We start from the raw sequence: 57281 nt of genomic DNA on the forward strand, positions 1-57281 counted from the left end.
ACTCTTTAAAGGAATGGCTGCTTCCAAGCCAACCTCCTGGCTGTCAAAGCAAGTGGACCTCCTTTGTTCAACTTAGTCCGAATTTAGGGACCTTAGCGGATGGTCTGGGTTCTTTCCCTCTCGGCCTGGGACCTTAGCACCCCAGGCCTCACTGCCGGCTATATTACTAGGCATTCGGAGTTCGTCAGGATTCGGTAGGCTGTGACACCCCCTAGTCCTATCGGTAGCTCTACCTCCTAGTAACTCCACGCCGACGCTGTACCTAAATACATTTCGGGGAGTACGAGCTATTTCTCAGTTTGATTGGCCTTTCACCCCTACCCACAAGTCATCCAAATCCTTTTCAACGGAAACTGGTTCGGCCCTCCAGTTGGTGTTACCCAACCTTCAGCCTGCTCATGGGTAGCTCACAAAGTTTCGCGTCTACCCCCTCTGACTCTGCGCCCTATTCAGACTCGCTTTCGCTGCGGCTCCAGGCGTCAACGCCTTTAACCTTGCCAGAGAGGAGTAACTCGTAGGCTCATTATGCAAAAGGCACGCGATCAGGCCACTAAAGCCCTCTCACTGCTTGTAAGCACACGGTTTCAGGTTCTTTTCACTCCGGTATTCCCGGTTCTTTTCACCTTTCCCTCACGGTACTAGTTCACTATCGGTCTCTCAGGAGTATGTAGCCTTAGCGGATGGTGCCGCTGGATTCGGACAGGGTGTCTCCGGCCCCGCCCTACTCAGGAGTCCTCTACTGTACCCTACTCGCTCGCTTACCGGACTCTCACCGTCTCTGGTTGGCCTTCCCATGCCATTCAGCTAAAGTAGAATAATCAGATGCTGAGGTCCTACAACCCCGCGGTGGCCGTAACCACCCCGGTTTGGGCTCCTCCCCGTTCGCTCGCCACTACTAGGGGAATCATTAGTTATTTTCTGTTCCTGCGGGTACTTAGATGTTTCAGTTCCCCGCGTTTGCCTCTACCCTCTAGTAAGAAGATAGATCCTTGGGCTTCACCCAAGGGGGTTGCCCCATTCGGATATGCCCGGATCACCTCGTATGTGCCAATCCCCGGACCTTTTCGCAGCTTATCACGTCCTTCCTCGCCTCTGAGAGCCTAGGCATCCCCCGTGTGCTCTTGTCTGTTTCTCTTGGCGGGCTACCCACTACCCGTGCCCGAAAGCAGGAGCAGCAAGCAGCCACTGTACGGGCGTGGCCACCAGACCACGCACTCCGCCCTTCTTACTCGTATTGCCTTTATGTCAAAGAACGTATGATGCTCCATTTGAGCAACAATGGGAGATAGACTAGTTATTCTAGACCATTCCAAGAATCATCCACCCAGCACATCCGCTCAATCAGCAGTTATGTTGTAGTGGAGGATAACGGATTCGAACCGTTGACCCCCTGCGTGCAAGGCAGGTGCTCTAGCCAGCTGAGCTAATCCCCCGGTTGATTCATGTCTAACCTTACGCCAGACAGAGTGGGCCTGCGTGGACTCGAACCACGGACCTCTACATTATCAGTGTAGCGCTCTAACCACCTGAGCTACAAGCCCGGGTCGACTTTCGTCGAATCCGAAAAAACGTTGAATAGCCAGAAAAAGACGCATGGGTGGGGGGCGCTGGCGAGCGGGACTCGTGGTCCCCACGCGCTCCAGAAAGGAGGTGATCCAGCCGCACCTTCCGGTACGGCTACCTTGTTACGACTTAGCCCCAGTTACCTGTTCTACCCTAACCGGCTTCTGTGACGAGCACCGGCTTCAGGTCTACCAGACTTCCATGGCTTGACGGGCGGTGTGTACAAGGCCCGGGAACGTATTCACCGCGTCATGGCTGATACGCGATTACTAGTGATTCCAGCTTCACGAAGTCGAGTTGCAGACTTCGATCCGAACTGAGAACGGTTTTTTGAGATTGGCATCTGGTCACCCAGTAGCAACCCGCTGTACCGCCCATTGTAGCACGTGTGTAGCCCTAGGCGTAAGGGCCATGATGACCTGACGTCGTCCCCGCCTTCCTCACTGCTTGCGCAGGCAGTCTGTCTAGAGTCCCCGCCTTGACGCGCTGGCAACTAAACATAGGGGTTGCGCTCGTTGCGGGACTTAACCCAACACCTCACGGCACGAGCTGACGACGGCCATGCAGCACCTTGCTTTGTGTCCCGAAGGAAAGGCCCATCTCTGAGCCGGTCACGCGCATTCTAGCCTAGGTAAGGTTCCTCGCGTATCATCGAATTAAACCACATGCTCCACCACTTGTGCGGGCCCCCGTCAATTCCTTTGAGTTTCACCCTTGCGGGCGTACTCCCCAGGTGGGATACTTACCGCTTTCGCTAAGCCAGTGACCGTCTGTCGCCACCAGCGAGTATCCATCGTTTACGGCGTGGACTACCAGGGTATCTAATCCTGTTCGCTCCCCACGCTTTCGTGCCTCAGCGTCAGTACCAGCCTAGTCAGCTGCCTTCGCAATCGGGGTTCTAGACGGTATCTATGCATTTCACCGCTACACCGTCTATTCCGCCAACCTCGTCTGGACTCAAGCCCGCCAGTATCCAGGGCAGTTCCACTGTTGAGCAGTGGGCTTTCACCCCGGACTTAACAAGCCGCCTACGCACCCTTTAAACCCAATAAATCCGGACAACGCTTGCACCCTCCGTATTACCGCGGCTGCTGGCACGGAGTTAGCCGGTGCTTATTCACCAGGTACCGTCAGTGTAGGACGCATCCCACTTTTTCTTCCCTGGCAAAAGCCGTTTACAACCCAGAAGGCCTTCTTCCGGCACGCGGCATGGCTGGGTCAGCCTCTCGGCCATTGCCCAATATTCCCTACTGCTGCCTCCCGTAGGAGTCTGGCCCGTATCTCAGTGCCAGTGTGGGGGATCACCCTCTCAGGTCCCCTAAGCATCGTCGCCTTGGTGGGCCTTTACCCCGCCAACTAGCTAATGCTACGCAACCCCATCCGTGACCAATAAATCTTTAACTACCAAAAGATGCCTCTCGATAGTCTTATGCGGTATTAATCCGCCTTTCGGCGGGCTATCCCCCAGTCACGGGCAGGTTGGTTACGCGTTACGCACCCGTGCGCCACTAATGCATTGCTGCATCCGTTCGACTTGCATGTATTAGGCCTGCCGCTAGCGTTCATCCTGAGCCAGGATCAAACTCTCCATTGTAGAAAATCCTGTTCGCTGCTGCTTCAGCAGCAGCCGTGTCTTCTGCGGTGGGTACCCCCCGCCCCGGTCCAGCTTATGGCCAGAGCCCGGACGCAGCGCCCCACGCGCCAGTTCCAAACCGCCCACCCGCAGGTGGGCAGCCCTTACCCAATTGTCTTTTCCAGCTATTCAAAGAACGTCTATCCCCTCCCTACCGGAGAAGATCCAGTGGCTTAGCGACCCTAAGCCTTTCTGCTATCATTCATTACTACTTTCCCGCCTCCGAGCGAAGCGGGCTGCAAAACTACACCTTCCTGCCGCTTCCCCGCAAGCCCCAAGCAAAACTTTTTTTGCTCGCCGGCCCGTCGCGTCTCCCCGTGCAGGCCCGGTGCTTTGGGGAGGCAAAGGTACCAACCCACTAGCTCTTTTCCAAGTTCCCACTCACAGAAAGTCTTACTCTCTTTCCGCTAGCAGACTAACCCAGGATCGGTTTTTGCCAATCGACCTAGCCTACGAGCTCAGCTGCCAGTTGGCTTTTACCAGGAACTATCTACCCGTTGTTTCCCGCTTCCAATCGAAACGGGCTGCAAAGATACACTCACTCCATCAACTCATGCAAGCACTAGCCTAACTTTTTTTCTAGCGGCCCAGCGCGGCCGACCGCCTCCGACTGAAACGGGCTGCAAAGATATGCTTTCGAGCCGTAGTAACACAAGCTCCCCCTAAACAACTTTTTTATCAACTCCCTCTGGTACCAAGGCCCTGGGGGCGGCAGGGTGGCTAACTGCTTGGACCTTGTTTCCGCTCCAAAATCCTGCTGGAGTTTGCCTTGGGGCATCTATAGACTAGGCCGACAATTACTTATACTTATAAGAAAAGCTTGGTTCTGGCACAGAAAAGGCTCCTGCACTTTGCAGGAGCCTTTTCTGTATTCAATCATCAATCTATTCATGGACGGTGGGACTCTATATATTGCTGTACCTCGCGGATGCTGGACTGGAATTGGAAGACATCGTACACACGGTAAAAATTCTGACGGTCGGCGACGCGGGTGTACAGGTATTTAGCTAACTCGATGCGGTTGCGGTCAAACGATATGGTGCTCACTAGACGGCGGGCGTCATCAGCGGGAAGGCTGGTTTCGTGGAGTGCTTCGCGAATGAGGGCTAGCTTGTTGTCGTCGAAAGATTGACGTTGGACGGTTTGCAGTAGCTCGTCGGCCTCTTGCGGAGACAGTATATACGAGTGGGCGGGATAAGCTGGCTCATTGCCGTACGGGCCTTGGTCAGGGTAGTGGGTGTCATAGTCAGGGCTGGGGCGTGACGGACGAACGGGGGGATATGGGCCACGGGGCCCACCGTAGTAGCCGCCCCGCTGAATGGGCATAGCCGATATTTTCCGTAGCTCAGGCGGAAACCCATTACGGGTTAGTAGAACATAGCTTGTTTCCAAACCAGGATCTAAAAAAATCTTTGTGCGGTAATTGATATTTCGGCCGTAGGAAACGGGAATAACGAATTCTGCCCAGTGCAAACCGGGTCGTAGACGATCAAGGCGGACCTGGCGAGTGCCCCCTGGAGTCAGGGGGTATCCATCAATGCTGAGATAAAAAGGAATGCCACGCTCAGAGGAGAAGTTGACAACTGCTGGGGCGGCCTGGAGCGCATTGCTCAGCAGTAAGCATAGACTAACGCAGAAAAGAAGTGCCTTTTTCATAACGGACAAAGCTTAATCGAGCACCAAGTTGCTCGGCTGGATTTAGCCAAGTTCTATGCCAAGTTGCGAGTCGGATGAGCTGCCAGGATAGGCGTGGATTCCGTTGGGAGAACAGACGCTCTTATTCTCCAGAAAGCACAAGTCCGCCGCGCTAGCTAGCGCGGCGGACTTGTGCTTTTTGTGAGGAAACGGCTTCTACTCGCTAATCTTGGTCACTTTGAACTCAGTACGGCGGTTGCGCTGGTATTCGTCTTCTGTTTTGGCATTTTTAAGTACCGGGCGAGTTTCACCGTAACCGCGGGCCGTGATGCGGGACGGAGTAATACCCTTCGATATAATGTATGCAACGGCTGATTCGGCGCGGCGCTGTGAGAGCTGCTGGTTGTAGGCTTCCTTACCCCGCGAGTCGGTATGGGAGCTAAGCTCGATGGTGATGTTGGGGTTGTCGTTAAGTGTTTGTACCAGCTTATCGAGCTCCACGGCCGCGTCGGGGCGGATATTAGCTTTGTCGTAGTCGTAGAAGATGTTTTCGACTACAATAGCTTTGTTCTTAACGATGGGCGCGAGCGTCAGGGTCACAGGGACCTTCACCTCGTTCATCTCATTGGGCAGTTCCGACTGCGGCGGCCGGCGGCCCACGGTGCTCAGGGCGTTGCGAGCCGTAAAATAGCCTGGGCGGTCGGCTATCAGCGAGTAAGTGGTAGCCGCAGTATCGAGCCGGATGCTGAATTTACCGGCGGGGTCGGTGGTAACTTCCTGAAGCTTGCGGCCTTTGCTGTCAAAAAGCACCACATTTTCGTTGGCGAGAGGTGCAGTTCTGCCCGTTTTATCGTTGCGCTCCACCACGGTGCCATCGACAATGAAAGTGACCAGCTTCAGCAGGTTTTCGCGGAACAGATACAGGTCGTCGGAGCCTTTGCCACCGGCCCGATTGGAGGAGAATACGCCCGTCTTCTGCTCAGTGAAAAAAGGAGCGAAGTCGTCGCCGGGGCTGTTGATGGGTACGCCGAGGTTGACCACTTTGCCTTTTTCGACTTTAAACAAATCGAGCTTGCCCAGGCCGGGGTGGCCGTCGGAGGAGAAGTACAACTGGCCGCCGGGCGAAATAGCGGGGAAACTTTCATTGCCAGCCGTATTGATTTGGTCGCCGAGGTTTTCAGGCGCAGAGAAACGGCCGGGGCTTTCCATGGTAGCCTTATACAGGTCGGTGCCACCGAGGCCGCCCTTCCGCGACGAGGCGAAATAGAGGGTTTGTCCATCGGGGGAGAATACCGGGGAGAAGTCGTCGGCGGTGCGGCTGTTGAGGCCACGCACCAGCTCGGGCTCGGTCCAAGCGCCGCCGCGCAGGTAGGATACAAACAGATCCACGCTCAGAAAACCGTCTTTTGCCTGCTTCTTGGAACCGTCGTTGGAGCGGGCAAACACCATCATCTTGCCATCGGGCGAGTAGGTGGCGCTGGCCTCGTGCTTGTTGTCGGAGTTGAAGATGGGCTCCAGTTTGCGAACCGTGCCGCCGGTGAGCTGCTTGTCGTCCTCGAACTTGATGGCGTACAGGTCGTTAAATCCTTCGCCGTTGCCGGGATACATCTTGCCTTCCCGTCCCGAGGCAAATACCAGCTCCTTGGTATCGGGCATGCGCGTGGCGCCGAAATCAGAAGATGGAGAGTTGATCTGGTCCAGGGGCTGCACTTTGTTGTTGGTGCTGGCCGTAAGCAGGGTGGTGGCTACGCGGGCGTTTTTGGCCTCCACGGCGGCCCGCTCAGCCAAGGTTCGGTTGCTGCCGCTTTCGGCGTACCGCTCAAACTGGGCAGCAGCTTCCTCGGTTTTGCCAGCGGCTTTTAGCGCCTGGGCGTAGTAGAAGCCAGCGTCGGCGCTTTTCACTTTAGCATCCAAGGCCACTTTGTAAAAGGGCTCAGCCAGCTCAATACGGTTCGACAGCCGGTACGACTCGGCAATGCGGAAGTTGGGCAGGGCTGTTTGCTTGCCCTTGGCCACATCCTTCTTATATAAAGCAATGGCAGCTTCGTATTCGCCGCGGGCAAAGCGCTTATCGGCTTTGCTGAGGCCGCCGGTGGTGGCGCATCCGCTGAGCAGAGCTGCTGCGCCCAAGGTGGCGCCTAGTATAGCATAGGGTTTCATAACGACGTCGGGAAAAGGAAGGGGTACGGCCCTACAACGGAAAACACCGTTCGGGGGGTAAGTATACTAAGATTAACCAGGTTCGGAAGCAAGATGAGGCACCGGCGTGCCCGTGGGCTGGAAGTAGCGGGCCAGCCACGTGCGCCCAGCCGGAGCGGGCCAAACGGTTTGCAGCTGCCCGTGTTGGCTGATGGTGTTGTCGAAATACGGCGTTTCGGGCCCAATGAGCCCCGTGGCTACGGCCTCGCGCAACTGGCGCCGGTCGAGCAGGCGCACCTCCTCCCCTAGCAGAAAGGCTAGCCGGGATTTTTCGAGCAGTTCCACGCCCAGCTGTTCCTCCAGGCTATGCACAAACCGCACTGAGGCGTCGATGGAGCAGCCACTAGCGTCGGCCACGGCTTCGTCGAGGCCAATGACGAGGAACTGCTGATGCAGCACCGCCGCTGATGCCGCTAGCGTGCGGCCGTGGCTGGTCCATTCCTCAGCGAAGCGCTGAAGCAGCGGCTCAATGGAGGCCTGCTCAGTGACGGTAAGCGGACGGCTGGCTTGGTAGATCCATATCCGAGCTGAGGCCGGCAGCTGATTAAAAGGAGTGTACATAAACTTAAAATGCTGGAACTGCTAGCCCCCATCGTAGCCGGGGCAGCTTCTTATTCCCACAAAGAAACAGCCCCGCCGAGAAGTTCCGGCGGGGCTGTCTAACAATTCATTTTTAATGATCTACTTTCACTTTAGGCATTGATGCCTTCGGCCGAGGCAATCAGCTCGGCTAGGTCAAACACCTGCACGTCCGATTCCCGCTCTTTGTTTTTCACGCCGTCGGCCATCATGGTCATGCAGAAGGGACAGGCCACGGCAATAACGCTGCCGCCGCGGTTGGAGCCGGCGGGCAGCGGTGGGGCAGTGCTTTCCACGCCGCGCAGGTTCAGGAGCACGTCGGCGTCGCCGTCGAGCGTGGCCAGGGCTTCTTCGGTCCGTTCGATGTTGATGTCTTTTTTGCCGGGTTCGGGCTCTTTCCACATCTGGGCGCCGCCGGCCCCGCAGCAGAGGCCGTTGGCCTTGCTACGCTTCATTTCCAGCAGGTCGGCATCTAAAGCCTCCAGGACGGCGCGCGGAGCTTCGTAGATGTCGTTGGCGCGTCCCAGGTAGCAGGAGTCGTGGAAGGTAATGCGGCGGCCCTTGAACGACTCGCCCCCCTCGGCTTTCACGCGGCCCTCGTTGATGAGCTGCTGCAAAAAGGTGCTGTGGTGGATGACCTCGTACTCGCCGCCGAGGGCCGGATATTCGTTTTTGATGGTATTGAAGCAGTGCGGGCAGGCTGTTACCACCTTCTTGATGCCGTAGCCATTGAACGTGGTAATGTTCTGCATGGCTTGCATCTGAAACAGGAACTCGTTGCCGGCCCGCTTGGCTGGGTCGCCGGTGCAGGTTTCTTCCATGCCCAGCACGGCGTATTTCACGCCTACGTGCTCCAGGATGCGCACAAAAGCCCGCGTCACGCGCTTGTACCGGTCGTCGAAGGCGCCGGCGCAGCCGACCCAGAACAGCACTTCCGGCGTTTCACCCCGCGCGGCCAGGTCGGCCATCATCGGGACGTTGATTTGACGTTTTTCCATTAGGGACTTGGGGTCTTAGGGGCTTAGGGTCTTAGATGCAGACCGACAGAGGGCAGCCCCATTTCACTGGTTAGATATGTCTTCTTTGCTTCACAATCAGGCAAAAGCTAGGCTGAGGATTGGGGAGGATGCTTGATCTAAGTCCCCAAGCCCCTAAGTTCCTAAGCCCCTTTCTCCGTCACGTACAGGTCGTCGGCCCAATTGAACCGGTCGGAGGGCGAGAAGGCCCAGGGGGCGCCGTTGTTTTCGATGTTGGAGAACATGACGTTCAGGGAGTTAGGCGCGGCCGACTCTTCCAGCACCAGGAAGCGGCGCATTTCCACGATGCTTTCCAGCGGGTTGATGTTAACGGGGCAGGCCTCGACGCAGGCATTGCAGGTGGTGCAGGCCCACAGCTCCTCGGGCGTCACGTAGCCGCGCAGCAGGGTGTGGTTTTCCCGGTCAAGCTGCTCCTGGGTGCCGTGCTTGGCCTCTTGCCCATACAGGTTGGGGCTGAAAATCAGCGGCGAGTTATACTTCTCCTCCACCCGGTCGCGGGTGTCCATCATAATTTTGCGGGGCGAGAGAAGCTTGCCGGTCAGGTTGGCCGGGCACACGGCCGTGCAGCGCCCGCACTCGGTGCAGGAGTACGCGTTAAGCAGGTTGGTCCAGGCCAGGTCGTCCACGTCTTTGGCGCCGAACGGTGTGGGTGCGGCAGCCGAGCCGTCAGGGGCAGTGGCCGGGGCGGGCACCTGGTAGCTGGGGTCCATCATGGCCTTCACCTCGTGGGTGATGCTGTCCACGTTCGAGAACTGCCCCTGCGGCACCAGCCGCGAGAAGTACACGTTCGGGAAAGCCATGATGATGTGGAAGTGCTTGGAGCTGGGCAGGTAGTTCAGAAACAGCAGGATACCCACAATGTGCGCCCACCAGCCCACGCGCTCCAGCACGTGCAGAGCCGTGAGATTATCGGGAAACAGGCCGGTGAGCAGGCTGCTGATCGGGAAAGTGCCCGGCATGTCGAGGTCTTGCAGCTGGTGCCACTTCAGGTCGGCGGTGTTCATGGTAAACAGAGCCGTCATCAGCACCACTTCAATGTAGAGGATAACGTTGGCATCGAGCCGGGGCCAGGCGCGCATCTCGGGGCCCGTAAAGCGGCGGACACCCTGCACGTTGCGCCGCCACCACAGGGCTACCACGGCCAGAATAACCAGGGCGCCGAGGATTTCATTGGTCGCCATGAGCACGTCGTACACCGGCCCGAGAAACTGCAGGAACCGGTGCGTGCCAAACAGGCCATCCACCAGTATTTCAATCAGCTCGACGTTGATAACCAAGAAGCCAACGTACACAATCAGGTGCAGCACGGCCGGCGTGAGACGCTTGAACATTTTCTGCTGCCCGAAAGCTACCAGCAGGGTTTTCCAGAGCCGCTCCGACACGTGGCCGCTCATGTCCCGGTCGCGCCCCACCTGAATGTTGGCCCTGATCTTTCGGACCTGCCAGGCAAACAGGCCGAAGCCAGCCACTGCCACCAGCAGGAATAAAATGTTTTGGATAGAGAAATGCACAGGAAAGGGTAGGTTTGGGTTTAGGCCGAAATATACTCGGTATGCATAACACTTTACGCGTTTTTCCGTGGAAAGATTTTTTGGCCGAAAGTCTTGCGGGTTGATTCTGGTTTGCTACTTTTGTGCTCCCCAATAGCCACAAGGCCTTTTCAGGGGAACTTGACAAGCTGGTAATGTAGCTCAGTTGGTAGAGCACAGCACTGAAAATGCTGGTGTCGTTGGTTCGATTCCAACCATTACCACTTCTTAACCTGAACAGCCCCCGTAAGTTTGACTTACGGGGGCTGTTTGCTTTGGTGCGGGCCATACTGCCTTCCTGCGGTTCGCAGTACGGGCTATTTGTGCTGGGTCAGGAAGATTACGTTTATACAAACACTGCTATACCCTATTGCTAAGCAGGCTGGAAGTCAGTAACTAGGCAACTCCAACACTACGTCTACTACTTTCTTTCCCAACTGCGTATGATGTCTTACTCTTCCCACGCCGAACGAATACCGACCACCATCTACCCCGACTCGGAGCAGGCCTCCGTGGCGGTGGCTCGTCAGATTGCCGGCCTTATCCGGCAGCGCAATGCCGACGGCCAGCCCTGCGTGCTGGGCCTGGCTACGGGCTCCACGCCCACCCGCCTCTACGAAGAGCTGGTACGCCTGCACCAGGAGGAGGGGCTAAGCTTTCAGCGCGTCATCACCTTCAACCTCGACGAATACTACCCCATGCAGCCCGACTCGCTGCAGAGCTACGTGCGGTTTATGCACGAGTATTTGTTTGACCATATCGACATCCGGCCCGAAAACGTGCACATTCCGGATGGCACCGTGCCCAAGGAAGCCGTGGCCGATTTTTGCCGCCGGTATGAAGAGCAGATTCGGGAGGCTGGTGGCATTGACTTGCAGGTGCTTGGCATTGGCCGCACGGGCCACATTGGCTTCAATGAGCCGGGCTCGGGGGCCACGTCGCGCACCCGTTTGATTACGCTCGACCACATTACCCGCACCGACGCCGCTTCTGACTTCTACGGGGAAGAACACGTGCCGCGCCGCGCCATTACGATGGGCGTAGGCACTATTCTGGAGGCCCGCGAGGTGGTGCTGCTGGCCTGGGGCGAAGGCAAGGCCGCCGTGGTGAAGCGCATGGTGGAAGGCGAGCCAACCGACTCGGTGCCGGCTACCTACCTGCAGCGCCACCCCCGTGTGCAGGTGGTACTCGATGAAGCCGCCGGGGCCGAGCTGACGCGGATAAAAACGCCCTGGCTGGTGGGAGAGGCCAGCAACTGGCACGACGAGGCCGTGGTGCGCCGGGCCGTGACCTGGCTGGGCCGGCAGCTGCAAAAGCCCATCCTGAAGCTCACCGACGAAGATTACAACGAAAACGGCCTCTCCGACTTGCTGGCTGAGTCAGGCCAGGGCTTGGCGTATACCATCAACATTCGGGTGTTCAACCAGCTCCAGCGCACCATTACGGGCTGGCCCGGCGGCAAACCCAACGCCGACGACTCCAGCCGCCCGGAGCGGGCCACGCCCTTTCCCAAGCGGGTGCTCATCTTCAGTCCCCACCCCGACGACGACGTTATTTCAATGGGTGGCACGCTGCTGCGCCTCGTCGACCAAGGGCATGAGGTGCATGTGGCTTACCAGACCTCGGGCAATATTGCCGTGTTTGATGACGAGGCCATCCGCTTTGCCGAGTTTGTAGCCGACTACGACGAGGCGTTTCGGCTGGACGAGGAGCCGGCCGAGTCGTTGTACCGGCGCGTGGTGAATGCGCTGAAAAATAAGGCTCCCGGCCAGGTCGACTCGCCCGAGGTGCAGCAGATTAAAGGGTTGATTCGGCGGGGTGAAGCCAAGGCTGCCTGCCGTTACGCCGGCATCCCCGACGAAAACGTGCACTTCCAGGACCTGCCCTTCTACGAAACGGGCCGGGTGCGCAAAAAGCCCTTGGGGGAGGACGACGTTCGCCTGACCATAGAGTTGCTGGAGCGGGTGCAGCCCCACCAGGTGTACGCCGCCGGTGACCTGAGCGACCCGCACGGCACGCACCGCGTTTGTTTGTCGGCTATTTTCCAGGCTATTCAGCGCTTGAAGGCGCAGGGTGCGGCTTGGCTATCGGACTGCCGGGTGTGGCTGTACCGCGGGGCCTGGCAGGAGTGGGACGTGCACCAGATTGAAATGGCCGTGCCCCTGAGCCCCCAGGAGCTGACGCGCAAGCGCCGCGCTATTTTCAAGCACCAGTCGCAAAAGGACCGGCCGCTGTTCCCAGGAGCCGACCAGCGCGAGTTCTGGCAGCGGGCCGAGGAGCGCAACCGCACCACCGCCCAACTCTACGACCAGCTCGGCCTACCCGAGTACGAAGCCATTGAGGCCTTCGTACGGTGGCATTTCTGAGCTTTCTTCCCAGCCCCACAATTATTCGCTATGTGGTGATTTAATAGAGGCGGGAGGGTAAAAGTCTGAGAGTGCCTTTTGATACAAGAGCCGCTATGATTTTATAGCGGCTTTTGTATTTGCTGTCTTCTTCAACAGCCTCAGAAACTAATATTTAGTACATTTTGATACTATTACAGATTATTTTTATACGGTGAAGCATTTTTATTCAACCAAATTACTTCTAATTAAGTAGGATAATGCACTTTCCTGCCATATTTGATGACCGGGCGTTAGTTGACGCTAATTAAGCTGCCTTCTTGATGAAGTACACTCTACTCCAGCAGTTGCTTCCACTGCTCGAAGAATACGAGAGTCGCACGGGCGACACAGCCGAAAGCACGCCCGCTGACTTTGCCGCTTGGCTGCAACAGCACAAAAGCACCGCGGCCGCTCCTGCTTCCTTGGCTGCTACCCCCAACCCCGGCCCCACATTGCCAGCTGGTGCCCGAGTAACGCCCGACCAGCACGAAACGGCCGAGTCGCTTATCACCAAGCTGCTCACGTTTGTATACCGCTACGTGCGCGGCTACGCCCGGCAGGCCCTGGCCGGCACACCCCTGGTCAGCTTCGACGACTTCACGTACCTGATGACCTTGTACACGGCAGGGCCCCAAACCAAGTCGGAGCTGATGGCGCGCAACATCCACGAAAAGGCCACCGGCACCGAAATCATCCGGCGTTTGCAGCGCAACCTGTTCCTGACCGAAGAGCCCCACGCCACCGACCGGCGCAGCAAGCTACTGCGCATCACCAAAGCCGGCCAGGCCATGCTGTTTCGGGTGCTGGGGCCCATGAGCCAGGTGGCCGAAATGGCCGCCGGCAACCTCACGCCCGCCGAGCGGCAGCAGCTGGTACTGCTGCTGCACAAGCTCGACGCCTTCCACTACGACATCTTCGCGGGCAGCCGCCCCACCTCCTTCGAGGCGCTAGTCATGACCTTTTTTCAAAACGCCGCCGGCGGTAAGCCCTCTAACCGCCCCCAGCTCACCCCCGACACCCTTCTGGGCAGCCGCTGACGTGTGCGCTGGCTGCCCAGAAGGGCTACGGGCAGGTTTGCCGGCGCTGCTCGGCGGCGTATTGGTAGCCCATGAGCACAGCCCGGCGAAAAAACTCGCAGGCCTCCGTCGTATCTCCTTCCTTTTGCGCCACCCGGCCCAGCAAAAAATAGGTTTGCCCGCTGTGCGGAGCCAGGATTAAGGCTTGCCAGTAGTCGGCGCGGGCGGCGCGCAGGTCGCCGAGCTTGTAGCGGGCCAGGCCGCGGTAGAGCAGCAGCCGAGCGGCCACAGCCGTTGGAGCCCCACGCGTGTGGCGCAAGCCAGCCGTAAAGCTGGCATTGGCCTGAGCATAGCGCAGCTGTTTAAATAGTTGCCCCTCCCCTAGCAGCAGCCAGGCCCGCGCCTGCGTGGAATCGAGGTGCACTGCCTGGCGCAGCACGGCCCGCGCCGAATCGGACTGATGCAAAGCCCGAAAACTCTGGCCCAGACGGGTAAGCAGGCCGGCCTGGGCTCGGGCGTCGGTGGTGTGGCGCAGCGCGGCCCGATAATCGACGACAGCAGCTTTGGGGTTCTGATAGGCCAGCTGCTCGATTTCGGCGCGGCGGCGCAGGGCATTAGTGTAGTCGGGCTTGAAGTGGAGGGCTTCGGAGAAAAAGCTGTGCGCGGCGCTCCACTGGTGGCGGCGGTAAGCCTCCAGCCCCCGCTCGTAGTTGCTCACGGCCGTGACGTGGTACATGGTGACGCGCACAGCCACCACAAACAGAATAATTCCGCCAATCAGCAGCAGAATAAAGCGCAGGTCGCGGCGCGTAAACTTGGGGCGCTGGCGCGGAATGGTGCGGTAGTGCCGCTCCCGGGACCCCGCCGGCGGACGGGTGCGCAGCGGGGCGGGCGGCGGCATGGGCACGCCGTACACGTGCTGCGACTGTTGCCGGAACTGCTGCTGGCGAAGCTGGGCTTCGGCCCGGCGCGCTGCCGCCTGCAACTGGTAGTCGTACTGGGCGCGGCGGCCAGGGTCGCCAAGGATGTGGTAGGCCGCTGCCACGGCCTTGAACAGCTCTTCGTAGCGCGTGTTGCCGCCGTGCTTATCGGGGTGGTACTGCACTGCCAGCCGCTTGTACGCCACCTTGATTTCGTGGGCGGAGGCCGTCATCGACACACCCAATACGTGGTAATGATTCTGGCTCAACTTGCAGGCGTATAAGGTAAAAGTACGGCAATTTTCAGACACGCCGCCGTCTTTTCCGTATGAAGGGGCTACCCGAAAAGACCGCCGTCGAGCGGCTTTTTTCGGGGGTCAGAAGCTGTAACATCCTTTCCTGCAAATCTTCTCCCGCGTATGGCCCTCTTCACCACCGACGACGACGACACGACCAAAACGCCCCGCACCGACAACCTCATGGGCAACCTGATGGGCTACCTCGACACGCGCATCGACTTGGTGCGCCTCGAAGCCCAGGAGAAAGTAAAAACCGCTTTCGTGGGCACCGTGCATGGGGTGGCGCTGGCTCTGATTGGCCTGTTGTTTTTTGTGTTCCTGAATTTATTTGTTGCGCTGCTGCTTAACGATGCCCTCGACAGCCCGTTCTGGGGCTTTGGTATCGTGGCGGGCTTCTACCTGCTGCTGCTTATCATCTTCGTGGTGGGTGTCGACAAAAAGCTGTTTCAGGGGCTGGCCGACAAGCTGCTCAACAACACCATCTACAAATCTGATAAACGCCAAGCTCAAGCTTAAGTATTCGTATGGCTGACCTGCACAACCCCCTGTTCGAAGACGAAAAAGAGTTTCTGGAGCATCAGAAGCTGGAATATGAGCGTGCCTTGCTGGGCGAAGTCGAAGAAATCAAGGCTAAGTCCCAGGAAATCGGCAAGTACGTAGCTATTGGAGCCGGCGTGCTGGGCGGCATCTGGCTGCTGAGAAAGGCCTTCGGCGGAAAAAAAAAGCACGAGTTGAACGGCCACGACGACCACGATAACCGCGCCCGTAGCCGCCATTATCTACAGAACGCGCCGCGCCGCTACCCGTACGAGGTCGAATCAGAGACGGTCGATGACCTGGATTTTGGCGCTGGTCGCCATCAGTACGACCGAGGCCGCACGCACACTTCTTCAGCTTTCGATTCCGACCCGTTCCAGCCGCAAAGCTATTCGGCGGAGTCACGCGAAGGCAATTACCCGATTATAACACAGCGGCACAACACGTCGGTGGAAGAGTCTTCTCTCCTGCATGATTTTCTACAGTCCAACACAGGCAAGATGCTGGTAGCGCAGGCATCGGCGGTGCTGCTGGCCTTTGCGGCGAAAAAAGCCGGGGAGTATTTTCCAATGCTTAAAAATCCCGACCTTGCGTCTTCGCCATCCGGCACGGTTTCGGCGGAGCCCGAAACCAAGGACATAGAATTTACTTTCCACGACGACGCGGATGCGCCTTCCCAGCCTCTACGAAGCTCTGAGCAAACGCCGGATGCGCGGCCAGAAGTCACTGGCCATTCTGCTTGACCCAGACAACCTCGACGAAGCAGGCTGCCGACATGTGCTGGCGCTGGCGGATAAACACCCCGTAGATTACTTTTTTGTGGGCGGCAGCTTGGTGACAACCGATCATCAGGCTGCCCTCATTCGTTTATTGAAGAGCCTCTCGGCGGTGCCGGTGCTGCTGTTCCCGAGCCACAGCCTGCACCTCGACGCCCACGCCGACGGCATCTTGCTCCTGTCCCTGATTTCGGGCCGTAACCCCGATTTCTTGATTGGGCAGCACGTCATTGCGGCGCCTCGGTTGCGGGAAAGCAACCTGCAAATCCTGCCCACCGGCTATATGCTGGTCGATACGGGCCGCCAAACCACAGCCAGCTACGTTAGCGGCACCACGCCCCTCCCGCACGACAAGCCCAGTATTGCGGCCTGCACGGCCATGGCGGGCGAGCAGCTGGGCCTGCGGCTGATGTACTTGGACGGCGGCAGCGGCGCCCTGTACCCCGTAGCGCCAGCTATGATTCGGGCGGTGCGCCAAGCTGTGGAAGTGCCGCTCATCGTGGGTGGCGGCATCAACACGGTCGAAAAAGCCCAGGCCGCCCTCACCGCTGGCGCCGACGTCATCGTAGTAGGCAACCAGGTAGAAAAGTCCCCCGATTTCTTGGCTGACATGTCCAAGCTGATCCACAGCTTCAACCAGACCACGAATAAGGACGAATATTCGGATGGATTGAACGGGCGCAGCCACTCATTCGCCTAACGCTGGCAGCATAACATACAGCACCTAGGAAAAAGGCCCCGAAAGTCAGGGCCTTTTTGCTCGAATATGTATTTGCTCGAATAGGTAGAAGAAGCATGCTGGACTGTTCATCAGAAAATCCACCATCCGCTTAATCCGTCTACTTATCCGTTCTTATCTGTGGTAGTTAGATGTTCATGGCCGATTCGCGGCGGCGCATCTTGCCGGCCGGGATGCCGAACATCATCTTGAAGCGGCGGCAGAAGTAGGCGGTGTCTTTGTAGCCCACTTCTTTGCCAATGTCGCGGATGCTTTTCTTGGTAGTGCGGAGCAGGAACACGGCCCGTTCCATGCGCTGATACTCGATGTAATCCTGGGGGTTGATGCCGGTCAGCATTTTGAAGTACTGGCCCACGTAGTCCTCGCTTACGTTAGCCACGCCCGATAGGACTTTGTTCGACAGGTCGCCGCCGATGTTCTCCTTGATGTAGTTGAACAAGTCGATGAGACGCGGGTCCTTGAAGTAGGTGCTATTGGTGGCCAGCTGCTCCACAAACATTTTGTTCTTCAAAATGTAGCGCACAATCTCCACCACAATGTTTTCGGTGTAGATGGTGATGAGCCGCTCCCGGCCGGGCAGGTCCTGGAGGCTTTCCTCCACCACCTTAATCACCAGATTAGCCAGCTTAGAATTGCCCGTGATAAGAAAGGCCGGCACGTCCAGCGACGCGAAGAAGTTGACCGAATCAAACACCTTCGCCTCGAAGCTCACAAACGAGTGGCTTTCCTCGGCGTCGCCAATCAGGTCGAGGTCGGTGTTGGAATGGAAGAACTTGTCTTTGTTGGTAATAAGGTCGTCGTTGGTGATGCTTTTGGGGGACGGCTCACCGTAGGTGACCTTGGTAGCCCGGCCGCCGGGGATGAACAGCATTTCCCCCTCTTCCACCACCTGGTCTTCGTCGCCAAAGGAGATGCGACCCTTGTGGAGTAAAATCAGGTTGTTGCCTACGTCGTAGGAGTTCTTCACAGTGAAAGGCTGCTGCAGAACCAGGTTTTTCGCTTTGATGTACCGAACACCGAGCGACTCGATGACTTTATTGTAATCTTCCATCTTCGGACGGGTGATGAGGAAACGTGATTGGTGCCAGAAAAATAGCACCATAGACTTGACTAATGCAAAACAACATATAAAAATTCACAAAACACAAAACCCAACCAAAAAATGGCTGGGTTTTGTGCAACATATCTGAATTTAGGGCAAACAGGGCCTTATTTGAGGATTTCCCGCGAGATTACAATTTTCTGAATCTCCGAAGTTCCCTCGTAAATCTGCGTGATTTTGGCGTCGCGCATGAGGCGCTCCACGTGGAACTCCTTCACGAAGCCGTAACCACCGTGCACCTGAACAGCCTCCACGGAAGTTTCCATGGCTATTCTGGAAGCAAACAGCTTGGCCATAGCCCCCGATTTGGCGTAGTCCTGGTGCATATCCTTGTCGTAGGCGGCTTGCAGGCACAGCAGGCGGGCAGCGTCGATGTTGGTAGCCATGTCAGCCAGCTTGAACTGAATAGCCTGGTGCTGGGAAATCGGCACCCCGAAGGCTTTGCGCTCCTTGGCATACTTGAGAGCCAGCTCATACGAACCCGATGCAATGCCCAGCGCCTGCGCGGCAATGCCGATGCGGCCGCCGGCCAGCACCTGCATAGCAAACTTGAAGCCGAAGCCGTCTTCACCGATGCGGTTCTCCTTGGGCACTTTCACGTCGTTGAACATCAGCGAGTGCGTGTCGGAGCCCCGGATGCCCAGCTTGTTTTCTTTCGGGCCCACTACGAAGCCGGGCGTGTCGCGCTCCACAATAATGGCGTTGATGCCGCGGTGCTTCAGCTCGGGGTTGGTTTGGGCAATAACGATGTAGACCGAGGCCGACGAGCCGTTGGTAATCCAGTTCTTGGTGCCGTTGATGAGGTAATGGTCACCTTTGTCTTCGGCCGTAGTACGCTGCATGGTGGCGTCGGAGCCGGCTTCGGGCTCGGAAAGGCAGAAGGCGCCGATGATTTCGCCGGAGGTCAGGCCGGGCAGGTACTTCCGCTTCTGCTCCTCGGTGCCGTACTTCTCCAGGCCCCAACAAACCAGCGAGTTATTCACCGACATAATGACCGAGCAGGAGGCATCCACCTTGCTGATTTCCTCCATGGCCAGCACGTAGCTCACCGTGTCCATACCGCCGCCGCCGTACTCGGGGCTCACCATCATGCCCATAAAGCCCAGCTCGCCCATCTTCTTGATTTGCTCGGCGGGAAACTTCTGGTGCTCGTCGCGTTCAATCACGCCGGCCCACAGCTCACTCTGGGCAAATTCACGGGCAGCGTCGCGCACGGCCAGCTGCTCCTCAGTGAGTTGGAAAATAGACGATTGGGTGGAGGTCAGCATACGCAGCAATGGCCCGACGGCCTGAAAATGAGGGGGTGTGGTGGGAATTAGGCCACGAATTTACGGCAGTTTCGGCAGATAGAATAGCCGCCACGGTTATTCTCCGCCGACCCTGGCGTGGCTCTGCTACAACACGTATCCGGCCGTAGAGTTTCACTTGAGGAGGCCAGCCCTTGCAAAAACAAAACCGCCACCCTGGCAGACCAGAGCGGCGGCGAAAAAGCAGCATGCGCGACAGGACGTGGAAGCTGTTGGAGTAGAGCTACTGGATTGGTTGACCGGTAGAGAGACGCTGCAACAGCTCCCGCCAACCGCTTCTTACTCGCGGCGGCGACCCATGAGCAAGGTGGCGTAGTAGAACAAGGTAGCCAGGGAGCCCAGGGCCGCCACCACGTAGGTCATAGCAGCCCACCACAGCGCGTCTTTCGCCATGGCGTGCTCCTGGGGCGTCACAATGCCGCGCTTGTCAATCCAGGCCAAGGCTCGCTTAGAAGCGTCGAACTCCACAGGCAGGGTCACGAAGCTGAACAGCGTGGTAAGCGCAAAGAAGGCCACGCCAATGCCGAGCGGCAGGGGGGTGGTGTTCAGCATGAGCACCCCGATAAACAGTAGAATGGGCATGAACTTGGACACGGCGCTCAGGGCCGGTACCATGGCCGAGCGGAATTGCAAAGCCGAGTAAGCGGTGGCGTGCTGCACGGCGTGCCCGCACTCGTGGGCGGCTACGGCAGCCGCAGCGGCGCTGCGCTCGGCGTACACGGCCTCGCTCAGGTTTACGGTTTTATCGGCGGGGTTATAGTGGTCAGTCAGGCGGCCTTCGGTGCTGATAACGCGCACGTCGGTGATGCCGTGGTCGGCCAGCATTAGCTCGGCAATCTGCTTGCCTGACAAGTTAGCCCGCAACCCAACCTGGGAGTACTGCTCAAACTTGCTTTGCAGGCGGCGCTGAATCAGCCAGCTGGCCAGCATGGTCAGCAGGACAATGATATACGCGGGATTCATATGATACATGGTGCGTGAGTGGATGAGAAGATGAACACTGGCCCAGCCGCCGCAGCCCGTACCAGAGCCCTTGCGTGGCTCTTCTACTCAGGCACCCGGCGCCTAGCCCAGCTGCCGGATACGCTCCACAATGCGCGTAGTGCTGTAACCGGCAACGAGTGGTACGGTCAAGACCTGCCCGCCGTTTTGTAACACCACCTCGTGGCCCACAATTCCGCTGATTTGGTAGTCGTCGCCCTTCACCAGGATGTCGGGCAGCACGGCCTGAATCAGGGCCAGCGGGGTCGGTTCGTTGAACAGTACCACGGCATCCACAAACAAAAGGGAGGCCAACACCCGCGCCCGTGACACTTCGTCTTGCAGGGGCCGGCCGGGCTTGAGGCAGCTCACCGAGGCGTCCGTGTTCAGCCCCACCACGAGGCGCTGCCCCAGGTGCCGGGCCTTTTCCAGGTAGTCCACGTGGCCCAGATGCAGCAGGTCGAAGCAGCCGTTGGTAAACACCACTTGTTCCCCCGCCGCCTTCCAGCCCGCCACCACCGGCAGCAGTTCTTCCAGGGTCAGAATTTTCTCTTTACTCCACATGGTTTAGAAGTGAGACGGTGAGACATGAGAGGCGAGACTTTGTTCTGCTAACAATACCATGAACGTAGTTAGGACGTAGTCTCATGCCTCACTTCTACTCTCTCACCTCTACTCCGGGCTACGCGGCCCGACTTCATCATGCTGGCTACGAAGCTGATGCCACCCATCAGGACCACCAATAGGGTTTGGGAGCCGTGCACGACCAGGGCGTAGGCAATGCCAGCCTCCTTGCCGATGCCGTAGACCAGCAGCGTGCTTTGCACCATAAGGTGAAAGGCCCCGATGCCGCCTTGCACGGGGGCTGCCATGCCGAAGGCGCCGAAGGTAAGAACGGCCAAGGCGGCACCCACACCCAGGCCCTGGGTTTCGGGGAAGGCGAAAAACGCCAGGTAATCCATCAGGTAGTATACCAGCCAGGTAAAGGCCGTGTGCAGCAGAAACAGGCCCGGCCGGCGCAGCTTGCGGATGCTGAAGACGCCCTCCAGCAGCCCCCGCACAAACGTTTCGAGGCGGTTAAAGAAAGCCCGCTGGCGTAGCCGCTCCAGGTTGCGGTACAGCAGATAGCCGAACAGCGCCGCCAGCAGCAGCAGCAGCCCGGCGGCCGTAAGCAGCAGGCCTTGGTGGGCAGCCAGGGAGTTGTAGCGGTCCGAAAACAGGCTGACAACAAAGGCCCAGAACTTGTGAAAGTCGAGCAGCAGCGTAGCGCCCAGCAGCCCGGCCAGCACCAATAGGTCGATGACCCGCTCCGTAATGACGGCTCCCAGCGCCACCTGCACCGGCACGCCCGCCGTGCGGCGCAGCACCGAACACCGAATGACCTCGCCCATGCGCGGCAGCACTAGGTTGGCGAGGTAGCCCACCATCATGGCGTGGTACACGTCCCAGTAGCCCGGCCGCAGGCGGCTGGCTTCCAGCTGCATCTGCCAACGGTGGGCGCGGCTGAAGTACCCCAGCGCCGACAGCACCATGGTCAGCACCAGCCAGGAGTAGTTGGCCTCGCGCATGTAGCGCCCAATCAGGCTCAGGTCTTGCCCCCGCAGCGCGTACCACATCAGCACCCCGGACAAGGCCAGCAGCAGCGCGTACTTGGCAACAGTAAGCAGTTGTTTCACAAATAATTTTTAGTGCACCAGCTGCCCACAGCTAGCCTTAGTAAGTATCAGCCCCGGCCCCGGCGGGCTACACCAAGCGGTTGTGCTGGTCCGGGAATACAAGCGTGGGCTTGTGGCTGCGCGCTTCGGCAAAGTCGATCAGGGCGTAGGAGAAGATAATGACGATGTCGCCGACGGCTACGCGCCGGGCGGCCGGGCCGTTGAGGCAAATCATGCCCGAGCCCCGTTCGCCGCGGATGGTGTAGGTTTCAAACCGCTCCCCGTTGTTGACGTTTACGATGGTCACTTTCTCGTTTTCCACCATGTTGGCCGCGTCCAGCAAGTTTTCATCAATGGTGATGCTGCCCACATAGTGCAGCTCCGCCTGCGTGACTTTGGCCCGATGAATCTTCGACTTAAGAACCTCGATATGCATGAGTGGGTGATGCGCGTGTTTGAGGCGGCAAAGATATAGAATCGGGAGAGGTGAGTAGTGGGGGGCTTAGGAACTTAGGGGCTTGGGAACTTAGATTAGTTTTTCCGTCGCTTTGGAGCAGTAGCCCAAGAATCTGTTCACGCCAGGACGAGTTGGCAGCTGTATTAGAACGTCCTCTAAGCTCCTAAGTCCCTAACTCACCACCACATTATCAATCAGCCGCACGCCGCCCAGGTGAGCGGCCAGGCACAGGGCCACGGGGCGGCCGGGCTGCCACTCCGTCAGGGGTTGCAGGGTGTGGGCATCCGCTACCTCAAAATACTCCAGAGTAATCTGGGGTTCGGCGGCTACAAACCCGGCGGCGGCAGTTTGCACGGCCGATGGAGTGGCCTGGCCGGCTCGCACTAGTTCTTCGGCTAGCTGCAAGCCCTGGTATAAGCGTGGCGCCACGGCCCGCGCCGCGGCGTCGAGGCGGCGGTTCCGGGACGACATGGCTAGTCCGTCGGCTTCGCGCACTGTTGGAAAGGCCACCAGCTTCAAGTCGAACGACAAATCAGCCACCAGCTGCCGCACGATAGCAACCTGCTGCAAGTCTTTCTGCCCAAAATAGGCCCGGTGCGGGCAACTCAGGTGGAACAACTTGCTTACGATGGTGGCTACTCCGTTGAAGTGGCCCGGCCGGTGGGCGCCCTCCATCACCCGCTCCAGAGGGCCGAAGTCGAACCGCAGCACTGTGGGCTGCGGGTACATCTGCTCTACTGTGGGCAGAAACAGTGCCGTGCAGCCGGCCGGAGCCAGCAGGGCCGCGTCGGCTTCGGGCAGGCGCGGGTACAGCCGGAAATCATCGGCGTTGTTGAACTGGGTGGGATTTACGAAGATGGTAGCCACCACCACGTTGCACTCGCGGGCGGCGGCGCGCACCAGCTGCAAGTGGCCTTCGTGCAGGGCGCCCATGGTGGGCACCAGCCCAATGCGGCGGCCTTCGCGGCGCCACATTTCGGCGCGGGCTTGCAACTCAGCAGCCGTATGCAGTATCTCCATAAGGTAAAACAGCCCGCTGGCTGAACAAGCGGGTGATTTTAGTTGAAAAATCCCTCAAAAATGTTTAATTTTGTGCATCCCAAAGTGTTGCCTCCTCCCATTCACACCAACTGACCTAGTATGTCCAAGTTGAGAATACTCTATGCTGCCACGGAAATCAACCCGTTTTTGCAGACCACCAAGGTAGCAGAGTTTTTGCGGCGCTTGCCGCAGGGAATGCAGGAGATGGGGATGGAAATCCGCATTTTCGTTCCCCGGTTTGGCATCATCAATGAGCGGAAGAACCGCCTGCACGAAGTGGTGCGGTTGTCGGGGATTAACATTGCGGTGGGCGAGGATGAAAAGCCGCTGATTATCAAGGTTGCTTCTATTCCAAATGCCAAGCTGCAAGTATATTTCATCGACAACGAAGACTACTTCCACCGCAAATCGGTGCTGGTAGATAAAAACGACAAGTTTCACACCGATAATGACGAGCGCGCCATCTTCTTCTGCAAGGGTGTGCTGGAAACCGTGAAAAAACTCGGCTGGGCCCCCGACATCGTGCACTGCAACGACTGGATGACGGGTCTGATTCCGATGTACCTGAAAACGACTTATAAGAAGGACCCCATCTTCAAGGACGCCAAGTCGCTGTTCACCATTTACAACAACGAATTTGACCACAAATTCGAGGGCGACATCATTGAGAAGGCCAAGATGCTGGACATTGAGGATGACATGCTGGCCGCCCTGAAAACAGCTGACTTCGGTGGCTTCATCAAAGTGGGCATGGAGTACGCTGATACGGTGGTGAAGTCGGATGAAGACTTCAGCGACAACCTGAACGCGCTATTTGCCGAGTATTCGGCTAACAAACAAATCGAGCAGGTCGGCGCCGACGAAAACCTGCTAACCTCTTACTACGCGCTTTATAATGAATTGGCCAGCTAGCGCCAGCCGACTTGCTTCGGTTTCCCTTTGTGCCGCGGTGCTCCTGGGTGTTGCGTCGTCCTGCGAAGAAGCTAATGACGTGGGCCTGGACCTGCCCGGCACCGCTCCTATCAACGCTGAGTTTCTCGAATTTCCGGTAGCCGCCTCCACTATTCGGTTGTCGCCGGTGCAAACCGGGCAGGCTAATCAGGTACTGGTGGGTCGCCTGCGCGACAACCAAGTGGGCCTAACCACGGCCCGGGCCTTTCTGAATGCCCAGGTAGTTATGCCTCTCGATTCGCTGCCGGCCAAGTTTACGGCCGTGAAGCTGGACTCAGTGGTGCTCAGCTTTGGCTTCAGCCAGGGCTACGGCAACACGGCCCAGCCCCTGCGCTTCGACTTGCTCCAGCTCCAACAGCCGCTCGACGAACGGGCCGTCTACAATTCCACGTCGTCGGTGGCAACGGGCAACGCGGTGCTGACCAACTTTGTAGCCTCGCTGAACCGGACCCGCAAGGTGCGGCGCCGTCTCAACGCCTCCAGCACCACCGATACGACGACGACCGTGGTGACGGAGCCAGACCGCACCATCAAAATCCGGCCGCTAAAGCAGGCGTCGGCGGCGGGCTTGGCTACCACACTGTTTGCAGCGTTGCAGGACCCAGGCTTTAACCAGGAGCGCCTGAATAGTGTCTTGAAAGGCTTGGCCTTGGTGCCAACGGCCGGCTTCGATGATAACATTGTGGCTTTTGACCGTTCGGTAAACACGTATCTGCGGTTTTACTTCACCGGAACCAACAGTGCCGGTAAGGTGAGCACGCGCCGAGGGTATGATGTGCTGTTCGGAATAACTCAGTCCAACCTCACACGGGGCACCAAGTATTTCACCCAGCTGAACACTGATTTTACGGGGACGCCGTTTGCGGCACTCAGCAGTACCTCCCAGCAAGTTGGCCCCAGCGCCGTGGGCGGCTACACGTTTGTGCAGAATGGCGTGGGCCTGAGCACCCGGCTAGAGTTCCGCGGCCTGGATGCGCTCCGCACTACGCCCGGCCTTACGATTAACAGGGCCGAGCTGCTGATACCGATTCGGCAATACACCAACGCGCTGTTCCCGTACCCGTCGAGCTTGTACGTGTACGAGCTGAACGCCAGCAACCAGGTGCTGCAACGCACCATCAACGGTACTACTTACGACCGGCTGGTGCAGGCTGACCTGGACTCGGTATCAGGCGCACCGGTAAACCCGACGGGCACTGGCGTTCCGGCTGCGGCTACCTTCCCTAGGGGCTCAGAACCGCAGTTCTACCGGCTCACCATGACCAACTACTTGCAGGCCTATTTGTCGGACCGCCTGAATGGGGAGCTGCCGGCAGCTCTGGCTTTGTCGCCGCTCCGGCAGGACGACCTGACGCTGAACCTGAACCGGGCTCAGGTAGACGCTGCCGCCATTAAGCTGCGCGTATACTACACTAAACTTCGATAAACGGCCCGCTGCGGCGGCCAGGCTCAACTGAAGGGCGGCACGGCTTTTGCCGGTGCCGCCCGATTTTTGCTCTTTCCCTGAAGGATTTTGCTCTGACCCAACCATCAAGCTATGTGCGGAATTGTCGCTTACATCGGGCACCGTGAGGCATGCCCCATCATCATCAAAGGCCTGCGCCGCCTGGAATACCGCGGCTACGACTCGGCCGGGGTAGCGCTGCTCAACGGGCAGCTGAGCGTGTACAAGAAAAAAGGCAAAGTTGCTGACTTAGAAGCGTTTATTGCCGAAAAAGATACTCACGCGCACATTGGCATGGGCCACACCCGCTGGGCCACCCACGGGGAGCCCAATGACGTTAACGCCCACCCGCACTACTCCACGTCGGAGCGGATTGCCATCATTCACAACGGCATCATCGAAAACTACGCGGCCCTGAAAACTCACTTGCAGCAGCAGGGCCACGAGTTTCACTCGGACACCGACACGGAGGTGTTTGTGAACCTGATTGAAGAGATTCAGAAGCAGAACAAGTGCACGCTGGAAGAAGCCGTGCGCCTGGCCCTGCACGAAGTAGTGGGCGCCTACGCTATTGTGGTACTGAGCAAGGACGACCCCGGCCAGCTGATTGCGGCCCGCAAAGGCTCTCCGCTGGTAATCGGGGTGGGTGAAGGCGAGTTTTTCCTGGCTTCCGACGCCACGCCCATCATCGAGTACACCAACGAGGTAGTGTATGTAAACGACTACGAAATTGCCGTTATCCGCAACGGCAAGCTCGACATCCGGACCAAGGAAGACGTGCCGCAGACGCCCTATATCCAAAAGCTGGAGCTGGAGCTGGACAGCATCGAGAAAGGCGGCTACGAGCACTTCATGCTGAAGGAAATCTTTGAGCAGCCCCGCTCCATTCTGGACTCGATGCGGGGGCGCCTGGAGCTGGAAGCCGGCCACCTGAACATGGGCGGCGTGCGGGCCTACGAGCGGAAGTTCATGAACGCCGACCGCATCCTGATTGTGGCTTGCGGCACCTCCTGGCACGCCGGCTTGGTGGCCGAATACCTGATTGAGGACCTGGCCCGCATTCCGGTGGAAGTGGAATACGCCTCGGAGTTCCGCTACCGCAACCCCATCATCACGGAGCGCGACATCGTACTTGCCATTTCGCAGTCGGGCGAAACGGCTGATACACTGGCGGCTATTGAGCTGGCTAAGAGCAAGGGCGCTACCATCTTTGGCATCTGCAACGTGGTGGGCTCCAGCATTGCCCGCGCCACCGACGCCGGCGCCTACACCCACGCCGGCCCCGAAATTGGGGTGGCTTCCACCAAAGCCTTCACGGCCCAGGTAACGGTGCTGACCCTGCTGGCAATGATTGTGGGCCACAAGCGCGGCACGCTCTCCGACTCCAAGCTGCGGGAGCTGATGATGGAACTAAGCAACATTCCGTCAAAGGTGGAGAAGGCGCTGCAGCTGAACACCGAGATTAAGCAGATTTCGGAAATCTTCAAGGATGCCACCAACTTCCTGTACCTGGGCCGCGGCTACAACTTCCCGGTGGCCCTGGAAGGCGCCCTCAAGCTCAAGGAAATCAGCTACATCCACGCCGAGGGCTACCCAGCCGCCGAAATGAAGCACGGCCCCATTGCCCTCATCGACGAAAACATGCCGGTGGTAGTAATTGCTACCAAAGACAGCTCGTATGAGAAGGTGGTCAGCAACATTCAGGAGGTAAAAGCCCGCAAAGGCCGCATCATTGCCGTGGTAACCGAGGGCGACGACGTAATTCCGCAGATGGCCGAGTTCGTCATTGAGGTGCCTGCCACGAGCGAGGTGCTGATGCCGCTGGTGTCGGTGGTGCCGCTGCAGCTGCTGTCCTACCACATTGCTGTGCTGCGCGGCTGCAACGTCGACCAGCCCCGCAACCTCGCTAAGTCGGTGACGGTAGAGTAGAAGTGAGATACGAGAAGTGAGACGTTAGACTCTTATCGGCTCACGCATATACGCAAAGTGCCGCTCCGGAAGCTTCCGGAGCGGCACTTTGCGGTTGGGGGCTATGGTGGTTTAGAGTTCCGTGCGCATGGCCGGTGTAGAGACGCGACCCTTCTCGTCGCCTTGTTCAACAATTCTTTCCAGGCGCCGCGGACGAGGAGACGCGAAGGGTTGCGTCTCTACACCGGCCACGTACCCCAATATAAGCCGTACTTATACTTCAAACTGCTGGCCGCGCAGGTACATGGTTTTCAGCAGGGGGCACACTTTGTAGCGTTCCTCGTGGGTGTCTTGGTACAGGCATTCGAGGGTTTCGTAGACGCGGGCCAGGCCGATGGCGTTGGCCCACTCGAAGGGTCCGTGCGGGTAGTTGGTGCCCAGCTTCATGCCCAGGTCAATGTCGCGGACCGAGGCCGTGCCTTCCTGCAAGGTGTAGCAGGCTTCGTTGATAATCATGCAGATGATACGGGGCGTTACCAGGCCCACGCGGTCCTGCACCGTGCGGAACTCCGTGCCCAGCGCGGCGCACACTTCGGCCAGCTTATCGGCATCAGCAGCGTACAGCAGACTAGTTTCCAGCAATCTTCGGTCGATGAGCGTAGGCAGGCCGCAGAAGCCGAATACGGGACCCAGCGGCGGCTTTTCTTCATGGAAAAGCTGGGCCAGGCTGCGGGCCGTAGTGTCGTAGAAAACGGGCTGCCGGAGCTGCTCGTAGTGCAGCTCCGGCCAGGAGCGCAGGTCGAAGGCTACATCGGCGGCGCCAAGGCGGGCGTGTAGGTCGGGGGCCGCAGCGGGGCAGAAGTCGTAGGTGTGCGCCGGGCCGAATTTGCGGCGCAGCTCGGCCTCTACGGGCAGGCCTTCGACGATGAACAGGTGCATGGATTTTTCGGCTTACTTTGGCTTCAAAGATAGATTCCTCCTGTACAATCCTGCCGGTTCCGCTCATGGCACACTCCATCGTTTACTCCAACCACGCTCCCGCGCCCATTGGGCCCTATAGCCAAGCCATTCAGGCCGGCAACACCGTGTACGTATCGGGCCAGATTGCCCTGGATGCCCAAACCGGCCAGCTCGTGGGCAACGGCGACGTAGCCCAGGAAACGCATCAGGTAATGCGCAACCTGGAAGCCGTATTGCAAGCCGCCGGCTGCACCCTGCGCGACGTGGTGAAGTGCAGCATCTTCGTCAAAGACCTCGGCAACTTCGGCCTCATCAATGAAATTTACGGCAGCTACTTCAGCGCCGACTACGCCCCCGCCCGCGAAACCGTGGAAGTCAGCCGCCTGCCGAAAGATGTGCAGGTAGAAATTTCCTGCGTAGCCGTGAAGGCATAAGCTCGCCTGTCATTCCGAGCAGAGCGAGGAATCTGGCGTGCTGACATTGCAATGGTATTGTCATGCTGAGCGGAGCCGAAGCCTCTCTACCTCTGGCTAACCAATGCCATTGCAACGAAGCGGGAGAGATGCTTCGGCAAGCTCAGCATGACGGTTTACTCACCATTCACCTCATCACCTTTCTCATGAGAGAAATAGGCATTTTCTTGTTGCTGGCGGGCCTGATAGCCATGGTAGCGCCGTTTCTGCTGCCCAGCAACTTTCGGTTTCCGCTGCTGGACTGGATGAACAACTGGGGGCCTACGGCGGCGTGGCTGATCAAAGGCGGCATTTCGCTGCTGGGCTTGGCGCTGTGGCTGCGCTACCGAAGCCGCGACTGATGCCGCGCTCAACTGCGCGCAAAGCGGCTAAGCCCCTGCGCAAACCCGATTATTTCCCGCCCGAAAATGTTCTGCACCGTACGCTGCCGGCAGAGCTGGCCCGGCAGCGGGAGTTTGAGGAATATCATTTCGTAGGCTTCGACTGGAGCCAAGCTGACTTGTCGGGGTGGCGGTTCAGCGAGTGTCTGTTTGAGAACTGCAACCTGGCGGGGGCCACCATTACCAACACGGCGCTTCAGAACGTGGCCTTTGCGGGCTGCAAGCTGCTGGGGCTGCCGTTTCAGCGGTGCCGGGAGCTGCTATTTGCCGTGCACTTCGACCAGTGCCAGCTCGATTACGCCTCCTTCGCCGGCCGGGCGCTGCCACACACCCGCTTCGTGGGCTGCTCCTTGCAGGAAGCCGACTTCACCCAAGCCGACCTAACCGGCACCGTGTTCCAAGACTGCCTACTACGCCGGGCTGTGTTTCAGCAAACCACGCTCGTAGAAGCCGACTTCAGCACGGCGCAGGAAGTGGAGCTGGACCCAACGGCCAACAACCTGAAACACGCCCGGTTTTCCTTACACAGCCTGCCCGGCCTGCTCACCCAGTACGGGTTGGTGATTGTGGATGAGTAAATGAGGGAATAAGCGAGTGAAAGTAGCAGCCCGTCCTGCTCCGTCTGGCGTCCGCTTGCCGAAGCATCTCTACCGCTTCGTTGCAATCGTCAGAAATTATCCCCAGTAGAGATGCTTCGACTGCGCTCAGCATGACGGGCTGCTACTCTCACCCCTTCATTCCCTCATCTACTCATTCACTCATTGGATATCGTACCTTTGCGGCGCGTTTCGGGACCTGAGCCGGGCGTGTATTAGCTGTTTGTATGGAAAGAGAAGTACGGGTGCGGTTTGCGCCCAGCCCCACGGGGCCGCTGCACATTGGCGGGGTGCGCACTGCGCTGTATAACTACCTGCTGGCCCGCAAGATGGGTGGCAAGATGCTGCTGCGCATTGAGGATACCGATCAGAACCGCTTTGTGCCGGGCGCCGAGCAGTACATCATGGACTCGCTGCGCTGGTGCGGCATCGAGATTGACGAAGGACCCGAGCAGGGCGGCCCCCACGCCCCCTACCGGCAGAGCGAGCGGAAGCCCATGTACCGGCAGTATGCCCAGCAGCTGCTCGACAGCGGCCACGCCTACTACGCCTTCGACACGCCCGAGGAGCTGGATGCCATGCGCGCCCGCCTCACGGCCGCCAAAGTGCCCAACCCCCAGTACAACAGCATCACGCGCACCCAAATGCGCAATTCCCTGACCCTGCCGGCCGAGGAAGTGCAGCAGTTGCTCGACTCGGGCGCCCCGTACGTGATTCGCCTAAAGGTGCCCCGTAAGGAAGAGGTGCGCTTCAACGACCTGATCCGGGGCTGGGTGGTGGTGCACTCGTCGAGCATCGACGACAAGGTGCTGATGAAGTCGGACGGGATGCCGACCTACCACCTGGCCAACATCGTGGACGACCACCTGATGGAGATTACCCACGTGATTCGGGGCGAAGAGTGGCTGCCCTCGGCACCCCTGCACGTGCTCTTGTACCGCTACCTGGGCTGGGAAAGCACCATGCCGCAGTTTGCCCACCTGCCCCTGCTGCTCAAGCCCGACGGCACGGGCAAGCTGAGCAAGCGCGACGGCGACCGGCTGGGCTTCCCGGTATTTCCATTGGAGTGGCACGGCCAGGACGCCGAAACCGGTGAGCCCACCGTGAGCAGCGGCTACCGCGAATCGGGCTACCTGCCCGAGGCGTTTATCAATTTCCTGGCCTTTCTGGGCTGGAACCCTGGCACCCAGCAGGAGCTGTTTACGATGCCGGAGCTGGTAGAAGCCTTCTCGATTGAGCGCGTAAGTAAGTCGCCGGCCCGCTTCGACCAGAACAAGGTGCGCTGGTATAACGAGCAATACCTGCGCGCCAAGCCCGACGCTGAGCTGGCCCAGTATCTTACGGAAAGCCTGCGCGAGCAGGGCCTGGAGGTACCCGCCGATAAAGCTGAGCAGATTGCGGCCCTGGTAAAAGAGCGTGCTACCTTCCCCGCCGACCTGGCCCGCGAGGCCCAGCTGTTCTTCCAGCGCCCCACCGCCTACGACGAGCAAGTAATCAGCAAAAAGTGGAACGCCCAGGTGGCCGGCGCCCTCGCCCAGTTTGCCCAGGAGCTGCCCGCCGCCCTCGACGCCAGCCCCGACGGCATCAAAGCCCTGCTCACGCAAGTGCTCGATGCCCAGGGCATCAAAATCGGGCAGGTGCTCCAGGCCCTGCGCGTGGCCGTAACCGGCGCCGCCGCCGGCCCCGACCTCATGCACATCATGAGCATTCTGGGCCCGCAGGAAACCGCCGAGCGGATTGAAGCTGCGGTGGCGGCCCTGCCGGCTAGTGTGGCCTAAGCTTCAGCTTGGGCCGGACTTTGACCTTCGGCTGAGCCGGCACTAGCCAGAATTCAAATCAAATGAGAACCCGCTCGACACGCACCGAGCGGGTTCTTGCTTTTTGTCAGGGCAGCTGGCGGTTTGCCCTAACCGCGGCCGAGCTGCTTCGTACTAGCTTATTCCAAAGCAGCTTACCGCAAACCGCTGCCCGTTGCATCCCGATTTTAGCGCTTAGCACCATGGCCAAGAAACCCGTCAGCCCGAAAAAGAAAAAGAACGACCCCGACAAGAAAGCCCGCGTGCACAAAGAGCTGGAGGGCTTTGAAATCAAGGTGAACCCGCTGGGTGAAATCACCTCCAACTACAGCATCGAGGACATCAATCAGTTTCTGAACCGCCACGTGCGCGACAAAAAGCTGGTGAACCGCGACGGGCAGTTTGGCGAAAAAGACGAGGAGGAGGACCTGCCGCTGGAAGAAGACGTGCAGGAGCCCGAAGAGTCGGATGAGGACTTTATGCGCCGCACCAGCAAGGAGGCCAAGAAAAAAGGCCCCAAAGCCAGCGCCGACGACGACCTGGAGGCCTTGCCTTCCAGCGAAGAGTAACCTTGCCTCCTTGCGAGTAGGTCCACTACCTCGCGCAGTAAACGGCCCCAATCCGTTTTTTTGTCAAGTTGCCCGAATGACTTATCCCTGCCCCTGATGTCTAGTGATGTCAGGGGTTTTCTGTGTAATGAGAATGGGCATTTGCTCTCTTTTATTGGCGAGACAAAGGTGCACAGGGCGCGCAACTGTGAGAGTTATAGCTTATTGCGCCTGAAAAGAACGGATTGCCGGGCCTCTGCTTTGCAATGGCACGCGACTCCACAGGGCAAATCACTATACTTGACTCCGTATTCACCTTTCGCCTTTTCCTTATGCAGTCCCACGACGTTGACTACAAGATTCTCGGCAATGATATTCAGGTGCTGGAAGTAGAGCTGGACCCCAACGAAACCGTTATTGCCGAGGCCGGCGCCATGGTGTACATGGACGAGGCCATAGCCTTTGAAACCAAGATGGGCGACGGCTCCGAGCCCGAGCAGGGCTTTATGGGCAAGCTGTTTTCGGCGGGCACGCGCCTGCTCACGGGCGAGTCGTTGTTTATGACGCACTTTACGCACCGCGGCGGCTACGGCAAGAGCCGGGTGGCGTTTTCGGCCCCCTACCCTGGTACCATCATTCCGCTGGATTTGCGTGAGCTGCCCCAAGGGCTCATCGTGCAGAAAGACGGCTTCTTGGCCGCCGCGCGGGGCACCAAAATCAGTATTCATTTCAACCAGAAGCTGGGCGCGGGCTTGTTTGCCGGCGAAGGATTCATCTTGCAGCGCCTCACCGGCGACGGCAAAGCGTTCATCCATGCGGGCGGCACCGTCATCGAAAAGCGCCTCAACAACGAGCTGCTGCGCGTAGACACGGGCTGCGTGGTAGCCTTCGAGCCGGGCATCGACTTCAGCATTGCGCGGGCCGGGGGCCTGAAGTCGATGATATTTGGGGGCGAAGGGCTGCTGCTGGCCACGCTGCGCGGCACGGGGCGCGTGTGGCTGCAATCCATGCCGGTGAAAAAGCTGATTCAGGCCCTGGCTCCCAACGGCGGCAATGCCCAGAAAGAAAGCGGCAGCATCCTGGGTGGCCTGGGCCGCGTGCTAGACCAGTAATCAGCTGGCAACCCTATCCAAAAAAATAAGTCCCGGCACCTCTGCACATGCGTGCAAGGTGCCGGGACTTGTGGCGTATGCAGTAGGCTAAGCTAGGGCAGTCGGAGTGTTAGCTACCCAGATTGGCGGCAATAACCCCGAGACTGGCTAGCAGAATGAGCACCAGAAAACCCAGTACTCCGAGCGTAAACTTAACCGTACGCGCTGAGGGAGTGGCGCTGCCCGCAGACCGACGCCGCCGCCGGCGCTTTTCTTGAAATGGAGGAAGGGAAGTGGATGTTGTGGTCATAAAAGTGGGATTGGAAAAGAACGATTCGACTAATATATAGAACTATAAATTAAAAAAACAACAAGGACATTCGGCTTTTCCGTCCCACAGTGCCAGTCTTCACTATAAATCTTACCTTTTATGGCAGTCGGAGCCCGGATTCTTTGAAACAGGATTATTTCGTCACCTGCTTTTTTTGAAGGGCTATTTCTTACTCAGCCGTGGTGGTAGGAGTGGGTACCTGGTGACCATTCTGGTAGTACTCAGCGGGCAAGGAACGGCCATCGGGGGCGTAGCACTGCCACTCGCCAAACCAGAAAAAGCGCATCACCGTGGGCTCGGAACGGTACAGGGCCTGGCCGCGCTTGGAAAGCTGTCCGTTGGGGTGATAATACGCCAGCGTAACCTGCCCGGCCGGCCGCCGATGATACCGCTCGGTGCGCTCCAGCTGGCCGGTGGGTGAGTAGTAGCGCCACCGCCCCACGGTTCGTCCGTGGCGGTAGCGGCCCTGGTTGGCCAGGCGCTTTTCTTCCGTGTCGAAGTAGCCGCGCCAGGGGCCGTGGCGCTGGTCGCCGCTTCGGCCGTAGCGGTTGCGCGACCAGAAGCCCACGGGGCCGCGCTTCAGGCGGGCACAGGAGGAGCTGAGGCTGCCCGCAGCCAGGAGCAAGCCGAGCACGATACGGGGGTAGAGGAACATATAGCCACGCGGTACGTGAAACAGGATAAGCTGCCGGGCAAGATAAAACTACTGCGCCACCTGAGCGAGCAGCTCGTCGAGCAGCTCCCGCGAATTGCTGAGGCGGGGTACTTTGTGCTGGCCGCCCAGCTTGCCGCGCCGGGCCAGCCACCGCTCAAACGTGCCGGCCGGCGCTACCATCACCTGCGGGGGCGTGAGGGCTAGGTCGCGGTGGCGCTTGGCGTCGTAGTCGGAGTTGAGCTGGCGCAGGGTGTGGTCCAGCACCTGCGTGAAGTGGGCCGTATCCTGCGGGGGCTGGGTGAACTCAATCAGCCACTGGTGGCCACCGCGGGAAGCACCGTCGGTGGCGGCGAAGTAGATGGGTGCGGCCGTGTAGTCGCGCACGGTGGTACGGGTGGCGCGGCAGGCGGCGGCAATGGCCGCGTCGGCGTTTTCAACTACTACTTCCTCGCCGAAAGCATTCAGAAAGTGCTTGGTGCGGCCCGAAATGCGGATGCGGTACGGCCGAAGCGACGTGAACCGCACCGTGTCACCGATTTTGTAGCGCCACAGGCCTGCGTTGGTGCTGATGACGACAGCATAGGTGCGGCCCAGCTCCACATCGGCCAGGCCCACGGCTTGGGGCTCGGGGACGTCCCACTGGTCGGCGGGCAGGAACTCGTAGTAGATGCCGTGGTTGAGCAGCAGCAGCAGGTCTTCGGAGTCGGGCTGGTCTTGCAGGGCCAAGTAGCCTTCGGAGGCGTTGTACACTTCCAGGTAGTGCATGTGCGGGCTCGGAATCAGCTGCTGGAAAAGCTCCCGGTACGGCCCAAAGGCCACGGCCCCGTGCAGAAACAGCCCTAGCCGCGGCCACACGTCCAGGATAGAGCTTGCACCGGCCAGCTCCGTGACGCGGCGCAGCAGCACAATCATCCACGTAGGCACGCCGGCCAGCACGCGCACGTCCACTTGGAGCACGTGGCGGGCGATGCGCTCAATTTTTTCTTCCCACTCATCCAGCAAAGCCAGCTCCAGGGGCGGGGTGCGCACATACTCGGCCCAGGCCGGTAGGTTTTGCATGAGAATGGCCGACACGTCGCCGATGCGGGAGCCAGCCTCGTTGGGGCGGAAAGGGTTGGGGCCGTGCGTGCCGCCCAAGGACAAGGTTTTGCCGCTCAGAATGTTGACCTCGGGGTAGTAGAGCGTGGCCAGGGCCGTCATGTCGCGGCCGGCGCGGTAGTGACCCTCCTCCAGGGCTTCGCGGGTGACGGGGATGTACTTGCTGCGGGCGTTGGTGGTGCCGCTGCTCTTGGCAGACCACTCCACCCGCCCCGGCCAGAGCACATTGGCCTCGCCCCGCAGCACCCGCTCAATCTGCGGATACAGCTCCTCGTACGAACTCACCGGCACCCGCTGCCCAAATTCCCGGACCGACATCCCATCCTCATACCCATACCGCCGGCCCCAATCCGTACCGCGGGCCGTGTGCAGCAGGCGGCGCAGGAGCTGCTGCTGCACCTCGTGGGGGTTGTCGCGGAAGTGGTTGATGCTGGCCAGCCGACGCTGCACAGCCCAGGTAAGAATCGCAGATTGTGCAGATTGAAGGAATTTCACAGATTCAAACAGGGCAGTACGGGCCGCTAAGGTGAGAAAAGCCAGAAGATGGTACGAGCCCTGGGGCAGCATTTGTTTTCCGCTGCTCCGCTTTACTCACTCAGACTGCTCTGAATGAAGCGCTTAAAGCGCAAGCTCGCCTCACCAAAATTTATCAGTAGCCCTACATTCAACTGATAGGCTTTCAGGTAATTGATAATTTGCTGGTGATGCAGTGGCACAATTTCACTGACGGCCTTCAACTCAACTAACAGGATGCCTTCAACTAAAAAATCAGTGCGCCTCGCTCCCACCTCCTTACCCCGATAAAAAAGCGGCATCACGATTTCCCGCTGAAAAAGGACCCCAACGGCCTCTAGCTCCAGCGCCAAGCTACGCTGATATACCGCTTCCGGAAATCCTGCACCCAATGTCCGATGCACCTGCATTGCGCACCCAATAACCGTGTGCGTCAACTCCTTGTACTTGTACTCCATAGAATCGCAGATTGTGCAGATTAAATTGATTTCACAGATTAATTGATTCTGCTCACTAAAGCGTGAATTTCCACTGGCGCCTGAATCTGTGAAATCAATTTAATCTGCACAATCTGCGATTATATTTTGCGCTTCAGCTCGAAGTGCTTGCCCAGGTACACGCGGCGTACCATTTCGTCGGCGGCCAGCTCTTCGGCGGTGCCGGCTTTCAGGAGCTTGCCTTCGAAGAGCAGGTAGGCCCGGTCCACGATGCTCAGCGTCTCGTTCACGTTGTGGTCGGTGATGAGGATGCCGATGTTCTTGTGTTTGAGCTTAGCCACGATGCCCTGAATTTCCTCCACGGCGATAGGGTCGACGCCAGCGAAAGGCTCGTCCAGCAGCACAAACTTGGGGTCGACGGCCAGGGCGCGGGCTATTTCGGTGCGGCGCCGCTCCCCGCCCGACAGCACGCGGCCCAGGTTTTTGCGCACGTGGGTGAGGCTGAACTCGTTGAGCAGCTCTTCTACTTTGTCGCGCTGGGCCTGCTTGGGCAGGTCGGTCATTTCCAGCACCGATAGGATGTTTTCCTCCACGCTCAGGTCCCGAAACACCGATGCTTCCTGGGCCAGGTAGCCGATGCCGAGGCGGGCCCGCTGGTAGATGGGCAGCTTGGTGATGTCCCGGTCGTCGAGGAAGATGCGGCCTTCGTTGGGCTTGACCATGCCCACGGTCATGTAGAACGACGTGGTTTTGCCGGCGCCGTTTGGGCCCAGCAGGCCCACAATCTCGCCCTGCTCCACGTACAAAGACATGTCGTTGACAACCGTGCGCGACTTGTACTTCTTAACCAGGTGTTCGGCTCGTAGAATCATGGGTGGCAAAGGTAACGACGGGCGGGATGAACGAGGCGGGCGGCTAGCGGCGCCGGTTTTGATGAGCCAGCACGGCGGCGGCCCACTCGGCCTGAAGGCAACCAGTGGCCTGCTCATCGGCATCGGTAAGCCAGAACAGGGCCGCTTCGACCTCATCGAAGAGCTGCAATTGAAAGCGCGTCAGGTGGCGGCCTACCCATAATACGGCTTCGGCCATCATTACATTGTGCAGCTGGTAGCCCGGCGGGTACACCAGTGCCACCCGCTGAATGGGCTGGGCAGCAATACGCGGAAACCAGTGCACCGACATCCACAGCTCGTCGGTGATGCTTAGCTGGGGCAGGCAGTGAAAATCGACGAGCACGTGGGCAGGCTTGTGCTCCACTACCAGGTCGCGGCCGTGCACCAGGCCGGGGCGCAGGCGGGTATTGGTCACATCCAGCCACTGAAAGCGCATCAGGCGCCGGTTAGGGTCGTGCTGCACCAGCAACTCATCAAATACAGGCAAGACCATCAGCTACCTCATGGAAACGCAACGTGCTGCTGCCGACGTGAAGCGCGTCTCACGCCGGCAGCAGCACGCAGGCAAAAATGCTGCCGTTGAGCTGGTTGAGGTGAGGGGGTGACAGGTGACAAGTAACAGGTGACAGGTGAGGGAGTGACAGGTGAGGGAATGACAGGTGAGGGGAGGACCGTCCTGCTTCATCTAGCGTCCGCTTGTCGAAGCATCTCGCGTGCTGGCGTCAGAGGCTACCTGTCATGCTGAGCCTGTCGAAGCATCTCTACCGCTTCGTTGCAGTTGTCAGGAATTACCCTCGGTAGAGATACTTCGACTTCGCCTCCGGCTGCGCTCAGCATGACGGTCTACCTGTTACCTGTCCTCCCCTCACCTGTCACCTCTCACCCCCTCACCAGCTACCCCTTCAGCAGTGCATCCTGCATGGCTTGCTGGCTGGGGGTGGGCGTGGGTACGATTTCGACCAGATTTTTTAGCTCTACCTCGAACTCGCGTGGCGTGGCGGTGCGCTCCTGCTCGGGGCCGGTGGCGCCGCTGCGGAACTTCACGCGTACGGGGTCGGTGGTTTTGGGCTCCACCAGGGGGCGCAGCAGCTTTTCGGCGGTTTGCATGGTCACGGCCTGGCCATTTATGGCTACGATGACGTCGCCCTCTTTCAGGCCAAAGGCGTTTTCGTCGGCTTTGGTTTTCATGGCCTTGAACTGGTCCTTGGCCTGGTCGTAGCCGAAGCCGAGGTTGCCGAAGGCCTTCACCCTGGACTGCCCAACCGGCTCGTACACCCAGCCGATTTTGCCCAGGTACTCGGCTAGCGGCAAGGGCTCCTGCCCCACCACGTAGCGGTTGAAAAACTGGCCTACCTCGGGGTGGGTGAGGGCCACGATTTCGGGGATGAGCTGGCTGTCCTCGAACGAACGATCGGGGCCGTACTTCTCGCGCAGGGCCAGCAGCACGTCGCGCAGGGTTTGGCGGCCCTGGCTCAGCTCCCGGATGCGAATGTCGAGCAGCAGGCCGATGAGGGCGCCCTTCTCGTACACGTTCTGGTACATGTCTTTGTAGGGCGCGTCCAGAATGCGACGGCTCATTTCCGTAAACGATACGTTGCCGTACTTCTCGGCCTTGTCGATTTTATCCTTCATCCGCTCCCGAAACTCATCGGGTGTAATCAGGCCGCCGCGCACCTGCACCAGCTGCGACACGTACTCGGTTACGCCCTCGTACAGCCACAGGTGCTGCGACATCTGCGGGTTGCGGAAGTCGAACTCCCCGATTTCGCGGGAGTGGATGTTCAGCGGGGCCAGCATGTGCAGAAACTCGTGCGAGGCCACCTCCAGCACCATGCTCCGGCGCCGGTCGGCGTCCGGAATTTCGGGCAGGAAGTACACCGAGGAGTAGCTGTGCTCCATGGCTCCGTAGCCGCCGTTTTTGCTGTTGAGCGGCGACGTGAGCGACGGGAAATACATCAGGAACTGGTAGCGCGGCACCGGCATCTTGCCGAAAAACTTGGTCAGGGCCTCGGCCATGGGGCGCAGCATCTGGCTCACCTCGGTGGCCTTCACCACGCCGCCCTCCGACAGCACCGCCACCCCGATGCGGGCCCCGCCCGTCACGAAGCTAGCCGTGTCGGGGCGGGCGTAGAAGATGGGGCCGTCGGCTAGGGTCACGTAGCTGCTGGCCGTAAACACGTCCTGGGTGGGCGATTCGCGGCGCACGTCGAGGGCGGTGGCGCCGTAGAGGTCGGCGGGCTTCTGCACCGTCACCTGGTAGGGCTGCATTTTGTAGCCTTCGAGGTAGCCGTAGAGGCCGTAGTGGTTGAGCGTGAAGTTGCGGCCGGCGTCGAAGTTGGTACCGCCGGGCTGGAAGATGAAGGAGTCGTCCTGCTTGGCGTCCCAGGTGTCGTCCACCAGGTAGTCCAGCCGGGCCAGCTTGGTGGCGTTGTCGATGAGAAACAGGTTGGGGCCGCTGTTCTTGACCTTCAGGCGCTTGCCCTGCTTGTCAAAGGCTTTGAAATCGGTGACGAAGCGGCCGTAATCCTTCTTTGAATAGGAGCCCGGCACCACCGAGGGCATGACGTAGGTAACCTGGTTTTCCTTTACGGGCGGGACGCTGATGCTTACCCGCACCTTATCATTCGGCACATTTTGCAGGTCGAGGCTGATCTGATAACCGGCTGGTTGCTGAGCCAGCGCAGCGCCGGCCGTAGCCAGTCCTAGCCCGAGGGCCAGTGGTAGCTTTTTCATGGAGAGAAACGGAGTAGAAAGTTGTGCAACTAAGGTACGCATTGCGGCCCGCCAGCTGCACAGTAGAAAAGAAAAAGGTGTTATGGTGCTATATAGAGGACAGTTGCTACATTTACGCAGTAGTCCTACTTTTTCTTTATTCTTTTCAATGCGTAAGCTATTATTCCTGAGTTTGCTGCTCGGCAGCCACGCAGCTAATGCCCAAACCTCTCCCCCCATCACCGTTCGCGCCACTGCCGTCCGCGACACGCTATTTCAGCAGGCCGCAGCCGTGCGCAATGACGTAGCCGTGCGGCTGGCGCGATTCAGTACCAGCTCCCTCAGCCTGACGGGCTTGCGCACCAAGACCAGAGGCTACGCCTCGCGCACCGATGGGCGACCTTACCGGGTCAAGCGGCACGTCATCAAGCGCAAGAGAACAACCTGGTTGGTAGAGAAAATAAGCTACTACAACAGCAAGGGCAATCTGCTGTTGCGCGAGAAGTACCAGAACGGGCAACTCACCACGCTACGGCTCCGCACGTATTACACGCCCCTGAGTTCGTCCCCAGGCCGGGTTTTCACATTTACGCAGGGCGACTATCTGCGGCGCAGCACCTATCCTTCTAGGGTAAACATTACTGCCCGGGGCCCCGCCACGCATGAGTATTTCTACGTGCCGGCTGCGCCGGTAGCCCGGTAGTAGCGGCCCAGAAAGCCACCGAGGGCCCTGGCCTTCCCGCCTCCCTCGGCGGCTTCATTTCACTCCCAGCGAATGTCCTTCACGCGCAGTTGGAGGTTGCGCACACCCCGGAACTCGTTCATCTCGATGGTGTAGCACACGCTGAACGGCTGGCCCTGGCGGATGCGGGTGTAGTAGTCGCCCAGCCCGAAGCCGATGGCGTCAATGGTGTGGCGGCCGTCCTGGGTGAGGGCCAGCTTAAGGTGGGAGTTGCCTACGATGCGCGCCGAGTCGGGGGCGGCGTACACCTGCTCCGACTGAAACACGGGGTTGGGGTTGCCGGGGCCGAACGGCTCCATCTGCCGCAGCAGGTTGAAGAAGCCCAGCGTAATGTCGCTGAGCCGGAGCGTCCAGTCGATTTCCACGGGCGGAATGAGTTGCTCGGGCTGGATGCGGCTGGCCACGATGCGCTCAAACTTTTCGCGGAAGGCGGGCACGTTTTCCAGGGGCAGGGTGAGGCCGGCGGCGTACATATGGCCCCCGAACTGGTCGAGCAAATCGGCGCACTCCTCAATGGCCTGGTGCACGTCGAAGCCCACCACCGAGCGGGCCGAGCCGGTGGCTTTGCCGTTGCTCTCGGTGAGAATGATGGTAGGGCGGTAGTACTTGTCGAGGCAGCGGGAGGCCACGATGCCCACCACGCCCTTGTGCCAGTCCTGCTTGAACAGCACCGTGGTGCGGGCTGACCGGAGCAGGTCGTCCTGCTCTATCATTTCCAGCGCCTCTTTCGTAATGCTGGTGTCGAAGCCGCGGCGCTCCTGGTTGGTTTTGTCGACCACGCCGGCTGTCGAAACGGCCTCGGCGGTGGTGTCGGCCAGCAGCATGGCCACCGAGCGTTTGGCGTCGCCCATGCGGCCGGCGGCGTTGATGCGGGGCGCGAAGCCGAACACGAGGCTGCTGATGTTCAGCTCGGCGTTTTGAATGCCGGCCAGCTCGCGCAGGGCGTCGAGGCCGGGGCGCTGGGGGTGACTGGAGTCGTTGAGCAGGCGCAGGCCGTGGTAGGCCAGGGTGCGGTTTTCGCCGGTGATGGGCACGATGTCGGCGGCAATGCTCACGGCCACCAAGTCCAGCAACTCATACAAGACCTCCTCGGGCAGGCCCTGGTGCTGGGTAAAAGCCTGCATCAGCTTGAACCCCACCCCGCAACCCGACAGCTCCTTGTGCGGGTACTGACAGTCGGGGCGCTTGGGGTCGAGCACGGCTACGGCCTGGGGCAGCTCGGCGCCGGGCAAGTGGTGGTCACAGATGATGAAGTCGACGCCGCGCTGGTTGGCGTAGGCTATCTTCTCCACGGCCTTTACGCCGCAGTCGAGGGCAATGATAAGCTGGTAGCCGAAGTCGGAGGCGAAGTCAATCCCGGCCTCCGACACGCCGTAACCTTCTTTGTAGCGGTCGGGGATGTAGTAGTCGATGCGCTCCGGCCCGAAATACTGGCGCAGGTAGCTGTACACTAGCGCCACGGAGGTAGTGCCGTCCACGTCATAGTCACCGAACACCAGCACCCGCTCGCCCAGGTGCAGAGCCCGCACGAGGCGGTCTACGGCGCGGTCCATGTCGCGCATCAGCAGTGGGTCGGGCAGTTGGCTTAGGTCGGGCCGGAAGTAGGCGCGGGCCTCTTCAAACGTGCACACGCGGCGCTGACAGAGCAGGGCAATGATGGCTTCGTTCACGCGCAGCACGTCGGCCAGGTGCCGGATTTGCTCCGTATCGGGCGTGGGCTTGCGAATCCATCGTTTTTCCATACTGCTGCCAATTGCTACCGCGGGCGGTATCTTCAAAAGTAAGAAGAAAAACCGCGTTTTCGGCGTGGGCCTCACCCCCCGGCCCCCTCTCCCGTGGAGAGGGGGAGCCAGTTCCGGGTCGTTCTGCGCCGCCCTGTCGGCTACCGCCTCCAGAACGGCTACCAAACTGTAGTAGCACAGTGGCTGCGTAGCGGCTGAAGGGTTGTAGCAGCTACACGTAGTAAAACGCCGCGCCGCGTAGGTGTGCCAGAAACGTTCGGGCGTCTCTTGCACCGCTACGCGGCGCTAGCCTGTTCTTTCCCCATCTATCTGCAAACCTGTAGGCCGCTACGCGGCTACCTTGTTGGCACAACTGGGTAGCCGTTCTGGAGGCGGGAGCCGACAGGGCGGCGTAGCACGACCTGTCGGCTGGCTCCCCCTCTCCGCGGGAGAGGGGGCCGGGGGGTGAGGCCAGATTCCTCGCTGCGCTCGGAATGACAGCTATTGGTTTACGTCGCCGCGGAGCTTGCGGAAGCGTTTGCGGGCGTCGGCGACATAGATGCTGCCGGGGTATTTGACCAGCACTTGGTTGTACAGCTCCTGGGCTTTGGCTGCGTCGTGCAGGTTTTCTTCCAGGATGGCGGCGGCCAGGAACAGGGCGTCGTCGCTGAGCACGTCGTACTTCGGGTTGGCGGTGATTTTTTCCAGGGTGGTCAGGGCGCCGGGGTAGTCGCCGGTGCGGCGCTGGAGCTGGGCTTTCAGGTACCAGGCATCATCCTGGAGGGCGTGGCCGGGGTATTTCTGGAGCAAAGCATCGAGGCCGCGCAGAGCTTCGGGCAGCTTGTTTTGGAACACCTGCTGCTCCACGGCGGCGTAGTCGCGTAGGGCCAGGCCGGCGGTGTCCATGGCCGTGTTGTCGGTGATAAGCAGGCTGAGCTGCATGGCATCGTTGGCAATTTCGCGGGTGGTGGCCTGCTTCAGAATGTCGAGGTGGGACTTGGCCAGGCGGAAGTCGCCGGCGAAGTAGCTGAGGCGGGCGTTGCGCAGCTTGGCCTCGTAGCCCAGCGGCGTGTCCTTGTGCGACTTCTCCACCTGTGAGTACAGCAGCGTGGCCTCCCAGGGCTCGTTGCGCAGCAGGTAGATGTCGGCCAGGTCTATTTTGGCCTGGTCTACCACTTCCAACGGGGCCCGCGGCATGTCAATGACTTCTTGCAGGAGCTTGATGGCCGGCTCTTTCTCGTCGAGCTGAAAAGCTTGTAAGGCGGCCATGCTGCGCAGCACCGGCGCGGTTTCGGGGGTGCGGCCCAGGTCTTGCAGCACCTGCTGGTAGTCCTGGAGCAGGCTGCGCAGCTGGGCCACGTTCACGGGGTAGGTGGTGCGGACCTGGTCTTCGCGGGTTTGCACGAGGCGCTGGCGGGCCAGGGCATAGAGCGGCCGGCCACGGTACTCGCGCACCACGTAGTCGTAGCCCTGAATGGCGCTTTCGTAGTCTTTGTTGCGGCGGGCAATTTCGGCTACTTCCAGCACCCGCTGCCCCTCGGTGCGGCCGCGCCGGTCGAGGGCCTTGGCCTGCACCAGGGCCCCGGTGAAGTCGCGGCGCTGCACGTGCAGCCACAGCAGCAGCTCACTGTACACGGGCAGCTCCGGATTTTTCTGCACCAAGCTCAGCAGCTCCTTTTCCAAGGCATCAAAGTCTTTCTCGTCCTGGAGGCTGTTTTGCAGCATGTTGCGCACGAAGGGCAGCTGCCGCTCGTCGTTCTGCACCAGGCGCAGGGTTTCGGCCATCAGCTTGTCGCGCTGCCCGCTTTGAGTGTAGAGCTGAATAAGCTGGGGCGCGTACTCGGTTTCGGTGCGGGCCAGCTCCCGCCCGCGCAGGTAGGTGCGGGTGGCCCAGTCGGGCAGGCTGGCCTGTTGGAAGGCCGCCGCTACGGGCAATACCTGCTCGGGCCGGCTTAGCTGGCTGAGCACCCGCTCCCACTGCTTCTGGGCGGCGGGCTGGTCGCCGGCTTTGGCCAGCACCGTGCCCAGCGTCACGCCCAGGCTGGGGTCGTCGGGGCGCTGGCGCTGGGCCCGCTTCACCAGCTTCTCGGCGTCGCGGTGGCGGCCCAGGGCTTGCAGAGAGGTCAGGTAGTCGGGCAGCACGTTGGCGGCGGTTTGCTCGTCGGTGCTCAGGCGGCCGAAGAGGTAAGCGGCTTTGTCGTGCTCGGCCTTGCGCACGTACTCGCGGGCCAGTTGCACCCCGCCTTCTTGCTGGGCCAGCGTGGGAGTGGGCTGGGCAGCCAGCCCGCCCAGGAGCAGTAGAGTCAACCCGCACGCGGGCAGCACAGAACGTAGACGCATGGTCGTTACCGATTATTCTTTGCTATCAACCCGCAAGTAGCCGATTTCATTGCAGGCCGAGCAGAAAGATACGCAACCCTGCTGACCCCACCCTCCGCTCCTGTATGCGTGGAATGGACATACTACCTGACCAGCGTCAGTAGGTGAAAAACAAAAGCATACATGCGCTTTGAAATACAAAGTTCTTTTATCTACTTTGCTCACGCTATCCGACCCAGGTAGCCATAGGCGGAGGCACTTCCTCAACCTTGGCCTTACGTACACATTTCCCTGACCTGGTTCCTGGCCACGGCCGGCGCTGGATTCTGACCTCGCTCCATCACAACTCGTTTTCAGACGTCTTTCTGCCATTCGTAAACCCCAACGCTCTACTACCATGACTCTTACCCAACGTATTGTTCGCCCTGCGCTTGTAACGGCAGGCCTTCTGCTGGTGCCTTTGGTGGCAATGCAGTTCACTCAAGAAGTGGCCTGGACCCTGTCCGATTTCATTGTTGCTGGTGCCCTGCTCTTCGGTACAGGCCTCGCGTATGAGTTGATTACGAGCCAGAGAGGCAATGGCGCGTACCGCCTGGCGGCCGGCGTTGCGCTGGCAACTGCACTGCTGCTGGTTTGGGTGAACTTGGCCGTTGGGCTTATCGGCAGCGAAGACAACCCCGCCAACCTGCTGTATGGCGGAGTGCTTGCCGTTGGGCTCGTGGGCGCCATCATTGCGCGCTTCCGGCCGCGGGGCATGGCCCGCACCATGCTGGCGGCGGCGCTCGTGCAATTTCTGGTTCCTATCATTGCGCTACTTATCTGGAAGCCCGAGCTTACCCTGGGGGTAGCAAAGGTGTTTGGGGCCAATGCCCTCTTTGTTGTGCTGTGGCTGGGTGCGGCGCTGCTGTTTCGGCGCGCCAGCAGCACCGGCTTATAGGCTGGTCGTTGAAGATTGAAAAGTAACAAACTGAAGTATTTTGGGCAGCCGCCTGACCGTCCTGCTGAGCAGGTGGTGCATCAAGCCAGGGTGCGTAGCCGCCGAACCGCAGGAAGGCGTAGCCAAGCAGCTTTACCGCTGGCTAACTATTAACGCTTGCCCAACGAAGCGGGAGAGATGCTTCGCGGGGCTCAGCATGACAATACCAGCACAACTAGGCTTCACAAACACAAGAGCCACTCCTCAAGGGAAGTGGCTCTTGTGTTTGTGAGGACCAAGCTGCGGCTTAGAAGAACTTGGTGCGGTTGTCTTTCACGTTGGCGTGCTGCTTGATGGCTTCGTAGGTGAGGCCGTCGGTGCGGGCGGCGCGCTGGGTGGCCAGTTGCTGGCGGATGGGTTTCAGGTCGGCGGGGGCGGGGGCAGGCTGCACCGTTACGGGCTCCACTAGTAGCACACCCTGCTCCCCGGCCAGGGGTTCCGACTTCTGACCGGGTTTCAGGCCAAAGGCTTTGCCCACGGCTACCGGCTCGTTGCCGAGGCCCGGAATCTGGCCCTGGCCCAGCACCACGCCATCGGCGGTGCGCACCTGGGCGGCGGCACCGTAGGCCTGGGCTATCTGCTCCAGGGTGCCTTTCTTGCCTTTTAGCTTGTTGATGATTTGCTCGGCCTTCAACTCGTTGCGCACGGCAGCCGTGATTTCGGGCTTCACGCTGGCCAGGTCGGCGGTGCCTTTGCCCCGCTCGCCGGTGAGCACGGCAATAACGTACTGGTCGCCGATTTCAAATACCTCTGACACGTCGCCTACTTCGGTTTCTTTGCCGGAGGTTAGGTTCACGCCGTAGGCCCAGCGCACCAGCTCCCGGGCACCTTGCAGGTTGTTCACGGCCAAGTCGCCGCGGCCCAGGTTTTTGGCTTCTACCTTCTGCAGGCTCTTATCCTTGGCTACGGCCCGGCGGAACGACTCCAGGTTGGTGGCTTCGCCCTTCAGCTGCTGGGCTTTCTGGTAGGCGGCGTCGCGGGTAGCGTCGGAGGGCTGAATGCTCTTTTGCACGGCGGCTACCTGGTAGGTTTGCGAGGTTTTGGGCGCCGTGATTTTGATGATGTGGTAGCCGAAAGAAGTTTTCACCGGAGCGGGCAGCAAGCCGGCCGAGGTAGCCCCGAACACAGCCTTCTCAAACTCCGGCACCATGCGGCCCTGCTGGAACCAGCCCAGGTCGCCGCCGGTGGCAGTGGTACCGTCCGAGCCGTACTGGCGGGCCATGGCGGCAAAGTCGGCGCCGCCCTTGATTTTGGCCAGCACCTCGTTGGCCTTGGCTTTGGCGGCAGCATCGGCCTCGGGCGTGGTGCCCTCGGCTTTGATGAGGATGTGGCTGGCGCGGGCAGCGGCCTGGGCGCCGGGCTTCTGGTTCATCACCTTAAACAGCGAGTAGGTGCCGTTTTCGGCGAAGGGGCCGTACACCTTGCCTACTTGCAGGGGCAGCTGCTGGCGCAGCTTCTCGGGCAGGTCGGCCGGCGAGAGGTAGGCACCGTTGAAGGGCGCGTCCGAGTTCAGCTTCACAAAGGCGGAGTCGTTGGTAGCCGTGGCAAACTGAGCGGCCAGCTCCTCCACCGTCTTGCGCACGGCGGCGCTGTCTTCCCGCGAAGCCACCACCGGCACAGCCACGTACTCGATGCTGCGGCCATCTTCTACCTTGTAGCGGCCCCGGTTTTTGTCGAGGTAGGCCTGTAGCTGCTCGTCGGTCACTTTCACGCTGGAATCCGACAGCGAGTAGTAGGGCACGAACAGGTAGCGCAGGTTGGCGCGGCTGTTCTGGGCTTCGTGAAAGCGCTTGGCCTCGGCCGTCGTCACGTAGGTGCTCTGCTTGAGCAGGTTGGTGTACTTAATGCTCAGGCGCTCGGGGCCCAGGTTTGCCTCGAAGTTAAGGAAGGCCTCCTTAGCCTGGGGCGGGGCCTTGTCGAGGTTGCGCAGGTACTCCAACACCTTGGCTCGGTCAAACTGCCCGGTTTGGGGGTTGGTGAAGGCCTGGCGGATGCTGGGGTGGGGGTTTTCGCCCTGCACCATGTCGGTTATTTCTTCGTCCGACACCTTCAGGCCCAGCTTGTCGAACTCCTTCTTAAAGGCAATGCGGTAGAGGGTCTGGTTCCAGGCCTGGTCGCGCAGGTAGCCCATGGCCTGCTCGTCGGGCTGGCGGCCCTGCTGCTGGATAAAGGCCTGCTTGGCTTGCTCCAGCGTAGCTTCAAAGGTTTCCCGGTCTATTTTTTCGCCGGCCACCTCGCCCACCACGGTGTCGTTCTGGCTGAAGAAGCTGTTGCGGCCGTACAGGAAGTCGCCGCCCAGCATAAAGAGCAGCAGGCCAATGATGATGGCCCCGATTGCCCAGCCCGATTTTTCCCGAATCGTGTTAATTAATGCCATTTACTTGAAGAAAAGCACAGTAGAAGAGTGGATTGAGGCGCAAAATAACCAAAAAAGGGTGAGAGGTGAGGTGGTAGTGAGGTAAATGGTTACAGGGTGACAGGTGACACGTAACAGGTAAGGGAAATGGTCCTGCTGAGCGCAGGCACAGGCGCAGTCGAACCGAAGGTCAGCGAAGCCAAGCGTCTCTCCCGCTGGCTGCTTTCTGACGACTGCAACGAAGCGGGAGAGATGCTTCGACAGGCGGACGCTTGATGAAGCATGACGGGCTACTTGTCACCTGTCACGTGTCACCCTTTACCTCCTCCCCTTCTTCGCCGCTTTCTTGCTGGCGGCTTCGGTGGCTTTGCGGGCGGCTTCGGCCTCGGCGGCGGCTATTTTGTCGCGCTGCCGCAGGTAGCGCAGCCAGATAATCAGCCCGAAGGACAGCATGAACAGCCAGTAGTTGTCGTAGAGGCCATCCATGCTGCCGCTGGCCAGGGTCTGGTAGCAGGCCACCACAAACGTGAACACGCCCAGCACAAACAGGATGGTGCGGCTGATGCCGGGGTCCCAGAATTGTTTCATAAAACCGTGGGGTGTGGCAGGCTAGCGGGCTGGCGCGTCGGGAGCCGGCGCGTTTTGCAGGGTGAAGATGCCGGTGGGCGTCAGGATGCTGTAGCGCGAGAAGTCCTGGTTGGCAGTCAGGCCCCGGCCGGTCAGCACTTCGGTGGGCGTGGTGACGCGCACGGCCACGTCTTTTTGGGTGTAAATCTGGGCCTTTTGCTTGTCGAAGAAGGCTTCTTCGGTGCTGAGCGTCTGCTGCTTCTGCTCGTTGGTCACCTGCACGTTGCCGCGCAGGGTGTACAGGTTTTTCTCTTTCTCAAACTTGCCGTAGTTGCCCACAATGGTGCTGGCTACGGTGCGCCCGTCAGCCGCCAGCGAGGTCAGCCGTACGCCCTTGGGATACACGATGTTACCGTTCTCAAACTGCTGCTCCAGCGGCGAAGTCAGGCGGATGCGCAGCCGGGCCGAGTCGCTGATTAGCATGAGCACGTTGTTGGTTTCCACAATGGGGCCATTGTAGGCTACCTTCTTGGTCACACTGTCGCTGTCCGACTTCTGGCAGCCGGCTGCTGGCAGCAGCAATACCGCTAGCAGCCACACGCGGCGGGGTGCTTGACTTCTTTCCTGCTTCATCTTCCCTTCAGCCTACTCAATGCGGCGCTTGATAAACCAGCGGTTGTTCAAAGTCACGCCCAGCTGCATCCGCACGTAGCTTTCTTTCACGTTACGCTCCTGGGTGCCGTCGGTGAGGGAGCGGACGTCGGTGTTGCCGCGCTGCCCGTAGGTGAAGCCCAGGTTGATGGTGGTGGCGTCGAGGGGCGTGGCGTTGGGCAGCGGCAGGGCAAAGCCCCAGCTGATGGACCGGTCGTAGAGGGCGGCCCCGCCGGGACGGTAGGGCAGCTGGGCCACGTTGATGCCGGCGCGGTACGTGACGCGCCGGAAGTAGTTTTCCACCGACGTCGGGTCCGGGGTCAGTTCGCCGCCCACGCCCACGCGGTAGGTGTCGCTGAGCAGCACGCCGGAGCTGCCGCCCTGCTCGCCAAAGGCCCGGAACTTCGACCACTGCTGGTGGGCCGCATCCAGGCTCAGGCTCCAGCTGCGGTTGTTGTCGAAGCTCACGCCCACCTGCGCCAGGCCCGGCACGGTGGCGCGGCCCGGCACTTCGGTTTCCAGCGTAGAGGCGGCCACCGTTACGCCTTCCACATTTTCGCGGGTGAAGGTAGTGGTCCGCTCGCCATCCAGCTTCGAGGGGAAGCTGTACACGCCGCCCACGTTGAAGTTCAGCTTGTCATTGACCTTGCCGCGGTAGTGAGCCCCGGCCCGGAACGTGAAGTCGGAGTAGTGCACATCCTGCAGGAAAATGTCGTTGGTCAGCTCCGAGGCCGGCGTGGAGCCGCCCGGCGACACCAACGTGCCCAGGCGCTGCTCGATGTTGCCGAACACGTAGCCGGCCGAGCCGCCTACGGTCAGGTTCTTGCCCAGGCGCACGGCCTGGCCGATGTAGGCCTCGGCCAGGCCGCCGCTGCCTTTGTACTGCTTGAGCACCTGGGCGCCGGGCGCGCCCTGCACGGGGTCCACGGTGTTCGACTCGTAATCGACGGAGCTGAAGGGCTTGAGGCCAATGGCGCCGGCCCAGCGCCGGCTCAGCGGCACGGCCAGCGACAGGTAGCTCAGGTTGGCCGAGCCCGTGCGCTGGGAACTGACCGTGTTGCGCAGGGTTTTGAACTGAGCGCTGTAACCGGCCTCGAAAGTGGTGCGGGCGGTATAGTACAGCAGGGCCGGGTTCAGCTCATTGACGTTGACGCTGTTGGGCGCCGCCACCCCAATGCCGCCCATACTCATTTGCCGCACCCCGCCCATGTTGGCGTTGGCGTCGCCGAGGCCCAGGCGCGAATACGGCGAGTTGCCGAGGCCCTGCCCGTGTGCAAACGTAGCCACCAGCAACCCCAGCAGCGAAAGACCCCCGGCGCGGCCGGCACAATTACGTTGAGACATGGTGTACTAGAATTCGGTGGAGCCCAATCAACACAAGCTCCGGAACAACAAAGATAGGTCCTTTCAAACGGGCGTAGAAAAAGCCGGCATCACCCCCGGCCAGCACCACGGCCAGCTGCGGAAACTGCCGCCGGTAGGCGTCCAGCATTCCCTGCACCTCGGCCGCAGCCCCGTTCAGCACCCCGCTCCGGATAGCCGACTGCGTATCGGTGCCGGTGAGCGGTACGGGAGCAGCCGGGTCGGCGGGAACTGCTACCAGCGGCAGCCGCCCCGTAAACACCTCCAGCGCCCGAAACCGCATGGCCAGGCCCGGCGCAATGCTGCCCCCCCGAAACGTATGGCCGCCCTCCACCAGGTCGCACTTAATGGCCGTGCCGGCGTCGAGCACCACGGTGGTGCGGGCCGGTAGCAGCCAGGCGGCCCCCACGGCCGCGGCCAGTCGGTCGGCGCCCAGGGTGTGCGGCGTGGCGTAGGCATTGTGCAGGGGCAGCGGCGTAGCGGCCGGCACAAACTCCAGCACTGGCCCCGCCACCACGGCCCGCAACTCCGCTGCCCACGCTGCCCCCGGTTCCGCCACCGACGACACAATGGCCGCTTCAGGACGCAGGCGCGGCAGTTGCTCCCGCAGCTGGTCAGCCGTCAGGCCCGCGGCATTTTCCACCAGCCCGTCACCTTCAAAGTACCCGTACTTGATGGCCGTGTTGCCAATGTCCAAAGCCAGTGCGCGCACAGAGTAGGGAAAGAGGTGAAAAGTGAGGAGAAATGCCTCCCCCGTTAGAGCCGCCCGGTAGCCGGGCGGTTGCGTGGCTACATGAAATATTTCAGGCGGATAACTTCTTTCTCGTTGAGGAAGCGCCACTTGCCGCGGGGCAGGTCTTTCTTGGTCAGGCCGGCGTACTGCACCCGGTCCAGGCTTACCACGTCGTAGCCCAGGTGCTCGAAGATGCGGCGCACGATACGGTTGCGGCCAATGTGCAGCTCGATGCCCACAAAGTGCGGATTGCCGGCTACCACGGCTACGTCGTCCACTTCGGCTTTACCGTCTTCCAGCTCCACGCCTTCCGCAATCTGGCGCAGGTGCTCTTCGGTCAGCGGCTTGTCCAGCTCCACCTGGTAGATTTTCTTGTTGCGGTGCGAGGGGTGCGAAAGTTTCTGCGCCACCTCCCCGTCGTTGGTAAACAGCAGCAAGCCCGTGGTGTTGCGGTCGAGGCGGCCCACCGGGAAGACGCGCTCCTTAGAGGCACCGGCCACCAGGTCCATCACGGTGCGGCGGCCTTCGGGGTCGTCGGTGGTGGTGATGAAGTCCTTGGGCTTGTTGAGCAGCACGTACACCAGCTTCTCCCGATTCAGGTTGGTTTTGCCGTACTGCACCGTGTCGCCGGGCTGCACCTTATAGCCCATTTCCGTCACCACCTGGCCGTTTACCTTGATTTCCCCGGCCGCAATCAGCGCGTCGGCCTCGCGGCGGGAGCAGATGCCGGCATTGGCGATATAGCGGTTGAGGCGGGTTTCGTCGGTTTCGGCGTCCGACTCCGTACGGCGGCGCTTGTTGCCGCGGCTACGGTCTTCCTCGTAGTGCCTGAGGTTTTTGTAATCGGGCGCCTCGCCGGCTACCTCGCCGTACTTGCGCTTGCCGGCTTGGTTGGAGTCCAGGTCGCGGCCCGTGCGCTTATTGACTGGGCGGTCGGGGCGCTCCGCAAACGGCCGCTCCTCCCGGCGGCCCGCACCGCCGCGGGGGTCGCGGGCGTCCCGGTCGTTGCCGAAGCGGCTAGGACGAGCGGTGGGCCGCTCGCCAAAGCTGCCGCCCCCAAAGCCTCCCTCCCGCCGTTGAAATCCGCCGGCTGGCTTGCGGGGCTCAAAGTCGCGTTTGTCGCTGCCAAAGTCGCTGCCACGGCGGCCTTCGTCACGACGAGCATCGCCGCGACGGTCGTCGTCACGGCGGCTGTTTTCTCTGTTGCCGGTGGGGCGTTCCTCTCCCAGCCCATCGGGGCGGCTGCGGTAGTCGAACGGCCGGGCCGGGCGAATCTCGCGGCCGGCACTATCGAAACGGGGAGCCTGGCCAGGACCACCACCAGCCGGGCGGAAGCCGCCTGGGCGGGCGTCGTCCCGCTCGTTCGGGTTTTGCTTTACAAACTTCCGGTTCCGCTCACCCGGCAGGCCGCGGGGCACGGCCGACTTGCCCTCCGTCCGATACGGCTGGCCGCTCCAGGTTTTTTGGGGGGCGTAAGGCCGGGCAGGCCGCTCGTCACGCTCCTCTCCCCTACCGAAAGAGCGCCGGGAGTCGGTATCGTTGAACCGTCCTTCGCCGCCCCGGCCGTAGCCCGAGCCAGCAGCACCGGGCTTGCGGGGCCCGCTAAAGTCAGAGCCGCCAAACTTCTTAGGGGCACCGAAACCGCTGCCCGACGAGCGGCCGAAAGCAGGACGCTCCCCCGCGCGGCCACGGGGCGCATCGGGGCCGCCGAAGCGGGGGGCACCGCCGGACCGCTCGTCGCGGCCCCGGTCAGGACCCATAAACTTGCGGAAGCCCTCGCCACCAGCGCCGGGCTTATTGGTACGGTTGGGGTTTCGGTCGCGGCGACCAGAGTTCTCGTCGGAGAAATGTTTCTTGCCCATGTGGAAGAAGCGTGCGTGCCGTATCGCTACGGTACAAGGTGAGGAAGTCAGTAAAGCAAAAGGTGGCAGGGCCGGGGTCAGTACAACCGCGGACCGCAGAAAACAGTGCCCGGACTAGCTCCGCGGCTTCTCCGCTCTAGGAGAGACGCCGGGCGCAGGTCCGGGCAGTGTGAGAGGGGTGGCGAGGTTAGTCGCGGCGGGCCATTTTGGCCTCAATGGAGTGCTGGGTGTGGGGCACGGCGCGCAGGCGCTCCTTGGGGATAAGCTTACCCGTGCCGATGCACACGCCGTAGGTGCCGTTCTTAATCCGAACCAAGGCGTTTTCCAGCTGCTGGATGAACTTCATCTGGCGGGAGGCCAGCTGGTTCAGGCTTTCTTTCTCGGCTGTATCGGCTCCGTCTTCCAGCACCTTCGACGAGGAAGCCGTGTTGTCGGTACCCGAGTCATTACGGCGGCTCAGCGTCTCTTTGATAAACGCTACCTCCTTGCGAGCTGCGGTGAGCTTGTCCTGAATGATTTGCTCAAACTCCGCTAGGTCTTCCCTGGAATAGCGTAGGGCTTCTTCACTCATGTCAGTACAGGAAGATTAAAGGATTAAAAGAATACAGGTTCTGGCTAAGCTCAGCCGAGCCAGTGTTGTGGTTGTGCCCCCAACAGCAGACTGCCCGAATAAGTTTATCCCGGCGGTGCGCTGCCAAAGTGGTGCTTGAATGGAAAGCTGAGACGATACCCGACTGGCAATCCGGCATTTCCGGCCGCAAAGCTACGGTTTTGTTGCACATTCAGCCAGCCTCGGCCAAACAAGCGGCCAGAGCCTAGAAGCCTAGAAGCCTAGCATGTGGATGGCGGCCACCGCCGCTTCCACGCCTTTGTTGCCGTGCTTGCCGCCCGCCCGGTCCCAGGCTTGCTCCAGCGTATTCGTCGTTACCAACCCAAAGATGACGGGCTTGTTGAACTTCAGCCCCACGTTGGTAATACCGTTGGCTACAGCGTGGCAGATGTAGTCGTCGTGCTTGGTTTCGCCTTTGATAACTACGCCCAGGCAAATGACGGCGTCAATTTCCTCGTGCTGGGCCAGCAGCTGCGCGCCCAGCGTCAGCTCGAAGCTGCCGGGCACGGTATTGCGGAAGATGTTGTCGGGCTGGGCCCCGTGCTTGATGAGCGTATCGTAGGCGCCGCGGGCCAGCGTGTCGGTAATGTCGCGGTTCCACTCGGCCACCACCAGCCCAAACCGCTTGTCGGCAATGTCAATGAAATGGTCGGAAGTGTAGTCGCTCAGGTTTTTGAGGGAGGTTGCCATGCGTTGCGGAGGTGCCGTTGGGTACGTGGTGGGCAGGGGTTTCGGCGCCAAAGATACGCTGACCACCGCAGTCGGCCCCTGACCCGGTGGCCCCTAAAAAAGAAGGCGACCCGTGGGTCGCCTTCTGTGCAGCGTATAAGAGCGGGTAACCTACTTGCCGGCCTGAGCTTCGGTGCGAGCCTTGTATTGCTTGGCCTCCGTTACCTCAGCGGCGGCGGGGTAGTCGGTCAGGATTTGGTCGTAGGCTTTCAGGGCGCCGTCGTAGTCCTTGGCCAGCTCACGGGCCGTGGCTTCCTTCAGCAGATAGGCTGGCGTGAACTGCTCGTTGGCGTTGTGGTTGGCGGCTTTGCTGTAGAAGTCGGCCGCTTCTTTGGGCTGGTTCAGCTCCAGGTGGGCGTCGCCAATCAGGGAGTAGGCGCGGGCCTGCACCAGCAGGTCATCGGAGCTGAAATCTTCCAGGTAGTCAATGGCCTGCTTGTACTGGCCTTGCTTCAGGGCGGCCACGCCGGCGTAGAAGTTGGCTAGGTTGCCGGCGGCGGTGCCGCTGTACTCCGCAGCCACCCGCTCCAGTCCCAGGTGCTTGCCGTCGCCTTTCATTGCCTGCTTCAGCGAGTCGGACTCCCAGTAGCTCACAGCAGGAAACAAGGCGGCCTGGCCTTTGCTGTCCTGCGAGGAGCGCCACATGTAGTAGCCCACCCCTCCTACTACGGCCAGCACCACGGCGGCCAGCAAGCCCAGCAGCACGTTCTTGTTGCGGCGCACAAAGTCTTCCGACTCAATCAGGCGCGTAGCCAGGGCGTCCGGGTCTTCCAGCAAGGGATGCTCCGGATTGTACGACTCAGCCGGTTGCAGGGGGTCCGGGGAAGCCACGCGCTGCTGGCGGGCCTGGGGGCTTTTACCGGTGAAGGGAATTTTTGACATGAGATTACGAGGAGAATGACCCGTGTCGGGCCGGATAAACGTCCGCGGCGGTTAGTCGTGGATGTAGGGATAGTCCTGCTGCACGTACACATCCTTGTACAGCTCGTCGGGGGTCGGGTAAGGCGAGTTTTCGGCAAACTCCACCGACTCCTGCACCTGAGCTTTGATGCGCTCATCAATGGCCGTTAGTTCTTCCTCGGTAGCCATGTTGTGCGTGAGGATGGTGTGGCGCACGGCTTCGATGGAGTCGCGGGAGCGGTAGTCTTCCACTTCTTCCTTGGTGCGGTACTTGGCCGGGTCGCTCATCGAGTGGCCTTTGTAGCGGTAGGTTTTGAACTCCAGAAACGTAGGACCTTCGCCGGCTCGGGCCCGCTCGGCGGCGCGGGCTACAGCGTTATGCACGTCTTCTACGTTCATGGCATTCACTGGCTCCGAGGGCATGTCGTACGCCTCACCCAGGGTGTACAGCTCGGTCACGTTGGAGGAGCGCTGCACCGAGGTGCCCATGGCGTAGCCGTTGTTCTCAACCACGAAGATGACGGGCAGCTTCCACAGCATGGCCATGTTGAAGGCTTCGTGCAGGGCGCCCTGGCGCACGGCGCCGTCGCCCATGTAGCAAATGCAGAGGTTGCCGGTCTTGTTGTACTTCTCAGCGAAGGCAATGCCGGCACCCAGCGGTACCTGCCCCCCTACGATGCCGTGGCCGCCCACGAAGTTTACCTCTCTATCGAAGATGTGCATGGAGCCGCCCTTGCCTTTGGAGCAGCCGGTGGCTTTGGCAAACAGCTCGGCCATGATGGCGTTGGGCGAGGTGCCCAGGGCCAGCGGGTGGGCATGGTCGCGGTAGGCCGTAATCCACTTGTCGCCCTTGGTGAGGGCTGATACGGCGCCGGCCACGCAGGCTTCCTGGCCAATGTAGAGGTGGCAGAAGCCTTTGATTTTTTGCTGACCGTAAAGCTGGCCGGCCTTCTCCTCAAACTTGCGCATGAGCTGCATTTGCTCATACCAGCGCACGTAGGTTTCCTTCGGGAATTCCGGGTTGGCCGGGGTCGTAGCTTTGGGGGCTCCGGTGGCGGCAGCGGCTTCGCTGTTGGCGGGTGGCAGCACCGGGTCGGGCTGCTTCACCGTATCGGGAGTAGCCTGGGGTTTGTTGGCCGAATTGGAGGCCTTTGGGGCACCCTTTACTTTCGTCTCCGCCATCTTGCTTTCAATTATTCGCGTTTGGAATGCGAAAGTACGTAAAAGGATTGCATTTCCGAACCCCTGCATGATACTCGAAAGCCTGCATCTGTTGTTCTTCAAAAACTACGAAGAAGCCAATTTGAGCCTGTCACCGCACATCAACTGCTTCGTGGGCGACAACGGCAGCGGCAAAACCAACCTCCTCGACGCTATCCATTACCTCTCGCTGACGAAGAGTGCCTTTGCCCCTTCTGATACGCAAAGCATAAAACAGGGAGAAGAGTTCTTCGTGGTAAAAGGACGTTTTCGCACTCTGCCCGCCGAGCGGCCCGAAACCATCCAGTGTAGCCTGCGCCTGGGCCAGAAGAAGGTGTTGACCCACGACAAGCAGCCTTACGAGCGGGTGTCCGA

The 57281-nt window shown here is 60.1% G+C and carries 49 protein-coding genes, 3 tRNA genes and 2 rRNA genes (2 of these 54 running past the window's edge); 18 read left to right on the forward strand and 36 right to left on the reverse strand.

Going from position 1 to position 57281, the window contains the following annotated elements; all coding sequences use genetic code 11:
- From OIS53_RS14365 to OIS53_RS14405, 9 genes are all read right to left on the reverse strand, one after another.
- A 23S ribosomal RNA gene (locus OIS53_RS14365) occupies window positions 1–1135 on the reverse strand; it reaches 1780 nt to the left of the window's first position.
- Between the two features lie 224 nt (window positions 1136–1359).
- Window positions 1360–1433 (reverse strand) — tRNA-Ala (locus OIS53_RS14370).
- A 34-nt stretch (window positions 1434–1467) separates the two neighbouring features.
- A tRNA-Ile gene (locus OIS53_RS14375) sits at window positions 1468–1541 on the reverse strand.
- 102 nt (window positions 1542–1643) lie between these two features.
- A 16S ribosomal RNA gene (locus OIS53_RS14380) occupies window positions 1644–3157 on the reverse strand.
- The 16S and 23S rRNA genes sit together here with 2 tRNA genes alongside, the layout of an rRNA operon.
- Before the next feature lie 927 nt (window positions 3158–4084).
- Window positions 4085–4852 (reverse strand): DUF4476 domain-containing protein, encoded by a 768-nt coding sequence (locus tag OIS53_RS14385; RefSeq protein WP_264679264.1) that lies wholly within the window; start codon window positions 4850–4852, stop codon window positions 4085–4087.
- 195 nt (window positions 4853–5047) lie between these two features.
- Entirely contained in the window at window positions 5048–6991 is a 1944-nt protein-coding gene (locus OIS53_RS14390; protein WP_264679265.1) for an OmpA family protein, read from the reverse strand.
- A gap of 72 nt (window positions 6992–7063) precedes the next feature.
- Window positions 7064–7591 (reverse strand): hypothetical protein, encoded by a 528-nt coding sequence (locus OIS53_RS14395; protein ID WP_264679266.1) that lies wholly within the window; start codon window positions 7589–7591, stop codon window positions 7064–7066.
- 131 nt (window positions 7592–7722) lie between these two features.
- Window positions 7723–8577 carry a (Fe-S)-binding protein gene (locus tag OIS53_RS14400; protein WP_264682365.1) on the reverse strand — a complete coding sequence of 285 codons (855 nt, stop codon included), beginning with the start codon at window positions 8575–8577 and terminating at the stop codon, window positions 7723–7725.
- 191 nt (window positions 8578–8768) lie between these two features.
- The gene (locus OIS53_RS14405; protein WP_264679267.1) at window positions 8769–10157 is read right to left on the reverse strand and encodes a 4Fe-4S dicluster domain-containing protein; all 1389 of its coding nucleotides are present in this window, start codon (window positions 10155–10157) and stop codon (window positions 8769–8771) included.
- A 169-nt stretch (window positions 10158–10326) separates the two neighbouring features.
- Between OIS53_RS14405 and OIS53_RS14410 the strand changes: the two genes are divergently transcribed.
- The 3 genes from OIS53_RS14410 to OIS53_RS14420 all read left to right on the forward strand — a co-directional run bounded on the left by OIS53_RS14410 (window position 10327) and on the right by OIS53_RS14420 (window position 13599).
- Window positions 10327–10399 (forward strand) — tRNA-Phe (locus tag OIS53_RS14410).
- A gap of 222 nt (window positions 10400–10621) precedes the next feature.
- On the forward strand, window positions 10622–12541 hold the full coding sequence (gene nagB / locus OIS53_RS14415) for a glucosamine-6-phosphate deaminase (RefSeq protein WP_264679268.1): 1920 nt from the start codon (window positions 10622–10624) through the stop codon (window positions 12539–12541).
- A gap of 302 nt (window positions 12542–12843) precedes the next feature.
- Window positions 12844–13599, forward strand: coding sequence for a MarR family winged helix-turn-helix transcriptional regulator (locus tag OIS53_RS14420; RefSeq protein WP_264679269.1), 756 nt, complete (start codon window positions 12844–12846; stop codon window positions 13597–13599).
- A 25-nt stretch (window positions 13600–13624) separates the two neighbouring features.
- Here OIS53_RS14420 and OIS53_RS14425 read toward each other — a convergent pair whose 3' ends face one another.
- A complete protein-coding gene (locus OIS53_RS14425; protein WP_264679270.1) occupies window positions 13625–14767 on the reverse strand; it encodes a J domain-containing protein in 1143 nt (380 codons plus the stop codon).
- Between the two features lie 150 nt (window positions 14768–14917).
- Here OIS53_RS14425 and OIS53_RS14430 point away from each other — a divergent pair, with 150 nt between their 5' ends.
- The 3 genes from OIS53_RS14430 to OIS53_RS14440 are packed head-to-tail and all read left to right on the forward strand — an operon-like array spanning window position 14918 to window position 16810.
- Window positions 14918–15313, forward strand: a complete 396-nt coding sequence (locus OIS53_RS14430) for a phage holin family protein (protein WP_264679271.1) — start codon at window positions 14918–14920, stop codon at window positions 15311–15313.
- 8 nt (window positions 15314–15321) lie between these two features.
- Window positions 15322–16077 carry a hypothetical protein gene (locus tag OIS53_RS14435; RefSeq protein WP_264679272.1) on the forward strand — a complete coding sequence of 252 codons (756 nt, stop codon included), beginning with the start codon at window positions 15322–15324 and terminating at the stop codon, window positions 16075–16077.
- Window positions 16001–16810: a geranylgeranylglyceryl/heptaprenylglyceryl phosphate synthase gene (locus tag OIS53_RS14440; RefSeq protein ID WP_264679273.1), complete on the forward strand. Its 810-nt coding sequence runs from the start codon at window positions 16001–16003 to the stop codon at window positions 16808–16810. The genes OIS53_RS14435 and OIS53_RS14440 overlap by 77 nt, the downstream gene beginning before the upstream one ends.
- 166 nt (window positions 16811–16976) lie before the next feature.
- Here the strand turns inward: OIS53_RS14440 and OIS53_RS14445 are convergent, their stop codons facing one another.
- From OIS53_RS14445 to panC, 7 genes are all read right to left on the reverse strand, one after another.
- Complete coding sequence (locus OIS53_RS14445) at window positions 16977–17900, reverse strand: helix-turn-helix domain-containing protein (protein ID WP_264679274.1); 924 nt, start codon at window positions 17898–17900, stop codon at window positions 16977–16979.
- Window positions 17901–18058: 158 nt separating this feature from the next.
- Window positions 18059–19219, reverse strand: a complete 1161-nt coding sequence (locus OIS53_RS14450) for an acyl-CoA dehydrogenase (protein WP_264679275.1) — start codon at window positions 19217–19219, stop codon at window positions 18059–18061.
- A 318-nt stretch (window positions 19220–19537) separates the two neighbouring features.
- Window positions 19538–20221 (reverse strand): zinc metallopeptidase, encoded by a 684-nt coding sequence (locus OIS53_RS14455; RefSeq protein ID WP_264679276.1) that lies wholly within the window; start codon window positions 20219–20221, stop codon window positions 19538–19540.
- Window positions 20222–20323: 102 nt separating this feature from the next.
- The gene (rfaE2, locus tag OIS53_RS14460) at window positions 20324–20803 is read right to left on the reverse strand and encodes a D-glycero-beta-D-manno-heptose 1-phosphate adenylyltransferase (protein ID WP_264679277.1); all 480 of its coding nucleotides are present in this window, start codon (window positions 20801–20803) and stop codon (window positions 20324–20326) included.
- A gap of 68 nt (window positions 20804–20871) precedes the next feature.
- Complete coding sequence (locus OIS53_RS14465) at window positions 20872–21915, reverse strand: lysylphosphatidylglycerol synthase transmembrane domain-containing protein (protein ID WP_264679278.1); 1044 nt, start codon at window positions 21913–21915, stop codon at window positions 20872–20874.
- A gap of 67 nt (window positions 21916–21982) precedes the next feature.
- On the reverse strand, window positions 21983–22330 hold the full coding sequence (panD, locus tag OIS53_RS14470) for an aspartate 1-decarboxylase (protein ID WP_264679279.1): 348 nt from the start codon (window positions 22328–22330) through the stop codon (window positions 21983–21985).
- Between the two features lie 192 nt (window positions 22331–22522).
- Window positions 22523–23371 carry a pantoate--beta-alanine ligase gene (gene panC, locus OIS53_RS14475; protein WP_264679280.1) on the reverse strand — a complete coding sequence of 283 codons (849 nt, stop codon included), beginning with the start codon at window positions 23369–23371 and terminating at the stop codon, window positions 22523–22525.
- Between the two features lie 120 nt (window positions 23372–23491).
- Here panC and OIS53_RS14480 point away from each other — a divergent pair, with 120 nt between their 5' ends.
- The 3 genes from OIS53_RS14480 (at window position 23492) to glmS (ending at window position 27716) form a co-directional block, all read left to right on the forward strand.
- Window positions 23492–24304, forward strand: coding sequence for a glycogen/starch synthase (locus OIS53_RS14480; RefSeq protein WP_264679281.1), 813 nt, complete (start codon window positions 23492–23494; stop codon window positions 24302–24304).
- Window positions 24305–24341: 37 nt separating this feature from the next.
- Window positions 24342–25769: a DUF4270 domain-containing protein gene (locus OIS53_RS14485; RefSeq protein WP_264679282.1), complete on the forward strand. Its 1428-nt coding sequence runs from the start codon at window positions 24342–24344 to the stop codon at window positions 25767–25769.
- 111 nt (window positions 25770–25880) lie between these two features.
- Entirely contained in the window at window positions 25881–27716 is a 1836-nt protein-coding gene (gene glmS / locus OIS53_RS14490; protein ID WP_264679283.1) for a glutamine--fructose-6-phosphate transaminase (isomerizing), read from the forward strand.
- A gap of 252 nt (window positions 27717–27968) precedes the next feature.
- On the opposite strand, the gene OIS53_RS14495 is transcribed toward glmS, so the two are convergent.
- Entirely contained in the window at window positions 27969–28634 is a 666-nt protein-coding gene (locus OIS53_RS14495; protein ID WP_264679284.1) for a 3-hydroxyacyl-CoA dehydrogenase family protein, read from the reverse strand.
- Window positions 28635–28699: 65 nt separating this feature from the next.
- On the opposite strand from OIS53_RS14495, the gene OIS53_RS14500 reads away from it, so the two are divergent.
- From OIS53_RS14500 to OIS53_RS14525, 6 genes are all read left to right on the forward strand, one after another.
- Window positions 28700–29089, forward strand: coding sequence for a RidA family protein (locus OIS53_RS14500; RefSeq protein ID WP_264679285.1), 390 nt, complete (start codon window positions 28700–28702; stop codon window positions 29087–29089).
- Between the two features lie 185 nt (window positions 29090–29274).
- A complete protein-coding gene (locus OIS53_RS14505; RefSeq protein ID WP_264679286.1) occupies window positions 29275–29469 on the forward strand; it encodes a hypothetical protein in 195 nt (64 codons plus the stop codon).
- Window positions 29469–30086 carry a pentapeptide repeat-containing protein gene (locus tag OIS53_RS14510; RefSeq protein ID WP_264679287.1) on the forward strand — a complete coding sequence of 206 codons (618 nt, stop codon included), beginning with the start codon at window positions 29469–29471 and terminating at the stop codon, window positions 30084–30086. The genes OIS53_RS14505 and OIS53_RS14510 overlap by 1 nt, the downstream gene beginning before the upstream one ends.
- 245 nt (window positions 30087–30331) lie before the next feature.
- On the forward strand, window positions 30332–31882 hold the full coding sequence (gltX, locus tag OIS53_RS14515; RefSeq protein WP_264679288.1) for a glutamate--tRNA ligase: 1551 nt from the start codon (window positions 30332–30334) through the stop codon (window positions 31880–31882).
- A 221-nt stretch (window positions 31883–32103) separates the two neighbouring features.
- Window positions 32104–32469, forward strand: coding sequence for a hypothetical protein (locus OIS53_RS14520; RefSeq protein ID WP_264679289.1), 366 nt, complete (start codon window positions 32104–32106; stop codon window positions 32467–32469).
- 311 nt (window positions 32470–32780) lie between these two features.
- Window positions 32781–33560 carry a TIGR00266 family protein gene (locus tag OIS53_RS14525; RefSeq protein ID WP_264679290.1) on the forward strand — a complete coding sequence of 260 codons (780 nt, stop codon included), beginning with the start codon at window positions 32781–32783 and terminating at the stop codon, window positions 33558–33560.
- 479 nt (window positions 33561–34039) lie between these two features.
- Here the strand turns inward: OIS53_RS14525 and OIS53_RS14530 are convergent, their stop codons facing one another.
- The 6 genes from OIS53_RS14530 to OIS53_RS14555 all read right to left on the reverse strand — a co-directional run bounded on the left by OIS53_RS14530 (window position 34040) and on the right by OIS53_RS14555 (window position 40199).
- Complete coding sequence (locus OIS53_RS14530) at window positions 34040–34525, reverse strand: toxin-antitoxin system YwqK family antitoxin (protein ID WP_264679291.1); 486 nt, start codon at window positions 34523–34525, stop codon at window positions 34040–34042.
- A 48-nt stretch (window positions 34526–34573) separates the two neighbouring features.
- Complete coding sequence (locus tag OIS53_RS14535) at window positions 34574–36073, reverse strand: GH3 auxin-responsive promoter family protein (RefSeq protein WP_264679292.1); 1500 nt, start codon at window positions 36071–36073, stop codon at window positions 34574–34576.
- 137 nt (window positions 36074–36210) lie between these two features.
- Window positions 36211–36594 (reverse strand): GxxExxY protein, encoded by a 384-nt coding sequence (locus OIS53_RS14540; protein WP_264679293.1) that lies wholly within the window; start codon window positions 36592–36594, stop codon window positions 36211–36213.
- 119 nt (window positions 36595–36713) lie between these two features.
- Window positions 36714–37445, reverse strand: a complete 732-nt coding sequence (gene lptB / locus OIS53_RS14545) for an LPS export ABC transporter ATP-binding protein (RefSeq protein ID WP_264679294.1) — start codon at window positions 37443–37445, stop codon at window positions 36714–36716.
- Between the two features lie 43 nt (window positions 37446–37488).
- Entirely contained in the window at window positions 37489–37953 is a 465-nt protein-coding gene (locus OIS53_RS14550) for an STAS/SEC14 domain-containing protein (RefSeq protein WP_264679295.1), read from the reverse strand.
- A 407-nt stretch (window positions 37954–38360) separates the two neighbouring features.
- Window positions 38361–40199 (reverse strand): M61 family metallopeptidase, encoded by a 1839-nt coding sequence (locus OIS53_RS14555; RefSeq protein ID WP_264679296.1) that lies wholly within the window; start codon window positions 40197–40199, stop codon window positions 38361–38363.
- 148 nt (window positions 40200–40347) lie between these two features.
- Here OIS53_RS14555 and OIS53_RS14560 point away from each other — a divergent pair, with 148 nt between their 5' ends.
- A complete protein-coding gene (locus OIS53_RS14560) occupies window positions 40348–40881 on the forward strand; it encodes a hypothetical protein (RefSeq protein ID WP_264679297.1) in 534 nt (177 codons plus the stop codon).
- A gap of 59 nt (window positions 40882–40940) precedes the next feature.
- Here the strand turns inward: OIS53_RS14560 and recJ are convergent, their stop codons facing one another.
- Both recJ and OIS53_RS14570 read right to left on the reverse strand, forming a co-directional pair.
- On the reverse strand, window positions 40941–42662 hold the full coding sequence (gene recJ, locus OIS53_RS14565; protein ID WP_264679298.1) for a single-stranded-DNA-specific exonuclease RecJ: 1722 nt from the start codon (window positions 42660–42662) through the stop codon (window positions 40941–40943).
- A gap of 480 nt (window positions 42663–43142) precedes the next feature.
- Window positions 43143–44981 (reverse strand): tetratricopeptide repeat protein, encoded by a 1839-nt coding sequence (locus OIS53_RS14570; RefSeq protein ID WP_264679299.1) that lies wholly within the window; start codon window positions 44979–44981, stop codon window positions 43143–43145.
- Window positions 44982–45357: 376 nt separating this feature from the next.
- Between OIS53_RS14570 and OIS53_RS14575 the strand changes: the two genes are divergently transcribed.
- Window positions 45358–45897, forward strand: coding sequence for a hypothetical protein (locus OIS53_RS14575; protein ID WP_264679300.1), 540 nt, complete (start codon window positions 45358–45360; stop codon window positions 45895–45897).
- Window positions 45898–46183: 286 nt separating this feature from the next.
- On the opposite strand, the gene OIS53_RS14580 is transcribed toward OIS53_RS14575, so the two are convergent.
- The 10 genes from OIS53_RS14580 to pdhA form a co-directional block, all read right to left on the reverse strand.
- The gene (locus tag OIS53_RS14580; protein WP_264679301.1) at window positions 46184–48313 is read right to left on the reverse strand and encodes a peptidylprolyl isomerase; all 2130 of its coding nucleotides are present in this window, start codon (window positions 48311–48313) and stop codon (window positions 46184–46186) included.
- Between the two features lie 297 nt (window positions 48314–48610).
- On the reverse strand, window positions 48611–48880 hold the full coding sequence (locus tag OIS53_RS14585) for a hypothetical protein (RefSeq protein ID WP_264679302.1): 270 nt from the start codon (window positions 48878–48880) through the stop codon (window positions 48611–48613).
- A gap of 21 nt (window positions 48881–48901) precedes the next feature.
- On the reverse strand, window positions 48902–49492 hold the full coding sequence (gene lptC, locus OIS53_RS14590) for an LPS export ABC transporter periplasmic protein LptC (protein ID WP_264679303.1): 591 nt from the start codon (window positions 49490–49492) through the stop codon (window positions 48902–48904).
- 12 nt (window positions 49493–49504) lie between these two features.
- Window positions 49505–50854 (reverse strand): OmpP1/FadL family transporter, encoded by a 1350-nt coding sequence (locus tag OIS53_RS14595; protein WP_264679304.1) that lies wholly within the window; start codon window positions 50852–50854, stop codon window positions 49505–49507.
- Window positions 50841–51584 (reverse strand): type III pantothenate kinase, encoded by a 744-nt coding sequence (locus OIS53_RS14600; RefSeq protein ID WP_264679305.1) that lies wholly within the window; start codon window positions 51582–51584, stop codon window positions 50841–50843. The genes OIS53_RS14595 and OIS53_RS14600 overlap by 14 nt, the downstream gene beginning before the upstream one ends.
- Before the next feature lie 77 nt (window positions 51585–51661).
- Complete coding sequence (locus OIS53_RS14605) at window positions 51662–53467, reverse strand: pseudouridine synthase (RefSeq protein WP_264679306.1); 1806 nt, start codon at window positions 53465–53467, stop codon at window positions 51662–51664.
- A 187-nt stretch (window positions 53468–53654) separates the two neighbouring features.
- Complete coding sequence (locus tag OIS53_RS14610; protein WP_264679307.1) at window positions 53655–54038, reverse strand: TraR/DksA family transcriptional regulator; 384 nt, start codon at window positions 54036–54038, stop codon at window positions 53655–53657.
- A gap of 252 nt (window positions 54039–54290) precedes the next feature.
- Window positions 54291–54767, reverse strand: coding sequence for a 6,7-dimethyl-8-ribityllumazine synthase (gene ribH, locus OIS53_RS14615; protein ID WP_264679308.1), 477 nt, complete (start codon window positions 54765–54767; stop codon window positions 54291–54293).
- A gap of 150 nt (window positions 54768–54917) precedes the next feature.
- Window positions 54918–55688: a tetratricopeptide repeat protein gene (locus tag OIS53_RS14620; RefSeq protein WP_264679309.1), complete on the reverse strand. Its 771-nt coding sequence runs from the start codon at window positions 55686–55688 to the stop codon at window positions 54918–54920.
- A gap of 51 nt (window positions 55689–55739) precedes the next feature.
- On the reverse strand, window positions 55740–56888 hold the full coding sequence (pdhA, locus tag OIS53_RS14625; protein ID WP_264679310.1) for a pyruvate dehydrogenase (acetyl-transferring) E1 component subunit alpha: 1149 nt from the start codon (window positions 56886–56888) through the stop codon (window positions 55740–55742).
- Between the two features lie 67 nt (window positions 56889–56955).
- Here pdhA and recF point away from each other — a divergent pair, with 67 nt between their 5' ends.
- On the forward strand, window positions 56956–57281 hold the 5' portion of the coding sequence (gene recF / locus OIS53_RS14630) for a DNA replication/repair protein RecF (RefSeq protein ID WP_264679311.1). Its footprint extends 787 nt past the window's final position; the window shows 326 of its 1113 coding nt (coding positions 1–326); the start codon lies at window positions 56956–56958; the stop codon falls past the right edge of the window.

The organism is Hymenobacter sp. YIM 151500-1 (assembly GCF_025979885.1).
Lineage (GTDB): Bacteria > Bacteroidota > Bacteroidia > Cytophagales > Hymenobacteraceae > Hymenobacter.

Bases quoted from the DNA above. Each gene is read 5' to 3' on its own strand.
- OIS53_RS14385 (WP_264679264.1), bottom strand. From the start codon at position 4,852: ATGAAAAAGGCACTTCTTTTCTGCGTTAGTCTATGCTTACTGCTGAGC.
- OIS53_RS14390 (WP_264679265.1), bottom strand. From the start codon at position 6,991: ATGAAACCCTATGCTATACTAGGCGCCACCTTGGGCGCAGCAGCTCTG.
- OIS53_RS14395 (WP_264679266.1), bottom strand. From the start codon at position 7,591: ATGTACACTCCTTTTAATCAGCTGCCGGCCTCAGCTCGGATATGGATC.
- OIS53_RS14400 (WP_264682365.1), bottom strand. From the start codon at position 8,577: ATGGCCGACCTGGCCGCGCGGGGTGAAACGCCGGAAGTGCTGTTCTGG.
- nagB (WP_264679268.1), top strand. From the start codon at position 10,622: ATGTCTTACTCTTCCCACGCCGAACGAATACCGACCACCATCTACCCC.
- OIS53_RS14420 (WP_264679269.1), top strand. From the start codon at position 12,844: ATGAAGTACACTCTACTCCAGCAGTTGCTTCCACTGCTCGAAGAATAC.
- OIS53_RS14430 (WP_264679271.1), top strand. From the start codon at position 14,918: ATGGCCCTCTTCACCACCGACGACGACGACACGACCAAAACGCCCCGC.
- OIS53_RS14435 (WP_264679272.1), top strand. From the start codon at position 15,322: ATGGCTGACCTGCACAACCCCCTGTTCGAAGACGAAAAAGAGTTTCTG.
- OIS53_RS14440 (WP_264679273.1), top strand. From the start codon at position 16,001: ATGCGCCTTCCCAGCCTCTACGAAGCTCTGAGCAAACGCCGGATGCGC.
- OIS53_RS14445 (WP_264679274.1), bottom strand. From the start codon at position 17,900: ATGGAAGATTACAATAAAGTCATCGAGTCGCTCGGTGTTCGGTACATC.
- OIS53_RS14450 (WP_264679275.1), bottom strand. From the start codon at position 19,219: ATGCTGACCTCCACCCAATCGTCTATTTTCCAACTCACTGAGGAGCAG.
- OIS53_RS14455 (WP_264679276.1), bottom strand. From the start codon at position 20,221: ATGAATCCCGCGTATATCATTGTCCTGCTGACCATGCTGGCCAGCTGG.
- rfaE2 (WP_264679277.1), bottom strand. From the start codon at position 20,803: ATGTGGAGTAAAGAGAAAATTCTGACCCTGGAAGAACTGCTGCCGGTG.
- panD (WP_264679279.1), bottom strand. From the start codon at position 22,330: ATGCATATCGAGGTTCTTAAGTCGAAGATTCATCGGGCCAAAGTCACG.
- panC (WP_264679280.1), bottom strand. From the start codon at position 23,371: ATGGAGATACTGCATACGGCTGCTGAGTTGCAAGCCCGCGCCGAAATG.
- OIS53_RS14480 (WP_264679281.1), top strand. From the start codon at position 23,492: ATGTCCAAGTTGAGAATACTCTATGCTGCCACGGAAATCAACCCGTTT.
- glmS (WP_264679283.1), top strand. From the start codon at position 25,881: ATGTGCGGAATTGTCGCTTACATCGGGCACCGTGAGGCATGCCCCATC.
- OIS53_RS14495 (WP_264679284.1), bottom strand. From the start codon at position 28,634: ATGCACCTGTTCATCGTCGAAGGCCTGCCCGTAGAGGCCGAGCTGCGC.
- OIS53_RS14500 (WP_264679285.1), top strand. From the start codon at position 28,700: ATGGCACACTCCATCGTTTACTCCAACCACGCTCCCGCGCCCATTGGG.
- OIS53_RS14505 (WP_264679286.1), top strand. From the start codon at position 29,275: ATGAGAGAAATAGGCATTTTCTTGTTGCTGGCGGGCCTGATAGCCATG.
- OIS53_RS14510 (WP_264679287.1), top strand. From the start codon at position 29,469: ATGCCGCGCTCAACTGCGCGCAAAGCGGCTAAGCCCCTGCGCAAACCC.
- gltX (WP_264679288.1), top strand. From the start codon at position 30,332: ATGGAAAGAGAAGTACGGGTGCGGTTTGCGCCCAGCCCCACGGGGCCG.
- OIS53_RS14520 (WP_264679289.1), top strand. From the start codon at position 32,104: ATGGCCAAGAAACCCGTCAGCCCGAAAAAGAAAAAGAACGACCCCGAC.
- OIS53_RS14525 (WP_264679290.1), top strand. From the start codon at position 32,781: ATGCAGTCCCACGACGTTGACTACAAGATTCTCGGCAATGATATTCAG.
- OIS53_RS14530 (WP_264679291.1), bottom strand. From the start codon at position 34,525: ATGTTCCTCTACCCCCGTATCGTGCTCGGCTTGCTCCTGGCTGCGGGC.
- OIS53_RS14540 (WP_264679293.1), bottom strand. From the start codon at position 36,594: ATGGAGTACAAGTACAAGGAGTTGACGCACACGGTTATTGGGTGCGCA.
- lptB (WP_264679294.1), bottom strand. From the start codon at position 37,445: ATGATTCTACGAGCCGAACACCTGGTTAAGAAGTACAAGTCGCGCACG.
- OIS53_RS14555 (WP_264679296.1), bottom strand. From the start codon at position 40,199: ATGAAAAAGCTACCACTGGCCCTCGGGCTAGGACTGGCTACGGCCGGC.
- OIS53_RS14560 (WP_264679297.1), top strand. From the start codon at position 40,348: ATGCGTAAGCTATTATTCCTGAGTTTGCTGCTCGGCAGCCACGCAGCT.
- recJ (WP_264679298.1), bottom strand. From the start codon at position 42,662: ATGGAAAAACGATGGATTCGCAAGCCCACGCCCGATACGGAGCAAATC.
- OIS53_RS14570 (WP_264679299.1), bottom strand. From the start codon at position 44,981: ATGCGTCTACGTTCTGTGCTGCCCGCGTGCGGGTTGACTCTACTGCTC.
- OIS53_RS14575 (WP_264679300.1), top strand. From the start codon at position 45,358: ATGACTCTTACCCAACGTATTGTTCGCCCTGCGCTTGTAACGGCAGGC.
- OIS53_RS14580 (WP_264679301.1), bottom strand. From the start codon at position 48,313: ATGGCATTAATTAACACGATTCGGGAAAAATCGGGCTGGGCAATCGGG.
- OIS53_RS14585 (WP_264679302.1), bottom strand. From the start codon at position 48,880: ATGAAACAATTCTGGGACCCCGGCATCAGCCGCACCATCCTGTTTGTG.
- lptC (WP_264679303.1), bottom strand. From the start codon at position 49,492: ATGAAGCAGGAAAGAAGTCAAGCACCCCGCCGCGTGTGGCTGCTAGCG.
- OIS53_RS14595 (WP_264679304.1), bottom strand. From the start codon at position 50,854: ATGTCTCAACGTAATTGTGCCGGCCGCGCCGGGGGTCTTTCGCTGCTG.
- OIS53_RS14605 (WP_264679306.1), bottom strand. From the start codon at position 53,467: ATGGGCAAGAAACATTTCTCCGACGAGAACTCTGGTCGCCGCGACCGA.
- OIS53_RS14610 (WP_264679307.1), bottom strand. From the start codon at position 54,038: ATGAGTGAAGAAGCCCTACGCTATTCCAGGGAAGACCTAGCGGAGTTT.
- ribH (WP_264679308.1), bottom strand. From the start codon at position 54,767: ATGGCAACCTCCCTCAAAAACCTGAGCGACTACACTTCCGACCATTTC.
- OIS53_RS14620 (WP_264679309.1), bottom strand. From the start codon at position 55,688: ATGTCAAAAATTCCCTTCACCGGTAAAAGCCCCCAGGCCCGCCAGCAG.
- pdhA (WP_264679310.1), bottom strand. From the start codon at position 56,888: ATGGCGGAGACGAAAGTAAAGGGTGCCCCAAAGGCCTCCAATTCGGCC.